At 44.8% G+C, this 57,671-nt stretch carries 47 protein-coding genes; 20 read left to right on the top strand and 27 right to left on the bottom strand.

The annotated features are described in order from the left end of the window. Positions 1-1,064, top strand: a 1,064-nt coding sequence (locus tag HN980_00425; GenBank protein MBT6927952.1) for a hypothetical protein, incomplete at its 5' end; no start/stop codon positions are given. Here the strand turns inward: HN980_00425 and HN980_00430 are convergent. Beyond that, the gene (locus HN980_00430) at positions 1,041-1,529 is read right to left on the bottom strand and encodes a DTW domain-containing protein (protein ID MBT6927953.1); all 489 of its coding nucleotides are present in this window, start codon (positions 1,527-1,529) and stop codon (positions 1,041-1,043) included. The two genes, HN980_00425 and HN980_00430, sit on opposite strands and share 24 nt — an antisense overlap. Before the next feature lie 79 nt (positions 1,530-1,608). Here HN980_00430 and HN980_00435 point away from each other — a divergent pair, with 79 nt between their 5' ends. Further along, positions 1,609-2,646: a thioredoxin family protein gene (locus tag HN980_00435; GenBank protein ID MBT6927954.1), complete on the top strand. Its 1,038-nt coding sequence runs from the start codon at positions 1,609-1,611 to the stop codon at positions 2,644-2,646. Between the two features lie 238 nt (positions 2,647-2,884). Here the strand turns inward: HN980_00435 and rnpA are convergent, their stop codons facing one another. Together rnpA and rpmH are read right to left on the bottom strand one after the other, a co-directional pair. Further along, positions 2,885-3,232: a ribonuclease P protein component gene (rnpA, locus tag HN980_00440; GenBank protein MBT6927955.1), complete on the bottom strand. Its 348-nt coding sequence runs from the start codon at positions 3,230-3,232 to the stop codon at positions 2,885-2,887. Between the two features lie 14 nt (positions 3,233-3,246). Continuing rightward, positions 3,247-3,381 (bottom strand): 50S ribosomal protein L34, encoded by a 135-nt coding sequence (gene rpmH, locus HN980_00445; protein ID MBT6927956.1) that lies wholly within the window; start codon positions 3,379-3,381, stop codon positions 3,247-3,249. Between the two features lie 178 nt (positions 3,382-3,559). On the opposite strand from rpmH, the gene rpmJ reads away from it, so the two are divergent. From rpmJ to mnmA, 5 genes are all read left to right on the top strand, one after another. Beyond that, entirely contained in the window at positions 3,560-3,724 is a 165-nt protein-coding gene (gene rpmJ / locus HN980_00450; GenBank protein ID MBT6927957.1) for a 50S ribosomal protein L36, read from the top strand. A 17-nt stretch (positions 3,725-3,741) separates the two neighbouring features. Further along, positions 3,742-4,047, top strand: a complete 306-nt coding sequence (gene rpsN, locus HN980_00455; GenBank protein ID MBT6927958.1) for a 30S ribosomal protein S14 — start codon at positions 3,742-3,744, stop codon at positions 4,045-4,047. Positions 4,048-4,161: 114 nt separating this feature from the next. Beyond that, entirely contained in the window at positions 4,162-4,452 is a 291-nt protein-coding gene (locus HN980_00460) for a hypothetical protein (GenBank protein MBT6927959.1), read from the top strand. A gap of 58 nt (positions 4,453-4,510) precedes the next feature. Continuing rightward, the gene (locus tag HN980_00465) at positions 4,511-5,095 is read left to right on the top strand and encodes a thymidine kinase (protein ID MBT6927960.1); all 585 of its coding nucleotides are present in this window, start codon (positions 4,511-4,513) and stop codon (positions 5,093-5,095) included. A gap of 333 nt (positions 5,096-5,428) precedes the next feature. Continuing rightward, positions 5,429-6,505: a tRNA 2-thiouridine(34) synthase MnmA gene (gene mnmA, locus HN980_00470; GenBank protein MBT6927961.1), complete on the top strand. Its 1,077-nt coding sequence runs from the start codon at positions 5,429-5,431 to the stop codon at positions 6,503-6,505. A 113-nt stretch (positions 6,506-6,618) separates the two neighbouring features. On the opposite strand, the gene lpdA is transcribed toward mnmA, so the two are convergent. The 3 genes from lpdA to HN980_00485 are packed head-to-tail and all read right to left on the bottom strand — an operon-like array spanning position 6,619 to position 12,166. Beyond that, entirely contained in the window at positions 6,619-8,010 is a 1,392-nt protein-coding gene (lpdA, locus tag HN980_00475; protein ID MBT6927962.1) for a dihydrolipoyl dehydrogenase, read from the bottom strand. Positions 8,011-8,029: 19 nt separating this feature from the next. Further along, positions 8,030-9,262 carry a 2-oxoglutarate dehydrogenase complex dihydrolipoyllysine-residue succinyltransferase gene (odhB, locus tag HN980_00480; protein MBT6927963.1) on the bottom strand — a complete coding sequence of 411 codons (1,233 nt, stop codon included), beginning with the start codon at positions 9,260-9,262 and terminating at the stop codon, positions 8,030-8,032. A gap of 21 nt (positions 9,263-9,283) precedes the next feature. After that, positions 9,284-12,166, bottom strand: coding sequence for a 2-oxoglutarate dehydrogenase E1 component (locus HN980_00485; protein MBT6927964.1), 2,883 nt, complete (start codon positions 12,164-12,166; stop codon positions 9,284-9,286). Between the two features lie 184 nt (positions 12,167-12,350). Between HN980_00485 and HN980_00490 the strand changes: the two genes are divergently transcribed. Beyond that, positions 12,351-12,803 carry a hypothetical protein gene (locus tag HN980_00490; GenBank protein MBT6927965.1) on the top strand — a complete coding sequence of 151 codons (453 nt, stop codon included), beginning with the start codon at positions 12,351-12,353 and terminating at the stop codon, positions 12,801-12,803. Positions 12,804-12,839: 36 nt separating this feature from the next. On the opposite strand, the gene HN980_00495 is transcribed toward HN980_00490, so the two are convergent. Together HN980_00495 and HN980_00500 are read right to left on the bottom strand one after the other, a co-directional pair. Beyond that, positions 12,840-14,120 (bottom strand): hypothetical protein, encoded by a 1,281-nt coding sequence (locus HN980_00495; protein ID MBT6927966.1) that lies wholly within the window; start codon positions 14,118-14,120, stop codon positions 12,840-12,842. Positions 14,121-14,460: 340 nt separating this feature from the next. Beyond that, positions 14,461-15,423 carry a hypothetical protein gene (locus HN980_00500; protein MBT6927967.1) on the bottom strand — a complete coding sequence of 321 codons (963 nt, stop codon included), beginning with the start codon at positions 15,421-15,423 and terminating at the stop codon, positions 14,461-14,463. Between the two features lie 159 nt (positions 15,424-15,582). Here HN980_00500 and HN980_00505 point away from each other — a divergent pair, with 159 nt between their 5' ends. From HN980_00505 to HN980_00515, 3 genes are all read left to right on the top strand, one after another. Then, positions 15,583-17,532 carry an SUMF1/EgtB/PvdO family nonheme iron enzyme gene (locus tag HN980_00505; GenBank protein ID MBT6927968.1) on the top strand — a complete coding sequence of 650 codons (1,950 nt, stop codon included), beginning with the start codon at positions 15,583-15,585 and terminating at the stop codon, positions 17,530-17,532. Between the two features lie 259 nt (positions 17,533-17,791). Next, positions 17,792-18,463 (top strand): 7-cyano-7-deazaguanine synthase QueC, encoded by a 672-nt coding sequence (queC, locus tag HN980_00510; GenBank protein ID MBT6927969.1) that lies wholly within the window; start codon positions 17,792-17,794, stop codon positions 18,461-18,463. After that, positions 18,450-18,839 carry a peptide chain release factor-like protein gene (locus tag HN980_00515; protein ID MBT6927970.1) on the top strand — a complete coding sequence of 130 codons (390 nt, stop codon included), beginning with the start codon at positions 18,450-18,452 and terminating at the stop codon, positions 18,837-18,839. The genes queC and HN980_00515 overlap by 14 nt, the downstream gene beginning before the upstream one ends. Positions 18,840-18,862: 23 nt before the next feature. Here HN980_00515 and HN980_00520 read toward each other — a convergent pair whose 3' ends face one another. From HN980_00520 to hflX, 6 genes are all read right to left on the bottom strand, one after another. Then, positions 18,863-19,513, bottom strand: coding sequence for a hypothetical protein (locus HN980_00520; protein MBT6927971.1), 651 nt, complete (start codon positions 19,511-19,513; stop codon positions 18,863-18,865). Between the two features lie 266 nt (positions 19,514-19,779). Then, positions 19,780-20,490 (bottom strand): DNA polymerase III subunit epsilon, encoded by a 711-nt coding sequence (locus HN980_00525; protein MBT6927972.1) that lies wholly within the window; start codon positions 20,488-20,490, stop codon positions 19,780-19,782. 106 nt (positions 20,491-20,596) lie between these two features. Beyond that, positions 20,597-21,601: a hypothetical protein gene (locus tag HN980_00530; GenBank protein ID MBT6927973.1), complete on the bottom strand. Its 1,005-nt coding sequence runs from the start codon at positions 21,599-21,601 to the stop codon at positions 20,597-20,599. Between the two features lie 120 nt (positions 21,602-21,721). Continuing rightward, a complete protein-coding gene (locus HN980_00535; protein ID MBT6927974.1) occupies positions 21,722-22,198 on the bottom strand; it encodes a hypothetical protein in 477 nt (158 codons plus the stop codon). Then, on the bottom strand, positions 22,195-22,362 hold the full coding sequence (locus HN980_00540; GenBank protein ID MBT6927975.1) for a hypothetical protein: 168 nt from the start codon (positions 22,360-22,362) through the stop codon (positions 22,195-22,197). Before HN980_00540 ends, HN980_00535 begins: the two co-directional genes overlap by 4 nt. A 92-nt stretch (positions 22,363-22,454) precedes the next feature. Then, complete coding sequence (hflX, locus tag HN980_00545; protein ID MBT6927976.1) at positions 22,455-23,726, bottom strand: GTPase HflX; 1,272 nt, start codon at positions 23,724-23,726, stop codon at positions 22,455-22,457. A 157-nt stretch (positions 23,727-23,883) separates the two neighbouring features. On the opposite strand from hflX, the gene mtaB reads away from it, so the two are divergent. Continuing rightward, positions 23,884-25,110 (top strand): tRNA (N(6)-L-threonylcarbamoyladenosine(37)-C(2))-methylthiotransferase MtaB, encoded by a 1,227-nt coding sequence (mtaB, locus tag HN980_00550; GenBank protein ID MBT6927977.1) that lies wholly within the window; start codon positions 23,884-23,886, stop codon positions 25,108-25,110. Continuing rightward, positions 25,107-26,147 (top strand): hypothetical protein, encoded by a 1,041-nt coding sequence (locus HN980_00555; GenBank protein MBT6927978.1) that lies wholly within the window; start codon positions 25,107-25,109, stop codon positions 26,145-26,147. Before mtaB ends, HN980_00555 begins: the two co-directional genes overlap by 4 nt. Here HN980_00555 and HN980_00560 read toward each other — a convergent pair. The 3 genes from HN980_00560 to HN980_00570 form a co-directional block, all read right to left on the bottom strand. Next, positions 26,097-26,336, bottom strand: coding sequence for a hypothetical protein (locus tag HN980_00560; GenBank protein MBT6927979.1), 240 nt, complete (start codon positions 26,334-26,336; stop codon positions 26,097-26,099). The genes HN980_00555 and HN980_00560 overlap by 51 nt on opposite strands. Further along, positions 26,333-26,737 carry a hypothetical protein gene (locus HN980_00565; GenBank protein MBT6927980.1) on the bottom strand — a complete coding sequence of 135 codons (405 nt, stop codon included), beginning with the start codon at positions 26,735-26,737 and terminating at the stop codon, positions 26,333-26,335. Before HN980_00565 ends, HN980_00560 begins: the two co-directional genes overlap by 4 nt. Before the next feature lie 73 nt (positions 26,738-26,810). After that, complete coding sequence (locus tag HN980_00570; protein ID MBT6927981.1) at positions 26,811-27,779, bottom strand: hypothetical protein; 969 nt, start codon at positions 27,777-27,779, stop codon at positions 26,811-26,813. Positions 27,780-28,244: 465 nt separating this feature from the next. Here HN980_00570 and ligA point away from each other — a divergent pair, with 465 nt between their 5' ends. From ligA to HN980_00585, 3 genes are all read left to right on the top strand, one after another. Beyond that, complete coding sequence (ligA, locus tag HN980_00575; protein ID MBT6927982.1) at positions 28,245-30,236, top strand: NAD-dependent DNA ligase LigA; 1,992 nt, start codon at positions 28,245-28,247, stop codon at positions 30,234-30,236. A 14-nt stretch (positions 30,237-30,250) separates the two neighbouring features. Then, positions 30,251-32,491 carry a hypothetical protein gene (locus HN980_00580; protein MBT6927983.1) on the top strand — a complete coding sequence of 747 codons (2,241 nt, stop codon included), beginning with the start codon at positions 30,251-30,253 and terminating at the stop codon, positions 32,489-32,491. A gap of 221 nt (positions 32,492-32,712) precedes the next feature. Next, positions 32,713-34,089 (top strand): hypothetical protein, encoded by a 1,377-nt coding sequence (locus HN980_00585; GenBank protein ID MBT6927984.1) that lies wholly within the window; start codon positions 32,713-32,715, stop codon positions 34,087-34,089. A 364-nt stretch (positions 34,090-34,453) separates the two neighbouring features. Here the strand turns inward: HN980_00585 and HN980_00590 are convergent, their stop codons facing one another. The 6 genes from HN980_00590 to HN980_00615 all read right to left on the bottom strand — a co-directional run bounded on the left by HN980_00590 (position 34,454) and on the right by HN980_00615 (position 40,339). Next, positions 34,454-35,095 (bottom strand): radical SAM protein, encoded by a 642-nt coding sequence (locus HN980_00590; protein ID MBT6927985.1) that lies wholly within the window; start codon positions 35,093-35,095, stop codon positions 34,454-34,456. 275 nt (positions 35,096-35,370) lie between these two features. After that, positions 35,371-35,877: a hypothetical protein gene (locus HN980_00595; protein ID MBT6927986.1), complete on the bottom strand. Its 507-nt coding sequence runs from the start codon at positions 35,875-35,877 to the stop codon at positions 35,371-35,373. Between the two features lie 193 nt (positions 35,878-36,070). Beyond that, positions 36,071-36,634: a dCTP deaminase gene (locus HN980_00600; GenBank protein ID MBT6927987.1), complete on the bottom strand. Its 564-nt coding sequence runs from the start codon at positions 36,632-36,634 to the stop codon at positions 36,071-36,073. A gap of 2 nt (positions 36,635-36,636) precedes the next feature. Continuing rightward, entirely contained in the window at positions 36,637-37,269 is a 633-nt protein-coding gene (locus tag HN980_00605; GenBank protein MBT6927988.1) for an anaerobic ribonucleoside-triphosphate reductase activating protein, read from the bottom strand. 10 nt (positions 37,270-37,279) lie between these two features. Continuing rightward, positions 37,280-39,439, bottom strand: coding sequence for a ribonucleoside triphosphate reductase (locus HN980_00610; GenBank protein MBT6927989.1), 2,160 nt, complete (start codon positions 39,437-39,439; stop codon positions 37,280-37,282). Positions 39,440-39,472: 33 nt separating this feature from the next. Beyond that, positions 39,473-40,339: a hypothetical protein gene (locus HN980_00615; GenBank protein MBT6927990.1), complete on the bottom strand. Its 867-nt coding sequence runs from the start codon at positions 40,337-40,339 to the stop codon at positions 39,473-39,475. A gap of 617 nt (positions 40,340-40,956) precedes the next feature. On the opposite strand from HN980_00615, the gene HN980_00620 reads away from it, so the two are divergent. The 4 genes from HN980_00620 to HN980_00635 all read left to right on the top strand — a co-directional run bounded on the left by HN980_00620 (position 40,957) and on the right by HN980_00635 (position 54,396). Next, entirely contained in the window at positions 40,957-47,235 is a 6,279-nt protein-coding gene (locus HN980_00620) for a hypothetical protein (GenBank protein ID MBT6927991.1), read from the top strand. Positions 47,236-47,357: 122 nt separating this feature from the next. Then, positions 47,358-52,811, top strand: a complete 5,454-nt coding sequence (locus HN980_00625; GenBank protein MBT6927992.1) for a hypothetical protein — start codon at positions 47,358-47,360, stop codon at positions 52,809-52,811. A gap of 171 nt (positions 52,812-52,982) precedes the next feature. Beyond that, positions 52,983-53,396, top strand: a complete 414-nt coding sequence (locus tag HN980_00630) for a hypothetical protein (GenBank protein MBT6927993.1) — start codon at positions 52,983-52,985, stop codon at positions 53,394-53,396. 163 nt (positions 53,397-53,559) lie between these two features. After that, positions 53,560-54,396, top strand: a complete 837-nt coding sequence (locus HN980_00635) for a hypothetical protein (protein MBT6927994.1) — start codon at positions 53,560-53,562, stop codon at positions 54,394-54,396. 55 nt (positions 54,397-54,451) lie between these two features. Here HN980_00635 and HN980_00640 read toward each other — a convergent pair whose 3' ends face one another. From HN980_00640 to HN980_00655, 4 genes are all read right to left on the bottom strand, one after another. Continuing rightward, entirely contained in the window at positions 54,452-55,141 is a 690-nt protein-coding gene (locus HN980_00640) for an amino acid ABC transporter ATP-binding protein (GenBank protein MBT6927995.1), read from the bottom strand. Positions 55,142-55,605: 464 nt separating this feature from the next. Beyond that, entirely contained in the window at positions 55,606-56,268 is a 663-nt protein-coding gene (locus HN980_00645) for an amino acid ABC transporter permease (GenBank protein MBT6927996.1), read from the bottom strand. Next, positions 56,265-57,014: an amino acid ABC transporter substrate-binding protein gene (locus HN980_00650; GenBank protein MBT6927997.1), complete on the bottom strand. Its 750-nt coding sequence runs from the start codon at positions 57,012-57,014 to the stop codon at positions 56,265-56,267. The genes HN980_00645 and HN980_00650 overlap by 4 nt, the downstream gene beginning before the upstream one ends. After that, positions 57,011-57,472, bottom strand: a complete 462-nt coding sequence (locus HN980_00655; GenBank protein ID MBT6927998.1) for a hypothetical protein — start codon at positions 57,470-57,472, stop codon at positions 57,011-57,013. Before HN980_00655 ends, HN980_00650 begins: the two co-directional genes overlap by 4 nt. Positions 57,473-57,671: the final 199 nt, after the last annotated feature.

Genomic DNA, 57,671 nt, shown 5'->3' on the forward strand with positions numbered 1-57,671 from the left:
TAGCAGCACAGAATGGTCATTTAGAAGTTGTGGAAGCGTTAATTGGCAAGGATGCCAAGGTTGATGAGCCTGATAAAGACGGCGTCACCCCTCTTTGGGTAGCAGCACAGAATGGTCATTTAGAAGTTGTGGAAGCGTTAATTGGCAAGGATGCCAAGGTTGATGAGCCTGATAAAGACGGCTTCACCCCTCTTTGGATAGCAGCACAGAATGGTCATTTAGAAGTTGTGGAAGCGTTAATTGGCAAGGATGCCAAGGTTGATGAGCCTGATAAAGACGGCGTCACCCCTCTTTGGGTAGCAGCACAGAATGGTTATTTAGAAGTTGTGGAAGCGTTAATTGGCAAGGATGCCAAGGTTGATGAGCCTGATAAAGACGGCTTCACCCCTCTTTTTGTAGCAGCCCAGAATGGTCGCGCAGAAGTTGTGAAAGCGTTAATTGCCAAGGGTGCCAAGGTTGACAAGCCCAACAACAGCGGTCGCACCCCTCTTTGGATAGCAGCAGAGGATGGTCGTGTAGAAGTTGTGGAAGCCTTGGTCGGAGGGGGAGCTTCGCCCGACAGGTGCAGTAGACGCGATGACAATCCTTTTTTGTTGGCGGTAAACAACGGTTCTGAGAAGATTATGGAAATTTTAGCGAATGCTTTAATCACAAAAAAAGGGTCGATTGACAAGCCTGATAAATACGGCCAGACTTTTCTTGGGCTAGCGGCTCGTGCTGGCCATAAAGGTGCTGTAGAATCTTTAATCGACAAGGGCGCATCAGTTGACAAGCGTGATCACAAAGGTCGCACCCCTCTTTGGGTAGCAGCAGAGAATGGTCATGAAGGTGTTGTAAAATATTTAATCGAAAAGGGCGCATCAGTTGACAAGCGTGATCACAAAGGTCGCACGCCCCTTATGTTAGCGGTTCGTCAAGGTCATAAGGGTGTTGTGGAAAAGTTGATAAGGAATGGTGCTGATGTTGGAAAAAGATCTTTCTTGGGCACTACACCGCTAAAAATTGCTTTAAAGAGTGGCTATACAGAAATCGCCGACCTCTTACGCGAGGCCGGAGCCCAGTAATAAAGCAGCATTCTTTTTCAAAAAAGCCTTTTTCCAATGGTAGTTGTCCAATATTCCCGTGGTGTCGCGTCCTAGGATGCTATATGCGACGTATAGCGCTTCTACTGAGGCGAGGCCTGCTTCGGGGTCGGGGCATTCCGTCTGGCATCGCGGGTATGCCGTGGTGTAGCCTTCGGGAAGGCGGCGCCGTGGGATATCGCGAAATTCTGTGGTGTTCTCTACCATTTTCTGTGCATAGCGCCATGTGCCGTCGATGAGGACGACGCCTTTGTCACCATCTTTTTCAGAGAGCTCTTCGCCGTCAAGAGACAGAAGTACGTATTTATTGAAGTCGATATCGCCGAAGTCGGGAATGGGATACCTGAAGAAAAGCATGTCATCACGCTCCTCGAGGCCTCGAAGAGAGCATTTTTTTAGGTTTTCCTTGCGATGACGAAGGATAATGGTTGGCGGAAAAGATGGTATCATATACAAAAGATTTGATGGTAATATAACGTATTATACCTCATCGAAGAGTTTTGTTACAAACTATAGGAGAGTCGCAATGAAGAAGATTATAACTATGATGTCAGCGGTGTTATGCCTTATAGCATATGGCGCCTATGCTGAAGATGGGAAAATAGCATGGATTGCCGACTATGACGAAGCTCTCGACATAGCACGTAACGACGATAAGCCTCTCTTTATCTTCTTCAACGGCGCCGACTGGAGCGAGTGGTGCGAGAAGCTCGAAGAAGAAGTCTTTAAAACCACGGAATTTGTCGAAGACACTAGCGACGCCTTCATCTTCGCTAAGATAGACTTCCCCAAAGATAAAAGCATCGCCCGCGAAGACCTTGCTAATAACAAAGCTGTAAGGGAAAAATTCAACGTCTCATCATTCCCTACCGTCGTCGTCGTCGATAGCGAAGAACGTAAAGTCGTTGTCATGGGATACCGCCCCGGTGGCGGCAAGGAATATGCTGATGCTCTATTAAGAAACTGGGAAGAATACTCTACGCTGGCCAATGCCGTCAAAGATATGAAAAACACCCGACTAACGACGAAGCAACTAGAAGACCTTTTCAAAGAAGCTAAAGCTTTCGGCGCCGAAGAATATGCCGATATGTTCATCGCCGAAGGCATAAGACGTATCGACAACGCTTTCTTCTTGCTAGAGAAATACCGTAGCAACGTACAGAATGGCAATATCGACGATATCGATGTAAGAGCATTACGGAATATCCTCGCCGAAGACAACCCCAACAACGAAAACAACGTACAATATAACCTCGCCGTAATAGACTTCCAGGCGCGCATTGCCGGCGCCACAGCAGGGGATATCGATAAAGCACTAAAACCATTGATAACATACCTCGATACCTTCGGCGCAGAAGATCGAGAGACAGCATGGCGCGTGACAATGACGATAGCACAGGTCTTCCACGACAATAATATGATAGAACAAGCTCTGAAATATGCACAGACATGCTACGAAACAGCACCCGAAGATATGAAAGACCGTATCGCCGAAGCGATAGATTTCATGGAAAAAAGCTCACCAAACACCAAAATCAAAGAACTTACACTGCTTGAGCAGTGAGTTCGGAGTTCGGAGTAGGATTTTTCTACCACGGAGCCACGGAGGACACAGAGAAAAAGAACTGGCTGGGGGATTCCCCCAGGCCCCCATTTCTGAACGGTTGAATGGCGATCTTTTTAAAATTTTCGGGGTTCTAGGGGTGACACCCCTAGCTAGTGCTGTTCTTCACTTTTTTTTAAACTTTTGTTCTCCGTGTCCTCCGTGGCTCCGTGGTAAAAAATCGGAGTTTGGAGCTTTTTTACTGATCAGTGATTATTGACTTCAGATCACTGGCGATGTCGGAGGCTGAGGCATTGTGAGCTTTGGAGCGTGGGCGGACATTGACGACGAGGCCTTTGGGAAGCTCGTGCTGCATAAGACGGAACGCCTCACGGACAAGACGTTTGAGCCTGTTGCGTTGATGGGCTTTGCCATAGCGGCGGGAGACGGTAAGCCCAAGGCGTGGTAGTGAAGAAGAGCTCTCGTCGATATAGACGTCAGCGATACAATATACGCCGACGCGCCTGTCACCCTTGCGTGATATCATACGATATTCTCCGCGAGACACTACACGTAACAGACGAGAGAAAAAGAACCTTAAACTCATGATTGCGGCCTAGGTTAGGCGCTTAATGTCTTGCGGCCTTCTCTGCGACGGCTGTTGATAATCTTTCTGCCGCTGGCGGTTTTCATGCGTGCACGGAAGCCGTGTTTTGCTTTGCGACGAAGGTTGCTTGGTTGATATGTTCGTTTCATTGTGGTATTCCTTTAAAATGATATATATAAAAACAATACGAAACTATAACCGATATCATGAATATTTCTCAAGAAAATAAAATATCTTCTCTCTACAGAGAAAAACGTTGAAAATAAATTGCTCTACATGTTATCACTATACATTAACTTTTTACATTTCTGAGGACGGAAAAGAACAATGAAAGTACGAGCATCAGTAAAAGCCGACCCATCTAAAGGGGATAAGGTTGTACGGCGCAAAGGCCGTGTATATATCATCAACAAAAAAGACCCACGTCGCAAGCAGCGACAAAAGGGTCCTGCACGAGTAACGCGAGTAACGCGACCAACGCGAGCAAATTAAGGGAAAATAAAGACACTATGGCTAAGAAATCTTCGATAGCAAAACAAAAAAGACGTGAGCGCCTTGTGCAGCTCAAATGGGAGAAGCGACAGGGGCTTAAAGCTCTTATCAAAAATCTAGATACCACTCCTGAAGAACGCTATGATGCGCAGGTGACTCTTAATAAGATGTCGCCTAATGGATCGACAGTTCGCCTACGCAACCGCTGCCAGATGACTGGACGCGCCCGCGGTAACCTCAACAAGTTCAAGATCTCGCGAATATGTTTCCGCGAACTTGCTTCACGAGGGATGATACCAGGAGTGCAGAAGGCAAGCTGGTAACCACAACGAAATACTTCTTTATAGAAGGCGCCAAGACAGCAGAATTCCACCTGTTTGTCTTGGCTTTTTTTTACATATGATTTATAAAAGATCGAAAAGCTCGAGGAAATGATTATGGATGCTCTTGGAGAAGTGGGATATATTGAAGAGCTTGCGTCACGTAATGCAGCAGCAATAGAAGCAGACGCTCAAGAACTTCAGGTTGTTGAAAAACCTGATCCCGCTGTTCCTGCTTTTGTTCCAGATGTTCCTGAAACAGATAGATCGATTCAAAAGACTGTATTAAGAATATTTGAAAGATACATAAGAAGACCATTGGTATCTTGTTTGGGATCGTTAAGGCAACGTGGCGTAAGAAAACATGCTACTCAAGAACTTCAGGTTGTTGAAAAAGGACTGAAATAGACTAGACTTTGAGAAAAGCGACTATTAAGAGAATAACAAACTACAAGGAGATATTACGATGTCGAAATTATTTTTCCGCCACGGCGCCATGGGTAGCAGCAAGACCGCTAACGCTCTGATGGTACAATACAACTACAGTGAGAAGGGACAGAATGCTGTGCTGTTCAAGCCCGCCACAGACACACGCGATGGTGTCGCTGCCGTGAAGTCGCGGATGGGACTCGAAGCCAATGCTTTCGTAATACAAAACAACGATAATGTAAAAGATATGATATCCTCCATGCTCAAAGAAGGTGAAACAATAGACTGTATCATCGTCGATGAGTCGCAGTTCCTCACCGCCGACCATATCCTACAGCTTAGCGAGGTCGTCGATGATATCGATATCCCCGTGATATGTTACGGACTCAGGACAGACTTCATGGGAAACCTCTTCGAAGGCAGCAAAAAGCTTATGGAGTTTGCTAACGTCATCGAAGAAGTCAAGACGATATGCTGGTGTGGCAGTAAAGCTATAATGAATGCACGAGTCGTCGATGGCAACGTAGTAAAACACGGAGAACAGATACAGATTGGTGGTAACGAATCGTATGTAAGCCTATGCCGCAAACACTGGAAGTCAGGAAAGCTAGGCGAGCATTGAGATGCGGCTACGCCGAATAGTTCGGATTTCGGAATAGGATTTTTGCCACAGAGGACACAGAGGGATCACAGAGGATACACAGAGAAGGCGGCGGAAGGGCTAGGGGTTTCACCCCTAGAACCCCGAGGATTTTAAAAAGTTCACCGTTTACCGTTCAAAAACGGGGGTCTGGGGGAGGTTCCCCCAGCCATATTCTTTTTTTCTCTGTGAGGCCTCTGTGGTTCCTCTGTGTCCTCTGTGGCAAAATTGGGGTTTTAGCTTCGGAATTCTGTTCCGAACTCATTGAGCATTGAGCGCTCTCTGTGGTAAAAAAAACAATGGTGAGTAATACCTGTGGATAAAAAAAAGAAAAAAACAGTAGTAGTTGGGATGTCGGGGGGAGTCGACTCCTCGGTGGCGGCGCTTATCCTCAAAGAGCAAGGATATAACGTCATCGGCATGTTTATGAAAAACTGGGACGATACCGCCGACGAAGAATGTCCCGCCGCTGAAGACCACGACGATGTCGTAGCAATATGCGAGCAGATAGATATACCTTTCTATACCGTAAACTTCACGAAAGAATATTGGGATAACGTCTTCGAATCGTTCCTAGAAGACTGTAAGAAGGGGATAACACCAAACCCCGATGTCCTATGCAACAGAGAGATAAAATTTAAGGTCTTCCTAGAAAAAGCAATGGAACTCGGCGCCGATTACCTCGCTACAGGACACTACTGCCGTAACATCATCGTCGATGGCAAAAATATGCTCGCCAGAGGTGTCGATAACAACAAAGACCAAAGCTATTTCCTATACACAATAAAAAGCGCGATATTAGAAAAGGTGCTGTTCCCCATAGGAGAGCTAAAAAAAGATGAAGTGCGACGTATCGCCGAAAAACATGACCTGGCGACAGCAAAAAAGAAAGATAGCATGGGGATATGCTTCATAGGGAAACGCAACTTCAAAGAATTCGTAGGGAAATATCTAGGATTCTCGAAAGGGGAATTCCAAAAACTCGACGGCACAATCGTAGGAAATCACGACGGTATAGCATATTACACAATAGGACAACGTAAAGGCCTCGGCATCGGTGGACCAGGAGAACCTTGGTTCGTAGTAGAAAAAGATCCAGAGAAGAATGTCGTATACGTCGAACAAGGAGAAGATCACCCTGCATTATATAGCAGCAAACTTACTGCTAAAGAAATATCGTGGGTAGGGGATAAACCAAAAACTATTCCATATAAATGCACCGCTAAAATCCGATACCGACAAGCCGATGCACCATGCACCATCACAATATTATCAGACCATGAGGTAGAGGTGGAATTCGACGCCACACAAAAAGCCGTAACGCCAGGACAGTCAGTCGTTTTCTACGACGGCGAGCTTTGCCTCGGCGGAGCGGTAATCATTGGACATTGAACAGTTATCATTGATCATTGATAAGTGAGTTTGAAAAAATGTTCAATGTTCAATGTTCAATGTTCAATGTTCAATGCTCATTGTTCAATGATATGTAATGCAGCTGTGCTGCATTACATATGAATCGCTTTCTCATGGGCGGCTAAGGCTGCCTCTTTTATTGCTTCTGACAGCGTGGGGTGTCCGTGAACGGCGTCGCCGATGTCTTTTATTGTCGCCTTACGTTTTATTGCCATGATGCCTTCGCCGATGAGTTCTGAGGCATGGGGCCCGAAGATATGCATCCCTATAAGCCTGTCGGAGTTCTTTTCTCCAATGACTTTCACTATGCCTTCAGTTTCTCCTGAGCATCGCGCTCTGGCATTGGCCTTGAAGGGGAACGTCCCTATTGTTATTTCTAGCCCTGCTTTTATTGCCTCTTCTTCGTTGAGGCCTATGCTAGCGACTTCGGGGGTAGTATATATTATGTTGGGGATGGCTAGGTAGTTGACGGAGGCTTTTCCTCCAGCGATTATCTCGGCAGTAGCAACACCTTCTTCCGAAGCTTTATGGGCGAGCATAGGACCTTCGATGACATCGCCGATGGCGTAGATATTACTCGTTGACGTCCTGAAGTTCTCATCTACGGTAAGGAATCCTCGATCGGTAGGCTGTATACCGATATTTTCGAGCCCGAGGTTTTTGGTGTTGGGAGTTCTTCCAACAGCGACGATGACGACGTCGCCAGAAAGGAGAGTGCTTTGTTTGTCTTTAGTCGTTATTAGCGAGACGTGCCCTTCGCCGACCTTTCCTCTGGTGACTTCTGTCGCCATAGAAAAAGAGATGCCTTGCTGTACAAGAGACTGTTGTAGCATCTTTGCGATGGCGGAGTCGCATCCAGACCCTATAGTGTCGAGGACTTCAACGACGGTGACTTCACTGCCAAGCCTGTTGTATATCGATGCCATCTCAAGGCCTACGGCGCCGGCACCGACGATGATAAGACTTTTAGGTATCTCTTGAAGGCTCAAAGCTTCAGTAGAAGATATGACGTATTTACCGTCGAAAGGAAGGAATGGAAGCTCTGCAGGTTCAGAACCCGTAGCGACGATGATGTTGTCGATATCAATCTGCTGGTCGCTGTCGGCGATCTTTATTGCGAATTGCGACGCTATATAACCTTTACCCGTTATCACGTCGACATTGTGACGCTTAAGAATTCCGGCAACGCCTTCAGTAAGACCAGCAACGACCTTGTCTTTGTGTGACATCATAGTTTTTAGATTGGCAGTGAGACCCGAAGCTTCGATACCCATAGCCTTGCCATCGCGGGAAATTTTGTCGTAATATCCAGTACTGCTTAATAACGTCTTCGTAGGGATACACCCTACGTTGAGGCATGTGCCTCCAAGGGTTTCACGTTGTTCGATACAGACAGTGCTGAGGCCTAGCCGTGCACAGCGTATAGCAGCAACATATCCTCCAGGGCCTCCGCCGATTACAGCGACATCGTAGTTACTTTTCATGACACATGGTCTCCTAATGTTATAGTTCTAAAGCTAAAGATGCAGGGTTTTCAAGGATCTCCTTGATGTGCGTCAAAAATGTTACGGCCTCTTTACCGTCGACGATACGATGGTCGTAGGTGAGGGCAAGGTACATCATATCCCTGGCGACGATGGCACCGTCGATGACGACAGGGCGCTTCTGTATAGTATGCATCCCCAATATAGCACACTGTGGAGGATTGAGGATAGGCGTCGACATCAGAGACCCATAGACACCACCATTGGTGATGGTGAAACCTCCACCCTGAAGGTCTGAAACGTCGATGGCGCCATTCTCGGACTTGACGGCATAGTCGATGATGCCGTTCTCGATGTCGGCGAACGACATATCATCGCAGTTGCGTAAAACAGGGACAAAGAGCCCGCGACTAGTTCCTATTGCGATGCCAATGTCGTAGTATTCTCTCGTTACTATGTCTTCACCGTCGATATAAGAGTTTATCATAGGAAACGTTTCTAGCGCCGAGACAGCAGCCCTTACGAAGAAAGACATAAACCCTAGCTTCGTGCCATGCTTAGCTTTGAAGGCCTCCTGGAAGGCGCTTCTAAGCGTCATGATCTGTGTCATATCGACTTCGTTGAACGTCGTAAGCATAGCAGCCTCGTGCTGCGCCTCGACAAGACGCGAAGCGATGACACGGCGTATCTTCGACATCTTCTCCCGCGATTCTTTGCGTTCCCCAGCGTTGCGCTTTACGGCCTTCCTAGGAGCAGGAGGCACCATATTTTTCTGTGGGGCTTCGGCAGCCTTAGGCTCTTCTTGTTTTTTTTGCTCTTCAGACTCCTGCGCAACAGGCTTCTGCTCTTCTTCGTCGTTGGGAGATAGAAGATCGTCGAGGAACCTGCCTTTGTCGATACGAGAACCTTGCTGTTTTGTGTCTTCTAAGGTTTTGTTTTCTTCTTCTGATGGTTTTTCTACCATTATAACCTCTTGTTTTTGTTGTGTATCGTTAACTATGGCGGGAGCTTCGGCGTGGGCGCTATCGACATGACCGATGACCTGTCCTATTGTGACGGTGTCGTCGACGTTGACACTAAGGGATAGCTTTCCAGCATGGGGAGCATATAGAACCTGGTTGACCTTGTCGGTCTCGAATTCTAAAATCTCTTCATCCTCTGCGACGAAAGCTCCAGACTCTTTTAAGATGGTGCTCACCGTAGCTTCTGTGATGGATTCTCCCATATGCGGGACTTTTATTTCGGACTTCATAATTTCGTTGTTCCTTAGTTTTTATCCTCGTACGTTGTGGCTTCGGGATACGGTGATTATCTCTTCATCAATATCGCCGAATATAGCACGCATAATTTCTGCACCCTGTTTTTTGTGGAGGGCATAAGACCCCGCCGCTGGCGAAGCGCTGCGCTCCCTGCCGACATACGACAGCGTAGTGCCTTCGGGGATGATATCATTGAGCTGTGGACGCATGAAGTCCCACGCACCCATGTTGCTAGGCTCGTCCTGGACCCACAAGATTTTTTTGCATCCACCATAGGCGCCTATTGCAGACTTGATCTTATCGATATTAAGAGGGTACAGCTGCTCAAGGCGTAATATCGCCGTGGTTTTGTTGTTGAAATTCTTACGCTCGGCGATGAGGTCGTAGTATATCCTGCCACTGCATAGTATCACCTTAGAAGCATTGCTAGGAGGCTCGGGGTCAGGAAGGACCTCTTCGAAAGTTCCTGTCGCTAGGTCGTCGAGGCTGCTAACACATCCGGGATATCTAAGAAGACCTTTCGGAGTGAAGACAATAAGAGGTTTCTTGATGGTTCGCAGCGCTTGTCGGCGTAGGAGATGGAATAGCTGCGCTGGAGTCGTAGGGTTTGTGACCTGGATGTTTAGGTCGCCGGAAAGCTGAAGGAAACGCTCTATCCTCGCAGAAGAATGCTCAGGACCCTGACCCTCATAGCCGTGAGGAAGGAACATCACAAGGTTGGAGCGTACGCCCCACTTCTGCTCGCTAGTAGCGATAAACTGGTCGATGACTATCTGTGCGCCGTTGCTGAAATCTCCGAACTGTGCCTCCCAGATGACTAAAGCATCGAGATTCGCAGCACTATACCCATATTCGAAGCCAAGGACGCCGAACTCCGAAAGGGGAGAATTGAATACTTCAAAAACGCCCTGTCCCTTCCTAAGATGCCTTAAAGGGAAGTATCGTAGGTTTTTTACTTGGTCGGTCCATGAAGAATGCCTGTGGCTGAAAGTTCCGCGTCGTGAGTCCTGACCAGAAAGCCTAATGTGGTGCCCTTCATTGAGGAGCGACGCCATAGCAAGATGCTCGCCCATTCCCCAGTCGATGCTCTTGACGTCGGAGCCTTCTTGGACCATCTCAAGCCTGGAAGTAATGAGATTTATAAGCTTCTTGTGGATCGTCAAACCTTCAGGGACGGTACAAAAAGCTTTGGCGAGGGTGACGATGGTTTTGCCGTCGACACCAGTCTTCGCAGGCTCAAAGAGCCTTCTCTCAGTGTCGAGGAGCTCTTCGCGGCTGGGCGGCTTCCACGACGGCGTAGCGCTGCCCTCGCTTTCGAGGAACGAAGCCTTGCTGCCTTTAAGAGACTTTTGTAACGATTCTTTGAACTCTTTCTCGAGACGCTCTGCCATATATTTCTCTATGACGCCAGTAGCGATAAGCTCATCACGATATAATTCGCGGATAGGCTTTTTCTTCTTGATAAGCTGATATTCTATTGGCTGAGTAAAGGACGGCTCGTCGCCCTCATTGTGACCCCACTTGCGATAACAGTGCATGTTGATGACAACGTCGCAATGGAAATGCTGTCTAAACTCCACGGCGAGCATCGTAGCAAAGACACACTCTTCAGGATGCTCGGCGTTGACATGGAAGACCGGAGCGCCGAAGGTATGCGCTATATCAGAAGAAAAACGCGTAGAACGTCCATTCTTCGGCAACGTTGTAAACCCTATGTTGTTGTCGATGATGACATGTATGGTGCCACCAGTGCTATAACCTAAAAGGTTGCACATCTGCATCGTCTCATAAACGACGCCCTGCCCAGCAAATGAGGCGTCACCATGGATGAGGATAGGGACTATACGAGAACGCTCAATGTCGGCGTCACGTTGCTGATGAGAACGTACATACCCCTGGACGACAGGGTCTACAGATTCGAGATGGCTGGAGTTGTCAACAAGACGTATACGGGCTTTGTTGCCGCCGGAAGTGGTAACGTCGGAGAAGAAACCTTTATGATATTTGACGTCGCCGCTTCCCTGGAAAAACTCTGGGACATAACTTTCCTCGAACTGTGAAAATAAGTCGGCATGCGATTTTTGAAGGACGTTGGCGAGGACGTTTAGCCTGCCACGATGCGCCATCCCTATGATGAATGTCTCCATCCCCAGCGACGTGCCGGATTCTAATATAGCAACTAACAAAGGAATAAGAGTCTCACCACCCTCGATGGAAAACCTTTTCTGGCCGACATATTTCGTATGAAGGAACGTCTCAAAAAGCTCGGATTTGTTGAGATGGTGGAGGATTAGCTGCTTGTCTTCGATAGTAAGCTGCGGCTTCGAACGTATTGGCTCGAGATGCTGCTGGATCCATTGCTCTACATCAGGATTGTTGAAGCCCATATACTCGACACCGATATTAGAACAATATGTGTCTTTCAAAGCAGCGATAATGTCGCTAAGAGGAGCATTGGCGACGTCGAGGATGCCACACGTAGGGAATGTCTCACCAAGGTCTTCGTCGACAAAACCTAGAGCGCTAAGCTGTAGCTGGGGAGCATCGTCGATGGTGACAGGCTCGGCGGCGACAGGATTGACATCGGCAAGAAGATACCCATATGAACGATATGCGTCGATGAGGCCCTTAACACGCAGACCCTTGATGGTATCACCGTCTTCGGCAGAGACAGGCCCAGCGGCGGCAACAGGGACAGCAGCGCTTTTAACGGGCGAGGCGTCATGATTAGAAGAAAAAGCATGACGACGAGGAGGAACAGAATTCTTGTCCATGTTAGAAAAAAAATGCCGCCACGACACAGGAACATCACTAGGACTCTTCTGATATTCGACATACAGCTGCTCGAAAAGCTCGATGTTGGCAGTGTCGATGTTTTGTGGTGTGCCTTCGCTCATAATACCCCTAAAATTTCAACCTTTTGCTATATATAATGTATTATACATATTATATGTACCTTGAGGAAGAAATATTTTAAAAGATTTTTTTCTTAGATAAGATATAAAAAGATTCACAAAAAATGCAGATTGTGGTAAACGGGTTCTCAGCAAAAAATAAGATAAGGTTAGCAAAGGAATAAATATGGGATTACGAAGCGATAGACTTAAAAAGCTCGAGGCAGAACTCGAAGACCTAGAAAATTGGATGAAACTGGGGCTCGTCCCCAAAGGCGACATAGAAAAACATAAGGAAGAGATCAAGGCAATAAAAGCTAGGGTCAAAGATGAAAAAATACGCCTTAAATCCCTTAAAGATACCGATGACGATGAAGAGCATGTCGCACCAAGGCGTAATGTCCAGAGGTCGTCTTTTGCCGAAACGGCACCCATGAACGATATGCACGTCGGAAACGGCAACAGCAATAACAACCACGATGAATCTTCTTCGGATATCGAAGACGAAGCATTCGAAACGCCGGCAAACGACAAAGACAAGGATGATGACGACGACGATAGCGATGCCTTCAGCGATAGAGGACGCTTCCGCCGTGGATGGACTCGTGATATCTTAGACCCCGACTCCAATGAATGGTGAGAATCACAGGTTGTCAACTTACAGGGGTGTAGATCCTCACTCACTGTCACTGTCACTACCACTGTAATAAGATGCTTCAGGAGAAGGATCTCTAGTAGTAGGCGTTGTGGATATTGGATGAGACACGCTGCCCGATGCTTGAGACACGTCGTGAATAGTAGGTTGATACGTTGCTTCTGTATTAATATGATTAATAATTTCATCGAGCTTTCCATAGATAATATTCATTTGTCTATGAAAGTTCGTTGTAAGCTTTCCCGATTCTTCTTGGGCTTCCTTAAGATCTTTTCGTAGAGTAGAAAGCTCTTCGGAAAGACCAGCAGAAGCTAAACATTCAATACCGCTAGTCTTTTCAGAAATACTTTCTTCAAGCGACCGTGTTTTTTCGGCGAGGCTTTTTTCAAGACCATTTATTTTTCCAGAGAGACCTTCAAATTGACGAAGAGCGCCTTGTAAAGATTTGATTTCCGCAGAGATTCCTGAAAACTTTGTAGTATCTGTTCCTTTGTAATCGACTAAGTCTTTTTTGTGGCTAGCGAGCGCTGTTTGAAGCTGCAGAAGGTCTTTTACTGCAGAGCCCAGAGCTGCTTTATGTTCGCCTGTAAGTCTTTCAATTTTATCATCAAGAGTTTTTTGTTGCGCGCCTAAATCGCCGATATCCTTCGCTTTTTCGGATAGCCCAGCATCGATACTTTTCCTTAGACCTTCTAATCCTTCACTAAGCTTTTTGTCGTCATCGGAAGATTTACTTTCCAAGGCTTTTAAGCGCGCCTCAAGCGGCGCAAGTCTTTGGCGTATAGCTTCGAGATCAGAATTGCTGCTGTGGTCATCGGGAGTTTCTGGTAGTTCAGCGATGCTAGCGCGTAGCGAAGCGATCTCAGCACTTAAATCTTCATGGCCGTGCTCAGGGATCTCTACTGTATCTGATGCCGCAGGTTTTTCAGCAACGGACTCTTCGGGCTTATTTTCTACTTTCTCTGGCGAAAAAAAACTAGGATATATAAAACCAACAATAGAGCCGAACAACGTCCCTACAGCAGCTTCCACAGCATAGATGACATGACTTTTGGCGTCTTCATAAGAGCGACGCTCGGAATTGGCCCTGATATTGCAAAAGGCTACAGCAGAGAATGTGATAACAGCAGCAACAGTATGATATGCCATGTCTATGGCAGAGAAAATAGACTGCGCGAGAAGAGCGACAACACTCGATGCACCTTTAGAAAGGACAGTTCCTTCGCCGTGTAAATCAGAAATCCAATTTGCAGAGGTCCTGCTTAACGCAAAATCAGTAGATAATAAGTTGACGCTCGCCATAACAAAGCCCTCGAAAATAATTGCATAACTGATGTTAAGCGCTAATCTTGCTTTAGTGGTGTAGCGAAAGGGTCAAGATGTAAGTGCTTCCGACGAGCCAAGCTCTGAAGAGCTGGGCGAGAAGGAATACGCAACAGATTGCTCCTTGTAGCACGCCAATAAAGTGAGAGAAGCTCATAACGTCAGTGTATAATCAACTCCTAACGTTTTATCAAGGATATCATTTTTAACGCAAGAAAACTTTTTATAAAAAGAACCTCAGAAACACCCTAGAAACATATAATAAAAATTTTAAAACCTCGAGCACAACGCTTTCGGGAAGTTCTCTGAAAACAGATAATTATCTAAGTATCAAGCCACCCAAATAAGCTATAGTAAGAGCAAGCGAGGGCATTGCTGCCGCTGCTGTCGTATTAATAGAGCGCCGTAGAGATGACATTGCAACAGTCGCGTCTTCCGAATTTTTAAGAAGTAATTTCATGAGCTCTTCTAAACATTTTTTAATATCGACGATGCTAGTTTTAATAGCGACATGACGCTCTTCAACGCTAGCGCTCAGAGCTTTTTTGGAGAGGGCTATAGCAATGGATTCTTCTAGTGTACTTAATGCTTCAAGCGTGGCTTTAGTCTCAACATCGGCGCTGTCGGCCTTCTGTTCAAGAAGACCATATAGTGGCTTAAGCGCTTCATCGATAGCAGCTTTTATACCAGCATTTTTTAGAGATTCAACATCTTTCTTCAGCGACGCGATCTCTTTCGCCGTTTTTTCAGCGGTGAGTCTTGCTTTCAGCGCCGGGAACTCGGCGCGAGCTTTTTTTATGAGACAGTAGTGTAGGCATGCTCTCTGTATCTTAGTGGTGGCTGCTTCTTTTTTTTGTTCAGCTGCTTCAGCACGACGCGACACAGCGTCGGGGTCCATGATATCGTAGGGCATTTCTTTGGTATTTATGTGCTTGGCGGCGATGTCCGGCCTGAAGAGGCCTACGAGCGACCCGCAAGGTATCGCTATGGCGAGAGTTTTGGCGTGTCTAAGGTGTCTCCCGGCAATCTCGGCAGAAAACCGCTCGCCGTTGATATTTTTTACTATCAGGACCTTCTCGGCGAGAAGTACGGCACCGACGCCGCCGGCAGCGAGAAGATGACATACAGTGTCGATGGCAGCAAATATAGAATATGTCACTGCTGCTACGGCTCTTGTGGCGAAATGTTTTTGTAGAGACGAAGAGCTTTCATTCCAGTCGTGGATTTTCATGGAAATTGTGTTGCTTAGTGACGCGTCATGTGATATCGCTTGTATTTTCATAATTACCTCGCCTTGTAAACTATTAATTTAAAAAGATTAGTGTAGCAGATATATGTATTTTTTGTAAGAAAAAAGGACGACGATAACTTTATCCTTCACTTTTGATAGCGAAATACGATATATATATTCTCTAACATTTACCCTCGGGAGACCAAAACGATGAAAAAACGTATCATTGGCGATTACAACATAATCAAACAGATAGGACAGGGGGCTCTAGGGACGGTATGCCTTGCAGAACACCGCTTTATGAAGAAACAGTATGCGCTTAAAGTTCTACCAGAAGAACTCGCCGCCGATAGAGCCTTTATAAAACGTTTTGAGAAAGAAATAAAAACACTCTCGACACTAGACCATCCTCATATCGTAAAAGTCCATAATGTATCATCAGCGAAAGGGACATACTTCCTTGTCACCGACTGTGTCGTCGATGATATGGGCGAGACGACAAACCTCGCACAGTATATCACCACACACGAAGGGCCTATAGCAGAAGATGAGCTCGTCAGGATGCTTAAACAGGTCGTCGGTGCTCTCGATCATATACACACAAGGACGCAAGGCGAAGGCGCTATGGCACACCGCGGACTTAAGCTTAACAACGTCCTTGTTGGCAAAGGAAAGAAGGGCGTCGATCTTTTCCTCTCAGACTGCGGACTTTCTAACGTAATAGGTTCCGGTGCTGTACTATCTAGAGCATATAAAGCCCTTGGCGATACCCTCGACGTCACCGTTGTAGAGACGACGAAAGGCGGCGAAGAAAAATACCCATCGAAACCATCAGACCCAGAAAATGTACAACGCCTAAATAACTCCTTCCTGCAACACCTTGCATTCCTCGCACCAGAACAAAGAAATACGAACGGTGCCGTCGCAGCTGTCAGCTCCGATATCTATGCCTTCGGCGTCATGACATACTACCTGATAACAGGGGAATACCCAGAAGGTATCTTCGACATGCCTTCAGCGCTACGCCCAGAATACCGACTTCCATGGGATGACTTTATAAAAGCATGCATGCAAAAAGATCCCGCTAGGCGTCCTACGTCACTGCTAGGGGCTTTCGACGACCTCCTAAACCAAAGACATAACAATGAAGATGGTTTCGTGACATATACCATGAAGAAACCACAGCCCAAGACAACAGAGAAAATAGAAGAAAAAGAACTCGTTGCCGTTGGCGCAATAAAAGCTCCAGCAAAGCAAGAGAAAAATAAAGCCTCGGAGCCTAAAGCCCTCCTCGCCGAGATGTCGGATTTAAAACCAGCGATAAAAGAAAAAGCCCTAGAAACACCAACATACGAAGAAGATCCAGCAGCAACGATTCGTGTAGACCGTAGCGTTACACACTACGAGCCCGAGCCAGTGAAACATATCGATATAGAACCTATCATGACTGATATGGTGGTGATAAAAGGTGGGAAATTCTTCCGCGGAAGTAACGACGGAAATAGAGACGAGATGCCACGACACGAAGTGAATATCGAAAGCATAGCAGTAGACATCCACCCCGTAACAAACGAACAATTTATCCGCTTCCTGGAAGCTATGGGAGGGGAGAAAGACGTTAATAACAACGACACCATACAACTCCGCGAGTCTAGGATAAATCGTCGCGCAGGAAGCCTCTCAATAGAATCAGGATACGGAAAACACCCAGCAGCAGGAGTTACATGGTACGGCGCCGTGGCATACGCAAAATGGGTGGGAAAACGACTTCCAACAGAAGCAGAATGGGAAATAGCAGCACGCGGAAGTAACGAAAATAGCCCGTTCCCAGTAGAAGGCGATATGGAGAAAACAAAAGCTAACTACTTCAGCTCCGATACCATAGCAGTGAAAAGCTATGCGCCAAGCAATAACGGACTATACGATATCGTCGGAAATGTATACGAATGGTGCCAAGATTGGTACGGATATAACTACTACGAAGCTTCGGAACAAGAACCTAATGATCCTCAAGGTCCTATACAAGGCGTATACCGCGTACTTCGTGGGGGTTGCTGGAAAAGTCTTAAAGAAGACCTTAGATGCTCACACAGACATCGCAATAACCCTGGAGCAGCAAACAGCACCTGCGGGTTCCGATGCGTTTCTAATGTAGAGTAGATTAGCGTATAGGAAAAAGCAGGATTTTTACCACAGAGCCACGGAGAACACAGAGAGAAAAAAGAATATGGCTGGGGGATTTTCCCCCAGACCCCCGTTTTTGAACGGTAAACTGTTAATGGTGAATTGCAAACTTTTTAAAATCCTCGGGGTCCTAGGGGTGAAACCCCTAGCCCGCCCACCTTCCTCTCTGTGTTCTCTGTGGTAAAAATTTCTATTACGAACGCCTAAAAAGATAGGGGATAAACTAGTTTAAAAAATGAAAACGATGCAAAAAAAAGCCATAGTAGTACACTCTGGAGGCATGGACTCAACAATATGCCTGGCTCTCGCCATGAAAAAATACCACAACGACGATATCCTAAGCGTAACATTTTCATACGGACAACGACACTCCACAGAAATCGATGCCGCAAAAAAGATATGTGAAGACTGGAATATCGATAACAAAATAATACCTCTAGACTTCCTCGCAACGCTGACAGACAACGCGCTGATCGGCAACGACACAGAAATACAGCACCCCAAAGAAACCGCTCCCAACACCCTCGTAGTAGGGCGTAACGGCCTGATGGCACGCCTTTCAGCAATACATGTCAACAGCCTCGGCGGCAACACAATATTTATGGGAGTCGTCTTTCCAGACAACTCGGGATACCGCGACTGCTCACGAGAATATATGGACCTCATGGAGCAGATCCTCCGCATAGATCTTGATGACAATACCTTCACAATACAGACGCCACTAGTCACTATGACGAAAAAAGAGACAATAGCACTTGCCAACGATCTCAACATCTTGGAATACATCGTTGAAAATACAATAACATGCTACGAAGGCATAAAACACCCAGGTTGCCAAAAATGCCCAGCATGCATACTCCGCAATAACGGTCTCGCTGATTTTATTGATTCCGATGAAAATCAATGAGAAATTCGACATCTCTGCCACGAAGGTAGAGGCCCTCATGATAAAAATCAAAGAACTTGGGATATGCCTCGACGACATCGACGAAAGCTTCTCTCGCGGCAGTGGTAAGGGCGGGCAAAAGATAAACAAGACTTCTAGTAGCGTACATCTCCATCATATCCCTACAGGCCTAAACGTCACGTGTCAGCGTGAGCGGCAACGTAACAAAAATAGATTTATAGCATTAAGAGCCCTCGTAGAGAAGATAGATGAACATCTCCATCCAGGAACTACAGAAAAATCCGCTGCCCTAGCGAAAATACGTAAACAAAAAAGCCGCCGCCGACGTAAAAGCGACAAGAAACACAACGTTTCAGAGCAAAACAAAACCCTCTGACGAATACGCCAGAGGGCTTTTATTTACGCTTGAACTTCAAGCGGTTGAAGCTTAGGAGGGCTCTCGATAAGCTCTTGTAGAAATCGTTTTCTACACGTATATTCAATTCTGCTTATATACTGTTGTGTCACTTCTGAAATATCTAAAAGGTTTCTATCTCTATTAGAGGCTTCAAGAGGAATGAAACTCCAATAATGAGAGGCCTTTTTATTGAGCCCTTTTGATTCATAGTACTCAGCAAGGGGCTTGCATGCTTCTGAGTCGCCTTGGCTTACTATAGCATCGAGAAGCTTGATGCCAAGACCTATTGTAGCATCATCTTTGCTATTGAGACATTCGTGGCCTTTAGATGAAAGGGCCTTGAGTTGTTCCATAGCTTTGTTAGAGACTTTCACGGCGATAATGGTTAAAGGTATCTTCGTAGCAATGAAACCCACAACGATAGCACTGAAAGAAATGGAAGTAATAGTTCCAAAGATAACACCAGCGGCTAACCCAAGAGAAATAGTACGAATAAGATCACCTACAAACGCGATGGTCTTCGCAGTCGTTTTATTCTTATTGAAAATGGCAATAGATTCGCCGATGGTTTTTCCGTTGCCGAGAGAAACAGAAAGATCTTCAACTGAAAATGGCGATCTTGAAATTATTGGTTGTATTTCCGTAGTCATCATGCTTCATGGTAAAATATTAAATTACTATCATCAGACATTATGGGATATAAAGCAATGATAATAAATATTTTATGCATATTTCAGCGGTGGCGCTATAGCGCCTACGCTGAGATGACTACGACAAAGCACTCCAAAGCGTTTTTGCGCAGCAAAAAAAGCGCTTTGGAGTGCTTTGTCGTTGCGCATCCGATGTCATTACATGGGGAGTCCAGAGGAGAACCTCTCCTCTGGCGGGAGGGGTGTGGGGAGGGCAGCGTCCCTCCCCACTAGACGAGGGTTTTTTCGGGGAGGAGCTTACGTTTTTCTAGGGATGTGCGCAGGTCGCGGTTGTTATCTTTGTCGAGGGATCCCGAGTTTAGGAGCCATTGTATATAGTCATTGGGGAGTTCTTCTAGGCGTCGTCCTTTGTGTTTCCCGAAGGGCATGGTGTTTATTTCTTGTGGCTTTTTCATGAGGATATGCGCCTCTTGTGGTGTGAGGCCTGGCGTCATGGCACAGAAGACTTCGTATAGCACGACTACATCATCGAGGGCCCTGTGGGCGTTGTTGGCTTCTATTTCGTATATCTCACGGAGATACTGCAGGGAATGCTTCGGAAGGTCAGGACGGTACCTTCTTGCCCATTTAAGGGTATCGAGGTATTCCCAGGTTGTTGGGAGGATGACGTCGTGTTTCTCGCATTCGTGTCTCAAAAAGTGGACGTCGAAGCCGTCGTTGTTGTGGGCGATAAGGATGGCGTCGTCGCCGCAGAAGAGAAGGAATCGTTCCCAGACTTGTGCGAAGCCTTGTGCTTCGGACACCATTTCATCGGTAATGCCGTGTATCGCAGTAGCGCTTTCGGGGATATGACATCCAGGGTTTATAAGCTCGGAAAAGCCAACGTTGCTGTCGGGGTCGTAGCCGGCAAGCTCTATGATGCTGTCCTTGCCGAAAGTTACTCCTGTTGTTTCTGTGTCGTAGAAAATAGCTTTGTTCATCACTTTAATCCTTTATTCTATACAAAAAATAAGTATATCAAGGAGTAAGATTAAAAAGAAAGGGGCGTGATGGCGCTACGCGCGCCCCTGTCTTCCGTCTTCGCATCTATCCTAGTGGCGGTGCTGTTGGACCTTCTTGTACGAGTAGATCATCATCATCAGGAGGAGCGATTGCTTCTTCTTCTGCTACAGGTTGTACTAAACGAATTTTAGGCTCTACTGTAGTTTGATGTCCTAATATTGCAGGACTAGCAGCATCTCTTTTAACGGAAAAAAACGGCTGCTGATGCCCTTCCTGGTCAATTGATCGTTTTTCTTTAGCTATGTCAGCATTGCCAGCTTTGTTGATGTTGTCAATACCAACCCCTTTCAAGAATATCGCTGTGGCAAGGCCTCCAAGAACAAAAGCCCCTCCAGCGATCATAGCGCCATTAGATGCTATAACAGCACCTACAATAGCAAACACAGCCCCTGCGGCAATGGCCACCTTCGATGTTAATGCTATCTTACGATAAAGTAATGATCTTTTATTAACACCTTTCCATAGAGATACAATTTTATTGATATGTTTGAAGTGAGGGTTTTGTTCGCCACATTCATCGCTTTTTATTCTTTCAAGCACTCTGCCTGCATTTTTAATTGTCTCGGAATCTTCTCGTAATGCAAGGAGTTTAGTTAAGTCGTTTCCGATAAATTTCATGGCAATAAATAAAACTACTGAGCCAGCGCTACCAGCAGCGGCGCGTTTAGCTTTACTGGGTTTATCACCCTCTTGAGAGTCAGTGTCACTGTCAGGAGCTGGAGTTGCTCTTCGTACACCTCTTGATGAACCTCCAATAGCAACTGTAGTTCTTTTGTAGCTGAAGTTTGTACCTGCAGAAGGCCTTGGGCTGCAACGGCCTGAACCGTAAGGTCCTGCACGGGATACTTGAGGACCGTCCGTAGTCGGTAACGGTTTAGAACAAGACTTTTCCAAGACAGATTGAAAAAGATCATTAAAAATCGAGTCTTCATACAATGAAGGTGCCGGACAGAAAACACCCGTACGTGGTTGAGTAGAATAAAAAGAACAAAGCTCACTAGGAACATTTAAAGGATCAAAACTAGACATTATAATTACCTCTTTGGTTAAGTTAAATTAATTACCACTATTATAACAAAGTCTCTAATTAATATCAAGATATTTATATTAGTTTATACAAAAACTTCATTACGGCTTTAAAAGTGGCCTTTACGACGTAGACTGCTTTTCTTGTACTTTTGCTTTAGCGAGCACTTCGTCGTAGGTGGTAGCACCGAGAGCTAGTGGCTCTATAGCTGGGAGAAATTCATTACACACGCGTTCTAGGGTTTTAAGGTAGTTATAAAAGAGCATTTCGTCGAGTTTTTTGTGCGTCGTAGGGATTACATTGCGGTAGAAAACGAGGTGTGTTGTCTCGTCCATCCCAAATCCTGGCATATCGATTTCTTTGTTGATATAGTGAAGTAGACGTCCTACGCTTCCGAAGAGTTTTTCTTGTACTTCATAGGGCATAAAAGCGATAAGTTGTACGAGTTTTCCGTCGTTGAGGGTCCTTAAAAACACTGCGATGTCGCGTTTCTCGACGGTTATGATGAAGTATATCTGCCCTGTTTCTTCCTGAACCTGGGCATTATACCCGTCTTTTTTGAGGACGGCGAGGATTTCAGGTATCGTAGCGTTTATCATATTGCTATGCCGGGGATGGCATTATTTGCTGAAGTGTCACTGATGATGTTCGGGTTATTGGTCGTTGGCATCGTCGTCATATCGTCTTCGGTAGGCATGACATACAAATTACAAGAGCTTAGCAGTACGGCACACACAAAAAAACAGCATATCGTCTTAATCATAGCATAATACCTTAATGTTTTACGGTTTTAGAGATTCAATTATATGCTTTTTCTCACTATCCCGCAAGAAAATTCCTACTCCGAACTCCGAACTATTTAACAATATACTTTGAGATCTTCCCTGCGAGGTTTGTGGGGATATCAGCTTGTATAACGACGTCATTTTCGTCGTATTCTTGCGACAGTATTTTTCCTCCGCTGATGATCTCGGTGACGACATGATAATCGCTTTGTGGGATACGCACGTTGACGATTTTCCTTCGCGATCGGAGCTCTTGTGATATTGCTTCCATGAGGTCGTCGAAACCTTCGTGTTTCAGCGCGGAGACCACCACGGTGTTTTTGTACCGCAGACGCATATAGTTAGCTCTTTCGTTGTCGTGGCACAGGTCGATTTTGTTGAGGACGGTTATCATAGGCTTCTCGTCGGCGCCGAGTTCTTTAAGGACGGCGCGAGTTGCCACGATATGTTCGTCGGCAAGGTGGTCACTGACATCTACGAGGTTTATTAGTACATCGGCGTCGGTGGCTTCCTCTAGGGTGCTTCTGAATGCTTCGACGAGGGTGTGTGGCAGTTTCCTGATAAACCCTACGGTGTCGATGAGAAGGATGTCTTGATGGTTCGGTAGCGTATAGCGTCGTGTTGTGGTGTCTAAGGTGGCGAAAAGCTTGTCTTCGACGAAGACGTCAGCATCGGTGAGGGCATTGAGTAGCGTAGACTTTCCGGCGTTGGTATATCCTATTATGGCGAAAGTCGGTATCTCGGAGCGTTCGCGCGAAACATGTTGCGTCTCACGGTGCTGCCGCACCTCTTTAAGGTCATTTTTTAGCTTGCTGATCTTTTTCTTAAGAAGGCTTCTGTCGATCTCAATCTGCTTCTCGCCGTCGCCTTTAAGGAAAAGTCCACCGCCACGCTGACGATCGAGGTGCTCCCATAGGTTCTTAAGGCGCGGATACTGATAACGTGTCTTTGCAAGCTCTATCTGCAGCTGCGCCTCTTTAGTGTGGGCGCGTTTGGCGAAAACTTCGAGGATAAGCTCCGTCCTGTCGATGACAGGGCAGCCGAACTTCTCTTCGAGGTTGCGTTGCTGGCCAGGAAGGACTTCGTCGTCGAGGATGATAAGGTCGGCTTCGAGATCATGGGCGCTGGCGACAAGCTCTTCGACCTTGCCTTTGGTGATATACGTCGAAGAATCATACTTGCGAAGATAACAATGGCTCTTATCGACAACACCGACACCAAGCGTGTCAGCAAGAAGCTCAAGCTCGTCGAGATGATCGCCACAAACATTCTTCTCCGAAGACTTCATATATATTCCTATCAAAAACGCGCGCTGTGCTGGAGCACTTTCGTCGGCAAACATAGCACGACGCTCTTCGGGATTCTGTTCTATCTTCATACTATAAGGCTCCTCTCTTTTTCATAACACGTTATAGCATCTATAACCCATAATTGCTACATAATTTCGTTGTTATTTACGATGCTATAAGTTATACTTTTTCTTTGGTGTAGGAGAAAAAATGAGATATAAGACTTTCAAGATCACAGCATTGGGGTGCAGGGCTAACCAGTACGAAGCGCAGGCAATGGCCGACCAGCTTCGGGCTCTCGGCTGCCGTGAAGCTGCTGATAGCGAGGTTGCCGATGTTTGTATTGTCAACAGCTGTACCGTCACTGACTCTGCTGACAAGAAAAGCAGGTATCTTATCAGGAGGTTTGCTAAAGAAAATCCCGGCGCTACTATCGTCGTCACCGGATGCATGGCAGAACGTATTCCTGACCTCGCCGAAAAGGTCCCTGAAGTCGACCACGTCGTCGGCAACAAAGACAAAGAACACCTTATCTCTATACTGTTCCCCGAGCTTGAAAAGCTTCCGGAGTTTACCATAAAGTCCTTCGAAGGACACACCAGAGCCTTTGTTAAAATACAAGATGGATGCAACTCCTTCTGCACATACTGCATAATACCATACGTCCGTGGAAGGTCGCGGTCGCGGAAGGTCGAAGATATCGTAAAAGAGGTCCAGAGGCTTGTCGACAGCGGATACAAAGAGGTCGTCCTTACAGGGATAAATATTGGCGACTATGAAGATGGCACAAAGACGCTGGCGGACCTCATACGCGCAATCGATGGTGTCGATGGACTTGAAAGGCTACGGCTTTCGTCAATAGACCCCAACGACTTCGACGATGACCTTTACGATGCTCTTATGACGAGCAGAACGACATGCCCTTCGTTGCACCTTGTCCTACAGTCGGGATCGAACGCTGTCCTTAAGAAGATGAATAGGAAGTATAGTCGCCACGACTATTATGATGTCGTCGAAAGGTTCCGCAATGGCAATGCTGACTTTACCTTCACCACCGACATCATCGTAGGGTTTCCCGGAGAGACGGAGAAGGATTTTCAAGATACCATTGACGTCGTACAAGAAGTAGGTTTCGTCCACGCCCATATCTTTCCATACAGCGACAGACCCGGAACGATAGCCTCGAAATACGAAGAAAAAATCTCCGCAGCAACGATAAAAGAGCGTAAAGAGACACTTTCTCGTGTTGCTAACAACACAGCATATGATATACGAGAGAGGTATATAGGAAAAACAATGCAGGTCTTGATAGAAAACGGCTCTAAAGGACATACCGAAAATTTCTTGCCGGCTATAGTCAATGAAGGCAAAGCAAATACAATGGTAAAGGTTCTACTTGTAGAAAATACCCAAGAAGCGTTAATAGGAAAAATATGAAGATAAAAATAGCAACAAAACTTCGACCTTTTACACATACAACAGGTATGCCAATGATGCTGCCAGGATCGACGATTGCCGTCACGGCTTTTCCCACGAGCCTTGAATTTCGCGACCTTACCTCCGCCACAGAAAATATTATCAGACTACGCGGAACTGAGGGAGGCGTCGACGATTTTATGGTCGTCGAAGACCTTGAAAAGGGACGCGTTACAGTTTCCGGAAAGTCTAATAAGGGTGTTTTTCGTTATTCTATTGTTTTTGTTGACGAAGCAATTAGCATTGTCGTTGAAAAAGGAGATATTAAATTTTCCGACCTTCCAAAGGGTTTCGTTATAAAAGATTCTGTTCCAAAGATGCAAATTCCTATCGAGCGTCTATCTTTAGGATGCCATAAGAAGCAAGACTGGGATTTGGTTACTCGACGTCTACAGCTCGACGAAATTTTGCCGCACCTTCTACGCCTTGGCAGTATGATGCATTCTACTGACGAAGATATCCATGACGGCACCTTTTCTCTTCTTGATGAGTGCTCATCTGCTATACTGTCTCGTGACAAGGAAGCCATTTCTCCTGCATTGCAAAACCTTATAAAAGGCGCCTTCTATGGTATAATGGTGCCACGTGTTTCTGACGGACACCAAGGTCTTATTTCCGAAGGCACTCTTCCTTCTGAGAGCTGCGCTCCACAGCTTCTTTTACGTACATCCGATATCATACACTCGCTTTTCATCCATCAAGAAGGCACGACGATATCACTTCTTCCGATGTTGCCAATAGAACTTCATTGTGGTAGATTCGTTGATGTTTCTTGTGGTGATATTGGAACAATATCATTTGAATGGACGAAGAAGCTCCTTCGCCGTGCAATCTTCCGTAGCACATACGATGGACCCGTGACTTTTAACTTCCAAAACGCCCTTAAAACTTTCCGTCTCAGAACGAGTGCTAAAGGGCGCGGCACAACGGTTTCTTGTGGCGACAATTTAGATATTAAAGCTGGCATTGCGTACTATCTTGATAACTTCTGTAAGTGATAAAGTTAGAGCGCCTTTGTTTTTTTCTAAATAAGCTGTAATGTTTTCAAATAGTTTTTTGTTCCTACGAAGGAAGTTGTCAATATCGGTAATAATAATTTCTTGCTCTGCTATAAGAGTTAGTCCTGCAGCCATCTCTTCACGTGTTTTTTTGCTTTCAGTTCTATATATGTAGAGAGCGGCGATCATTTCAGAACTCCATTTAACAGTATCCCTGGTATTCTTTTTTTTATAGTAGTTTCACTACTAGAGAAAGGCACTCTTACGGCATCCTGTACACGACAATCTGTATCATCCGCGAGTGGTAGCACATGAATTACTGGTATTGGAGCATATATTGGAGACGCGTCGTCTTCATCTGTCCTTCTTCTTTTGGAAAGATGTTCGCAATTTCCACCTGAAAATTGTATTGCGAGTGTTTGTAATTGATGTGGTTGGTCAGGCTGGGCAGTAAATACATTTTCTTCCTCGAACTTTGGAGCAGGAATGGGGTCAGGTGAAGAAAAGCGGTCTGTATTTATAACGGAATTAGGGCCCTTTATAGAAGGGCCCTTTATAGAATAAGATTGTGAAAATTCTGGTAGTGTCATATGTTATGTCCTTTTTAAAAAGTTTTTTGTTGAACCTGAACGACTGTTTATGGGGCTAGCCAGGTTTAAATGATTATAACGGGAATATATTTGGATGCCGCAGTCTTTGTCCTTTTAGCATTCTTTCTTTTATATTAGCAACGCTGGTGGGATTAGTCATTTGATTAAAGAAACCTTTAGCCATCATGTCGATTTGATAAGCTATTATATCACTCAGAGAAGTATCATGTGGTGGTTGCTTAAATAATATGTATCTTTGAAGGCCTTCTTTAGTTGTAAATCTTGTACTATCTAAGAAACGAGCTTTTTGACAGACCTCTTCTTCGGTATAAAGTCTTTTTGCCTCTTCCTTAATAGATCTTTGTTTAGATTTTCTTTCCTTGGCTATTTGAGGGACTAAATTGCGGGGGTATCCGATAGTTTCTTTTGCGCTGTATTTTTTATGGGTCGTTATTTGTCCTGCCAATGCCATCACGAGAAAACTGTCTAGGTAGCTTTTTGATAGACGAGCGTAGATTTTTTTCTCCATTTCTGTTGATTCTATTATCTCATAACTCCTTCCTTTGCCGGCAGCTTTTTTTTTGGTTGAAGGGGCTCTTCGTACCACATCCGCACGGAACTGTACTCGAGATGTTTTTGAAATAATTCTTTTATTGGTTTGTGTAGTAAGCGTAACTTCAACAACTGCACGTATTGAAAGTTTTTGGAGCACTTCAGGAGAGACAGGGCGCGATGACGCGGGAGAAGAGACTGGTGAAAAAAACTCCTTATTGCCTCCGAGTTTCGGTAGCGCACCCATTAAATTGTGAGCAGATATAGGTTTTGGAGCTATAAACAGCGAAGCAGTAGGTATAGAATTAACAGGAATAAATGAAGTTCTAAAATTTAAAGCAGCTATTTCCCTGACTAGTTTTCTATCTATAGCAAGTATTGCTTTTTCTTGTTTTGCCGTTTCTAGAGCATAGTGCCGTTCATGGTCAATCATAAGAAAGCTACCGCATGCAGTTGAAGGTTTTAATCCTGATGTTAGTGATGATGACATATCGTTCCTTTTTATTTTATCTGTTAAGGCTTAAGATGTTAGCATTTTCTTGGATTTGTGTCAAGGAGGTTGTATTGAAATTTGAGTTATCGAAAGTTCTTATCTCATTATTTTCATTTGGTTTTTAACTGATGTTACTCGCTAATCTTGTTTTAGTGGCGTAGCGAAAGGAATACGCAGCAGATCGCCCTTGCAGCACGCCAATAAAATGAGAGCGGCGCGTAAGGTCAGTTTTAAATGAAAATATCGGAGAATACAAAAGCGTAGTAGATCAATTTTGTAAAAATTGATATACTACGCTTTTGTATTCCATACCTCAGGTTTCTAAAGGAACAGGTTCCTTTGTCGGGAGGTTTTAAATAGCGGATAGGGATAGCGTTTAGCGGATAGATAGAAATATTCTAACTTTTCCTACTATACGCTATGCGCTATAACTATGCGCTAATAAAAGGGCTAGGCTGAAAGATGACAACGAAAGAAGATTATGAGCAGTTGTGTGACGAGGTTTGGAAGCATAATAAATGTTATTATGTCGACCATGCTCCTAGGATATCGGACTACGAGTATGATCTGCTGTTGAAGCGTGTCGAGGCTTTGGAAGCCGAGCATCCTGAGTGGGTGTCTGTGGCATCGCCGTCGCAGCGTGTCGGCGAGGCGCTTACTGATGGCTTCAAGAGCGTGAAGCATACATCTCCGATGCTTTCTTTGGGCAACACGTATTCTAAGGAAGAGCTAGGCGATTTCATCGCGAGGGTTCACAAGCTCCTTGAGAAGGACGACGTACTTTTCTCTGCAGAGCTTAAGATGGATGGTCTTTCAGTGTCTGTGCGTTATGAGAAAGGCGTCTTGGTGCGTGGCGCCACGAGGGGTAATGGCTACGAAGGCGATGACATTACTGCCAATGTCAAGACGATACACTCTTTGCCGCTGAAGCTCGTCGGTGATGATGTTCCCGATGTCGTAGAAGTCCGTGGCGAGGTGTATATGCCACACGAGGTTTTTGCTACTCTCAACGAAGAACGCGAAGCTTCTGGTGAGCAGCTTTGGGCAAACCCTCGTAATGCCGCCGCTGGGTCTTTGAAACTTCTGGATCCTAAAGAGGTTATTAAGCGACGCCTCGCTGTCGTTATGTATGCAGTTGTTGAAGAGTCATCAGGAAAGGTTACTACGCAGAGAGACGCACACCAGTTCTTGAAAAAGCATGGGCTTCCTGTCCTTGAAGTAGAGGCTGCTTGTAGAAGTATCGAGGATATATGGGCTTTCGTTGGTCGTGTTGAGTCGTTACGCCCTGAGCTTCCTTATGACATCGATGGTGTTGTCATCAAAGTCGATGATTTCAAAGACCATAAACGCCTAGGCGCCACAGGAAAGACGCCACGGTGGGCGGTGTCGTATAAGTTCGCTCCTGAGCAGGCGACGACGAAGATACATGCTATAACAGTGCAGGTTGGAAGAACGGGGACATTGACACCCGTCGCAGAGCTAGAGCCTGTCTTCCTCGCCGGCAGCACGATAGCACGGGCGACGCTGCACAACGAAGAAGAGGTGAAGCGCAAAGACATTAGGGTCGGCGATACCGTTGTCATCGAAAAAGGCGGCGACGTCATCCCCAAAGTAGTCGGTGTTGTCACTGAAAAAAGACCTTCGGAAACAATTCCATGGGCGATGCCTGAGCAGTGCCCATGCTGCAACAGCGGTGTTGTAAGGCGCCAAGGCGAGGTCGCCGTCAGGTGTTCTAATGTTTTGTGTCCAGAGCGTCAGCGGCGGTGTATAACGTATTTCGTCAGCAAAGGCGGAATGGACATCGACACCCTTGGCGAGAAGGTCGTCGAGCAGCTTATCGATAAAGGCCTCATTGTCAAAGTTTCCGACATCTACACCCTCACTGAAGAGCAGCTATTACAGCTCGAAGGCTTCAAAGAAAAAGCCGTGAAGAACCTCCTCGAAAGCATAGAGGCATCGAAAGATGTTCCTTTCTGGCATTTCATCATGGCATTAGGGATACCATACGTCGGTGCTGGCACAGCAGAGCTTCTTGCCAAGAAAGCCGGGACGATACAGAAGCTTATGGGCATGAAAAAAGAAGAACTCCTTGATGTCGGAGGTATCGGCGACAAGGTCGCCACTGCCGTGGTGACATATCTTAATGATGAAGGCTCTAAAGCAGAGATCGAAGAACTCCTTGCCAATGGTGTGCTTCCGCAGAAGGTCGAAGAAAATCTCTTTGCCGACCATCCTTTCACAGGGAAGACCTTCGTGATAACGGGCACCTTGGACAAATATACCCGCGATGAGGTAAAAACGATAATAAAAGAACGTGGTGGCAAGGTAACGGGATCGGTAAGTAAAAATACCGACTATGTTGTCGTCGGAGAATCGCCGGGGTCTAAGGCCGATAAAGCCAATAAACTTGGTGTCGATGTCCTCGATGAAGAAGCCTTTGAGAAAATGATATAAAAAAGGATTTCTTTATGGTAGAAAAAAGTGGATCGGTATCGCCGGGCGATGTCCATATTGATGTTGGTCAAGGCATCATTCAGGATGAAGTTGGTGTTATAAAGCTCAAAGGCGGTGTAGAGCTTAATGTCGGTTTTTTGAAAAACAAAGAGGCTGTCGACAGCCAGCATACCAAAGAAACGTGGCCTGTCGTCGCCAAAGGCATAATAAAGATGCTTAATCGGCGAGGTATCATCGACGGCGAAGGCAATTTCATCGGCGAAGAGGCGAGTATAACACGGAAAGATATAAAACATACCGTCAAAGAAGGCCATACAGTTACCTTTAAACACGGTAAAGCAGGAAAAATTGTTAGGCTAAGAAATAAAATCGTTAAAAATTCGTTGGCGGCGAATTCGAAGACGAAAGCAGCGTATAGAAAGTTTTTAAGGCTGTATAGCGACCTTGTCCCTGCTTCGATGTCTTCACACCGCTATACCGACAAAACTTCTGTCGCCAATGTCATTACCTTTGTTAGAGATCAGATATCTTCCCGCTTTGATCGCATACGTGGTCTAACGGACGGAACGAAAGCTATAGAAGGAAAAGAGATACCATCAAAGGGCGCTGGGATATTAGAGCTTAAAGAAGAAGAGTCTTTTGTCTCTGGTGTCAAAGATACGATGATTCAAGAGATGACAAAAAAGCTTGGAAAAGTGAAGAACGAATTGATGCAGGGAATCTCCGGACGTCTTGCCTCGGGGTATCCTCTGAGCATAGCAAAGAAGAGGTCAAAACAAAGAGATGTCACGGGGGAAAGGTATGACATAGGTAAAGATCTTTCCGAGAAGAAAAGGACTTTTGCCGTTAAACACGGGGAAACAACATTCAGGTATAAAGCATGGGGGTTCAGCGCTGGCACTACAGGTAAACGTATCCTTAAACCAGATATAACGACAGGGACGAGTCATCGCCTCGAAGGAGGACTTAAAGCCGACGACCTTAAAAACTTCTATATAGCGTCGTCGTCGTCGTCGGAGGGCAGTCCCGACATCATAGCGCGCCACGGTGTCATAGAAAACGAACAACAGTATATGGAGTATGTTCATCATATGACTAAGCTTGTCAAGATGGCAAGGCAGAAAAGTCCTGAAAAACCGGTTAGGATAATAAACCGTTCGTTATTGACAGACCTTCATGGCACACCGTTCAAGAAAGCTGGCGACAGCGATATGCTGAAAAAACAGGCTGGCTTGTTGAAAGATCAAAGCTACAGGGTTATTGCCTCGCTCAAAGACGTAGAGCTTGTCCATATAAACATCGCGACGAATACGATGTCGAGGATTCCAATCGTCAGCGAGATATCAGAGCGACGCTCTATGACAGCAAGCCGTAGAGGGTGGCTACAGCTTACGAAGTTTGTCCTGGAGGATGTGCTTAAGGCATTTCCTTCGTTAGAAGAACCGGACGAAAAAAGCACGCTAGGAGAATATGCAGTTATTCTTGATGAGCTGTCAGGCAAACTACAGGATGGTGAAGTCAAGGCTTCTGTCGATATTTTACGAGAGCTTCTTAAATATCAATTTTTGGATGTCGACCGTAGGAAATACAAAGAAGCATGCGACAAAAATTCTGATCTTCATGATTTGTGGGCGACAAAAGCCAAGAATACGGCGATAAGATCTCGCAAAGAGCTAAGCCGTAACGGCGAACATCTTATGCTGTCGATGCTACTAAAAAATCTCGGATGTGTAGAGACAATAAACTGTAAAAGTGGATGCGACAGAACCTCTATCGTCCATATGATGTCAACGGCACTATCACAGATGCTGCAAGAAGCAAAAGACGATTCCGAAAAGTGCGAAGCCATCACAAAGATGGCGTGTAACTTCGACAAGCTGACGGTAGAATTAGACAAACATATCGCCACTGCCGAAGAGTGGAAAGCTTACGTCGAAAGCCTTACGGAAGCTACCGATCATAAATCAGAGCAGCTTTTGCTTGCCGCCGAGCTAAGAAATGTCATCGCTAAGCATTCTGAGGCGGCGCAGCTCGTAGCATTCTTCAGCACGGGGCGTCGAGGATTAAAATATGGCGGTGTGCATGTTCAGAAGGGCTTTGGCAAAATAAAAACAAACCCTCACGTTGCGAAGATGTTTCCTCCATATATTACCCTTGCCGATGGTAATACTCTTAAAATCAAAGACGGCCACGATAAATTCACAGAAGAAGGAAGCCGCTGGATACAAGACTCCTCACAACAACGAGGAGGATAAGACAGTTATCAGTGACCAGTTATCAGTTATCAGTTCACAGCTCAAAAACGTGGTCTGGGGGAGAACCCCCAGCCAGTCCTTTTTCTCTGTGTTCTCCGTGGCTCCGTGGTAGAAATTCCTATTCCGAACTCATTGAGCATTGATCATTGAGCTCCGAGCTTTTTATCATTGAAATTTAAACGGTGTCGCTACACTATAGAGACAAAGAAACTGGTGGCTTTATGGCATTGTTCAGCAAGATAAAAAAAGGTATAGGGAAACTCACCACTGTCGATGGTGGTGGTGACACCCACGAAGGCGAGAAAGGCTTTTTTATGTTCCCAACCGAAGGCTTCACCACCGACGACAAAGAGCATAGTAGCTCAGAAGAAGCCTCCGATGAAGAAAATCCATATTATACCGACGGCTTCGAAGACATATATTCCATAGAAAATGTCGACACCTCAAAAATAAGACGACTTGGTGCCCCTGAAGACGAAGAAGAACAGCAAGAAGAACTTATTCCACAACATCTTCTCGTCGAAGAAGAAGCCGAAGAAGATGAGATCTTTACTATAGAAGACAACGAAGAACAACCCATCGTCGAGACTCTACAACAAAGCGATATCCCACAACAAGATGAGCCTGTCGATATCCTTGACGATGTCGATGTCGATGCCGATGAAGAAGACAACAAAGAGCCAAGCTTCAGCATCGTCAATGACGCCACTTTCGACGCCTTATGCCTATACGAGCCTATAAATGTCTTGAAGCTTTCACAGCAGGCTGAACAGGGGTTCCTCGACAATGGTAAAAAGACGATACAAGACCTAGTAGCTTTTCTCGATGCCGGCAACTCTTTCATAAAAGGTATGGGACAAGGGCATATCGACGAGATGAAAGAAAAGCTACAAAAACACCTCGGCGGACAGAAACTCTACAATGTCGATACCTTCGACGCAGAAAGTTTCGTTCACGGCCTCGTCGGTGATCTCGACAGTATAAAGGTGTCTTGTTTCCTCGAAACTCTCGACGTCGCATGCCTGTGGAAGCTTTCTCGTGAAGAAGACGCCTCGCTGCGCCACCTCAATGATATACAGAAAAATGAATACGTCGGCGATGTCATCATAGCAATATGCTCCGAAGAGAAGAAACGCTTCGTAATAAACATCTGGAAAAACCTCGTAGCCGCCTTTATAACGCCGTGGATGTATACGCGCCAAGGCCTTGCTACAGTGGAAGAGCTCCATGAGCGCCTAGCACGCAAAAGTGTACAGCCTTCACATATGGCAGGATATATCGACTTCTTCGAAGAGACATATTTTAAAAACAAAGACCTCTTCGTAGAAAGCGGATGCCGCGCCGTCGACAGGGGAGTTTATGCCACCGACGAAACAACAGCACAACGATATACCTCGATAGTTACACGAGCGCATACATATTTCTATAAACGTGGCATGCAATACCTTTTCTATGACTTCATCGCCCTTCTTTCACGGGAATTCGCCCGCGAATGGGCTGGTTACCCAGAAGGCTTCATAGAAAAAATATTGAAAATATCACCACGCTTCCGCGTACGCAAAGGCGCCGATGGCGCCCTCGTCATCAAACAGACGTAATAAAATATCTCCTTGCATTTTAAGACTAAGGAGTTTATGCTTAACGGCAAAAACAAACTAAGGAGATAGTATTATGAGTTCGCCATCACAAGTAAGTGGTTCATCTGATATTGGCCAATATTATTCTAGTCCATACTGCGCACAGCCCCTTCCAGATTCACAAGATTCTATTAGTGCTCCCGCCCCTTTATCTCAACCACCGTACAAACCTTCACCTCAAGGACAACGTAGAATAGAAGGATTGCGAACAATTAAAGAAGGGCAATCTTTTCTTTCTCAAAGTCCTGACGACGGAGCAATAGCGACGCAAGGAGAGCCTGATCCTCGCTCTACACAGAGTCAATGCGCACAGTGGCAAGGATAATCACACACCACGCTTAGCTTCAGGCCAGATGTATTTGTGGAGCTGTAAATTGATGCGCGCAGGGATTTTGTCGGTAAGCATCCACGACACCAAGCCTTTGGTGTCGACATTCCCATGGACAGGAGCGAAAAGAACAGCACCAACTTTGTCATATAGATCATGCTTCCGACATACCTCATAAGCATAATCGTAATCTTCCCTACTAGCAATAACGAACTTCACTTCAGCACTGCCCTTGAGAAGCCCCATATTCTCCCAGCACATCTTTTCAGACATCCCACTTCCAGGACACTTAACATCCATAATAATAGTAACGCGCTCGTCGACATCGGAAATATTATGAGCACCGCTAGTTTCTAAAGAAACGACTTTGTTGGCATCACACAACCGCGACATAAGAGGATATACCTCTTTTTGCAACAGAGGCTCACCACCAGTGATACACACATGAGAAAAGCCATACCCCATAATATCGTCGTATACCTTATCGAGAGATATCTCTTCTCCCTTGCCGAAGGCATACTCCGTGTCGCACCACACACAGCGCAAGTCACAGCCCGAAAGCCTGACAAATACCGTAGGAATCCCAGCGAAAGTTGATTCGCCCTGTACGCTTACAAAAAGTTCAGTAATGTTTAACATGTTGTTGTCAAAGGCGTTGCATTAAAAACAGCAGTGTAGCATCTTTTCTGTCATATGTCAATATGTAGCGTATAGTGGATAGTGATAGCGTTTAGCAGATAGATTTTCATCGAGAGAGAGCATGATATTCTCCTAAAAAGGGGGTAAAAAAACACCAAAAAACCATTAAACCAGGTAAAAAGCGGTCCTTTTACCCCCTTTATAGCTTGCAAAAACTTATTTTTTAAGAAGAATTTCGTATGGTTCATTCTCCGAACTCCGAACTGATAAACTGGTCACTGGTCACTGGTCACTGATCCCTTGGGAAGCTCGCCGAGACGTTGCAGTCCCGCTGGCGATTCTCCAACGATTATCTTCGTGCCAGCAACGTCAATGATATATACCGAAAGCTTAGGAGCTATGGCCCTGCGCTCTAAGACCCTGATGTTGCTGCTGTTATCCATCATAGAAGTCCGATTTTTTATCACCTTCTTAAAAACAAAGGCGAAACCAAGAAGAGCGGCGACGAGGATTCCCAGAGCACCAAGCATCTTGATGAACTCTTTAGTGAAATTGTACTCGCCAGCGTCAGCCCAAGATGGCGTCGTTGAAAAGTCGTCGGCAAGAAGGGGATCTTCAACCATCTCAATATTATCAGACGCTGTGGGAGGGGAGGCTTGCAAAATGTTGTTAAAAGGCATAAAAAAAGCCGCTATAACGAAAGCATACGCTATCGTGCGGAGAATATACTGTGGCGGTGCTTTCAAGAACGAGGGTGTAGTTGGAACAAAACAACTAATCATAGATATACCATACCTTATTATTATTTTAAAACTTTTTCTTACATTTTTTTCACTTTTCAGTTTACCATTCACAGTTTACAGTCAACCATTCAAATATCCTCGGGGTTCTAGGGGTGAAATCCCTAGCCCGCCCTAAGTCCTCTCTGTGTTCTCCGTGCCTCCGTGGTAGAAAAATCCTACTCTGAACTCCGAACTATTTCGGAAGCGTTATCCCTGTCTGGTTCTGGTATTTACCGCCTCTATCGGAGTATGATGTTGTACATTCCATATCGCTTTCGAAGAAGAGCACTTGTGCTAGCCCTTCTCCGGCATATACTTTTGCTGGCAGTGGCGTTGTATTTGATATTTCCAGGACGACGTGTCCTTCCCATTCAGGTTCGAAGGGAGTAACGTTTACTATTATCCCACACCGTGCGTATGTTGATTTCCCTAGGCATATTGTCATGACATTACGTGGTATCTTGAACTTCTCGACGCTGACGGCTAGCGCGAAGCTATTTGGTGGCACGATACAGATGTCGTCTTCTATGGTTACAAGCCCTTGAGTGTCGAAGTTCTTGGGGTCGATGACGGAGCCGTAGACGTTGGTGAAGATGCTGAATTTGTTAGAGACTCTTAGGTCATAGCCGAACGAAGACACTCCGTATGATATGACGTTGTTGCCATCGACGTTTTTGACGAGTTTCTCTTCGAAGGGTTCTATCATCCCTTGTTCTTTTGCCATCTTTATTATCCAGTTGTCAGGACGTATACTCATAATTAAACTCCTATCGGCTCGTTTTGTGTCGTTCGTAATTCTGGGTTTAGCGCGTTTGTAGGGTCGAAATCCTGAAGCTTATAGGTAGAGCCTTCAGGGACGAGTTTTTGTATCGCGGCGACGTCTTCGTCAGAAAGCAGCGCAGGCACTACCGTCGTTCTGAATTCGTGGTCGATGCCGCTCTTGCCGATGATTTCGATGCTTCTTGCGATAGCATCGATATCGACATCGACGCCGGCGAGGGCATTATATTTCTCTAGCGGAGCTTTTATGTCCATGGCGATATAGTCAAGAAGACCTTCGGATAGCAGCTTCTCAATGACATCTGGTCTTGTACCGTTGGTGTCGAGCTTTACTTTCAATCCAATAGACTTGATATCGAAAATAAACATCGTCAAATCTTCATGAATCGTGGGCTCGCCGCCAGTGATGACTACGCCATCGAGGTGCTGGCGACGCTTCCACAGACGGTATAGAACCTCTTTAGTGTCGAAGGCTTCTTCACCGTCATATGGAAGAAGGGCACCATTGTGGCAGAAGGGACAGCGAAAGCTGCAGCCTTGGGTGAATACTATCGCTGCGATGCTTCCGGGGAAGTCACTTAGTGTTAAAGGTTGGTATCCTCCTATTCTCATCTTCGTTGCCTCACTTTGTTATATCGAAAGTTTTTCGTAGGGCGAATTCTGTTTTTTTGCCTTTGTTCCACTGTTTTACCGGGCGAAGGTATCCTACTATACGGGAATACACCTCTGTGTCTTCGCTACACTTCGGACATGTCGGCTGTTTTCCTAGAATGTATCCGTGCGAAGGGCATACCGAGAACGTCGGCGAGATTGTGAAGTATGGCATCTTATAGGTGTGGCATACCTTCTTAACAAAAGCTTTGACGGCCTGCGGATCGGCAACAGCTTCGCCGAGGAAGATGTGCTGTACCGTGCCACCGGTGTATTTCGTCTGTAGCTCGTTCTGCATATCCAATACCTGGAAGATGTCGTCTGAGAAATTTATCGGCAGCTGCGAAGAGTTTGTGTAGAAAGGATCGGCGTCTTTGTTTATGACATCGTCATTATTGGCACAGACAATATCGGAGAAGTTGTCTTTGTCGATCTTAGAAAGACGGTATGATGTCCCTTCGGCAGGGGTGGCTTCGAGGTTGTAGATGTTGCCGGTTTCTTCTTGGAAGGTGGCAAGCATGTCGCGCATATGGTCCAAGACCCGACATGCGAAAGCGTTGCCTTCTTCGGTGGCGATAGTGGTGTCGTGGAGGTTTATACACGCCTCGTTCATCCCTATGATGCCGATGGTGGCAAAGTGGTTGTACCAATAACTTCCAAAACGTTCTTTTATCATGCGTAGGTAGAACTTCGAATATGGATATAGGTTTTTCTCGGTAAACTGTTCTACGATCTTACGCTTCGTCTCAAGGCTTGTCTTGGCGATACGCATAAGATGGTCGAGATTGGTGAAAAACTCCTTTTCGTCGAGGGCTTTGTATCCCAGCTGCGGAAGGTTTATCGTAACAACGCCGATAGAGCCCGTCAAAGGGTTTGCGCCGAAGAGGCCGCCGCCACGCTTCTCAAGGTCGCGGAGGTCGAGACGTAGCCTGCAGCACATCGACCGTGCATCGTCGGGGGACATGTCGGCATTGACGAAGTTTGCGAAATAGGGGATGCCATACTTCGCAGCGACTTCCCAAAGTTTGTCCATGTTCTTCATCTCCCAGTCGAAATCTTTGGTGATGTTATAAGTGGGGATCGGGAAGCTAAAGACACGACCGCGAGCGTCGCCTTCGGCCATTATCTCAAGAAACGCTCTGTTGAACATATCCATCTCTTCCTGGAAGTCGCGGTATTTCTCTTTCTTGATCTCACCGCCGATGACGACGTTCTCATTGGCGAGAACACCTGAAGGCTGTAGGTCGAGGGTGACGTTGGTGAAAGGCGTCTGGAAGCCTACACGCGTAGGGACGTTCATATTGAAGATAAATTCCTGCATCGCCTGCCGAACTTCTTCGTAGGAGAGTTTGTCATAGCGGATAAACGGCGCAAGGAAGGTATCGAAACTCGAGAACGCCTCGGCGCCGGCAGCCTCGCCCTGAAGGGTGTAGAAGAAATTCACCACCTGACCCAAAGCGGCACGGAAATGCTTGGGTGGCTTGCTCTGCGACTTACCAAAAGCGCCGGTGAAACCAGAACGTATAAGGTCTTGAAGATCCCAACCTACACAATAAGGGGCGATGAGACTGAGATCGTGGATGTGTATCGCCGCAGACATATGCGCTTCGCGGATCTCTGGAGTGTATACCTTGTTGAGCCAATATACCTTGCTGAGCTCGCCAGCAGCATAGTTGTTTAAACCCTGAAGGGAATAGTCCATGTTGCTGTTCTCGTTGACCTGCCAGTCGAGACGTTTTAAATAGTTGTCAAGAAGATCGACGTCGGCCTTCTTTACCATCTCCCTGATGCGAGCATGCTGGTCGCGGTATAAGATATACGACTTCGCCGTAAGCTTGAAAGATGAAGCAAGAAGGACGTCTTCGACGATGTCCTGGGTGTCCTCGACGGAAGGTACAGCGTCATGGATCATCATCTGCATCATGCTAAGGATACGCAGCGTCAAGGTCTTGGCAACATCGTCGCCAAACTCTCCAGTAGACTTCCCGGAATTGATAAGCGCCGCAGTTATCTTCTTGGCGTCGAAGGCAACACAGCGGCCGTCACGCTTTCGTATCGTAGTAAATACTGGGGAACCATTGTCTTCTGTTGTTGCTTTGTTGTCTTGTTTTTTAGTAATAGTTGTTGGCATGTGTTTTTTGTTTTCCTTTCGTGGTTAAAATATTTATTGATCGCTGTCTTCCGAAGAATCATCTTCGTTGTCTTCAGGAGAAAGACCTTTGAAAAATCCGCCGAAGGTCTCAAGGACATCTTCGAGCTTCTTGCCTTCGCCTTTTAATATATCTTTTGCTGCCTCGAGGCTTTCCTTAAGGTCTATTGGCTCGCCATCGTCTCTGTCGAGAATTATCGTGTCAAGAAGCTTAGTCGGAAGATTTATCATGTCTTCCAACGACTTCTTAAGGTCGGGGTTTGTTAGGAGACTACGCATCATAGCATCTAATATTACCTTCATAAGGACATGCGGTGAGAAAGACCCTTCTTCGCCGATGTCGTACAGCTCGATCTTCGGTATCGTAGTATGTATCTTGCCGAGAAGAGGGTTTATGACGTCGACGGTGATGTTCTCAAGAAGAAGGCGCTTGATGATAACATTCCTTTCACCAGAAGGCGTTGCTGATTCTTCGGTGTCGGAAGATTCTTCGCCGGAAGGAGATAGGTTTTCGATGATGATGGTCCAGTTGGATTTACCTCCACCAAAACGATATTGCTCGACAGCAACAGATATGTCTTTGATGACGATCTCTTCGATCTCGTGCGGTGACGTCATGATACGCAACGGGTTGTACTTCACCATAAAAGAATCGGTGGAAAACGCCGTCGGAAGAGTAGAACCTCGTGGGTTACCAATAAAAAACTTTTCGATGGTAATACCACGAAAACCTACGTCGATAGTGTCGATGGTGACAGGGACGTCAGCAGCAGTAGAAAGATACGACGATAGAAGGTCGGCGCGCTGCGTCCAAGAATAATATGCCCCGACGATGGCGATGACGACAACGAGAAAAAATAAACGCTTTATTGTCTTAAACATAACAGGTTACACCTACATAAGAAAGGGCTTTAACAAAGAGGTTTTGTTTTTACGTAATGTTCTCTTGTACATCATTGACATGTGAAGTAGCAAGGAAAATCTTCTCAATATTGGACACGATATCCGTAAATATATGGCGCTCATGTAGTACAAAAAATCAAAAAAAAAGATATACAAAATTCTGGGAACTTTGTAGCCTAAAAAATATTTTATTCACTGATGTTACACGCTAATCTTGCTTTAGTGGTGTAGCGAAAGGGACAAGATTCAAGTACTTCCGACGAACCAAGCTCTGAAGAGCTAGGTGAGGAGGAATGCGCAGTAGATTGTTCCTTGCAGCACGCCAATAAAGTTAAAGTTGCGCGTAAGGTCAGTGATACAACAAAAGTTTTATAAAACCTAAAACCTTAGGAAAAATAATTATGAGCTCATCAAGTGTATTATCAAGTCAAACATCAACACCAATAGGAGCACCACTAAGACTCATGCCAGCATATCAACAGGATGGGAGTCACAGATATTATCAGAATGGGAGTCAAAGTCCCGTGGATGACGCTCCAGATCGAAGATCATTTACTCCATCTGAAAAAGATAGAATTGATATTGTAAGCAGGTCTATGAGTTTTGTTCACGGATTGAGCGATGAAGACGCGCGTATTGTTACTAAGGTTAAAGAAGCATTGAGTACAAAGGGAAATATTAGTCATAATCCTTCTATTTCAACATTGAAGGAGATTTACAGTAAGAAAGAAGGAGATGAAGCATTAACTAAAAGATATGATAGAATATGGAAAGAGATATTCGTAAACAGAGAAGAATTTGGCGTCGTAGCTAAAAACCGCTTGATCAGAATTTTTCGAAAAAAAGAGTCTCTTGACTTGCAAGGAAGCCCCATGGAAGGAGGGCGTGCACGAGATGTAAAAATACCAGAGATAGAAGGTGTGGAGGGGCTAGGGGATTCAGAAATCATAGGAGCCTTTGTCGATGGTTTTAACGCTTCAGAAAGTAGTAAAGGAAAGCGCAAGCAATATATCAATCGTGCTTATAGAGTCATTGCAGACATAGTAGAAACGACGTATTACTATAAAGAAGACACCGGGAAAATGTTTTTTGACACACGTACCGTGGCATTAGCACGCGATGAGCTTCTTACGATGTTTGATTGTCAAAATTTGAATGTCAAAGAAAGAGCCATTCGAAATATTATACTGCTTAATGAGCTTATGGTTGTTCCAGAAAGCGAATTAGAGAAAAAGACAGACAGTGGTTTAGAAGTGATGGTAGAAGAACTTTTCAAAAGAAGTAAGGGCTTGTATGAAAATGTTGAGATAAAAAGAAAGACGGAAGTCGGTAAGGACACAATACTTAGAATTACTTCGCCACGTCTTGCATGGCCTCTCGTTAGAGCCTTGACAACGACGATAAAGACACAGGTGTTACTTGAAAAGGCAGGAAATAGGTTTCGTATTGAAGAAGGCGTTCGGCAGGAAAGGATTAAGGTTTTAGATAGAATCCTCGAGAGCAATAAAGTGATTAAACATGAAGAAATAACGGAAGATGGAGAAGTAAAATTTTGGGCAGAATTTGGTAAAGAACTTCTCGAATTAATGGGGCCGAAAGTGTCTGGAAAAGAAAGATTAAAAGATCTTGCTGTGGAAGCTGTTAAAGATGGTGTTGAGGTGGCGTCTTCGGTGGCAAGTGCAGCAGGAAACGTCGCTGCTCACGATCCTCTGGCGGTGGCAGAAGATGCTTTCAAAGTCGTTCAAACGGTAGGAAAGGCTGCCCTCAAGACCGCAGGGGCAGTAAAAGAGCATTCAGATAAAACAAAAGAATGGGCAAATAATCTTATTAAACTTGAAAAGGTGTGCTTCGAATCTCTTAATAATAGTGAGGAGTTTCGCCTCAGCGCTGTAAAACTCGTGCAGCAATATATGCACGGCGAAGAAACTAACACAAGCCTTTCGTATGGCGTTTTGACGATATTGGAGCGCGTAGTCTTAGACTCTACGGACGATAACATAAGGGAAGAGGCCATGAAGCTTATCTTCCAATATAGCAATATTGGCGGCGATGAAATCAGAATCCGCGTAGTGATTGCTGCACTAACCATCTTATTCAACGTCAAAGATAAGCCTGATGATGGTGGTTCCAGTGATAGAATACGGAACACAGCATATGCTATCGTGTGTTATTGTCAGCATAGCGAAGACTTTCCTGACCAGGCCAAAGAAAGGATAAGGTCGGCGCTTGATACAGAAAATTTCGTTGATAGTGTTAAAGCAAAAGTCGTTGCTAGTGTTAAAGCAAGAATTCGTTCTGCGATGAGAGAAGCACTATGTATGAACGTCATACGTTTCGTTATGCGATGGGTCGCCGATATAAAAAGCGAAGGGGAATATGGAGGGTCCTCGTTGGCGACATTACTATCATATTCGCGAAAAACTGTTGTTGTGCCGCCATTGCTCGCATGGCTCAAAGAACTTTTCCCTAAACATTATAGAAAACCCGATGTTTATGGAAACACACCATATCACGTTGTCGCTATGCAAGACAATCCTAAGATGATACGATGTATCGCCGAGGAACTCAAAGCGATCAACATCAACCAAAAAGATTATGCCCAAGGTAAAGACAAGGGCTACGCAGCACTTCATTATGCCGTAGAAAAAGGGTTCTATAAAACGGTAGAAGAGCTCATCAATATAGGAGAAACAATAAACCCGAAGATAAAGATTGATATTTGCGATAAAGAAGGTAATACACCTTTCCATATAGCAGTAAGAGAGGCAATAAAAACAGACAAACTTCTTGCTAAAGCAAGTGATGAAGAAAGAGGCGCCAAAGAAAAAACCGCGACAGCAGAACAAGAACTTAAAACCTTGTTGGCAACGAGAAAAAATAAAAGCGATAATATAGAAGGAATAAGTAAAAAAAGAGAGAAAATCGAAGAGTTAAGGGAGGAAGAAGAGAAAAAAGAGGATAGGGTCAAAGAGCTGAAAGAAAAGCAGGCGCAACACAAGAAAATTGAAGCATTACTAGTTCAAAAATGTCCTAAGAGCATCAATTGTATTAATAAAGCGGGTGATACGGCACTTAATATAGCAATACGTGAAGACGCTGCTGAAAAAGCACTAGAAATTAAGGCGTTAGGTGGTGAGGTCGCTGAAAAAGAACGATCTAAAACAAGCGCTATAAGCGTGGCGGCACGATGTGATTCGACTAAGACATTAGTAGCACTTATATCGAAAAAACTTGAAGGCGTGAAAGGAGATGGTAGAGGCGCAGTATTATCAAAATTTGAAGCTATTGATATTGTCGAAGTATTCAATAGGGCAATACGCGCCGAAGAAACTGTTGATGATGCACTAATAATTTTTCATCTGAACAATACGAAGAAATGTAACCCTTATAAAATATCCTTTCGATATAGCCAATGTTATACAAGCAGTGATTTTTTCTCCGACTTCGTTGGTAGTAGAAAAGCGAAAGATCCTTCACTTGAAAAATATCAGACTGTAGCAGATGCGATTACAACTGAAAGTCAGGGCAAAAAAGCAGATTCGTATTTGGAGATAGCTATAACTCTGAAACAGGCATATTCGACAAAGGTAGAAAATATAGATGTTCTTAAAAGCTTTGTTGGAAGAGAGGGTTGGGAGCGGCCTAATAAATATGATGTTGGGCCGTTACACATGGCTGTTTTAGGTAAAAAACATGTAGGAATAGAACTGCTCGCAAAAAAATATTCTGGAAAAGAAAGTATTAGTATAGATGCTAAAACCAAGAAGGGTTTTACGGCACTTCACCTTGCGGCATTGCTCCATGACAAGCAAGCGATTAAAATTCTTCTTGATGAAGGAGCCGACCCTAATGTCAAAAATGAATATGGTGATACACCTTTCCAGATGATTTTTGGTGTAGAGGAACAAACAACAGATTATCTTCAGATAATGGTACATGAAACTTTTCCTTTTGTTTTACCAAAGCCGGAAGAACACTTTAAAGATTTTGCTGGAGTAGCAAAGTTGTTTATAGACAAAGATGCCAATGTAGGCCTTAAAAAAGGTTACGATCACAACCTTCTTCATCGTGTTGCTTTGAGTGGGTCGAAGAAAATGGTAGAATTTGTATGTGAACGATACAAGAACAAGGATAAGGATCTTTTCTGGGATAAAAATCATAAAGGAAGAATACCAATAGAAGAAGCGCTAGAAGCTAAGAAAAATAAAATCGTTGAAAAACTCATTAGGACAAAAGCTCATGATGGTTTGCGATTCGAAGATGCTGAAGATGCTCTTGATGCTTTTTTTATTGTTGAGGCTCTTGAGGCTCTTGAGGCTCTTAAGGCAGGAAGTGCCGAGGCCGTCGAAAGGCTCATCAAGAAGATATTTAATAGTGATTCACAAACCAAAGAGGTTCTTGAGGCTCTTAAGGCTCTTAAGGCAGGAAATGCCGAGCTTGTTAAAAAACTCATCGAGACGAAAGCTCATGATGGTTTAAAGACGATATTTCATGATGATGATACACGACTAGAAGAGGCTCTTGAGGCTTTTGGCACAGGAAACGCCGAGGCCGTCAAAAAGCTCATCAAGACGAAAGCTCATGATCGTTTTAAACTCGAAGATGCTCTTAAGTTTCTTGAGACAGGAAATGCTGATGTCGTTGAAAAACTCATCAAAACGATATTTAATAGTGATTCACGACTAGAAGATGCTCTTGAGGCTTTTAATATAGGAAATGCCGAGACCCTCGAAAGTCTTGTCAGAGTGAAATTTTATGATGATCTTAAGGCAACATTTCATGGTGATCCACGACTAGAAGAGGCTCTTGAGTCTTTTAAGGCGGGAAATGCTGAGACCCTCGAAAGTCTTGTTAGGGCGAAATTTCATGATGATCTACGAAATTTTGCCAAGGCACTCCAAAAAAAGACAAGGATGAGCCTGGGGAATATCCTTGCGCGCGCAAACTTGACAGACCTGTTTAGAGAATATTATGAAGCCTATAGTTCTATGGTGTTTGATAAAGAAGATACACCACTAGGCCTTACGCCATTGCACGTCGCTGCTCGTGAAGGCAATACAGAGATCATTGAATTTTATAAAGGTAATAAATTGTCTCTCAATCATACCGATAAATATGGCAACACCGCATGTATACAAGCAGTCCTTGCTGGTAACATCGATTTCCTCGAAAAACTCATCGAGGCAGGTGCTGATATTAATATAACGAATAAAGATGGACGTTCCGCGTTACATATCGCTGCCGCCAAAGGCTCGACGAAAGCGATCGAACATCTTGTCGGCAAACGCTCTGGCGAAGAACTCTATAAAGTAGTACGGAAAAAGGACGTCTATGGCAATACTGCTCTGCAAATGGCGTCCACATACGGTAAGGTTGAAAGCGCAAAAGTACTTCTCGAGAAAGACCCAGAGCTATTTTTCATCCACAATGATGAGCGACGATATCCTATCCACACAGCAAGTGTCCAAGGGCATGAAAAACTATTTGAACATTTTGTGAGTGATGACCTTATTAGTCTTTTGCAGAAAGTAAGAGAAGGCATTGAACTCTCCTCTATCATAGATTACAAAGATGTTGAAGGAAATACTCCATTTTTGCTTGCTGCACTAAAAGGAAGCCCTCCAATCGTTAAATTGTGTAAAGAGAGTGATGCTAGTATCATTGTTACCGATAACAAAAATGAAAACGCCGCCCACAAAGCCCTATATTATCGACATCGTGATGTCGTAAAATATCTTGCAAAAATAGCTGCGGAATCCATTTTAGGGGGAGTGAACTGTCTTTTCGGTGCTCTCGATGATGATGGAGAGCCTCCCGTTCACGAGCTAGCAAAGATGGGTGACAGCGATGAAGCGGTGAAAATTTTCCGTATTCTTATAGATCTCGGCGTCGATCCATGGGTTGAAGATAGGCAAGGTCGTACCCTTCTTGATAAAATGTGTGTCTATGGATGCTCCAAAGAACTGTGGAAGTCGATGATAGCTACGAAAGGCTGGTGGTGGATAAAAAGCCACGGACATCGAATTATAAAACTTAGCGCAAAGCGCGATAGCAAAAAAGAGACATGTCTTCATATTGCTGCAGCTAGTGGACAGTTTGATATTGTGAAATTTTTCATCAAAGACCCCGAAACTGAGTCGTCGCAATCACAAGTGTCACGTAACGTCAATGCGTTCTTCGACAGGTTTAGAGTCCTTTGGCTTGGGGGTATCCTTGCGGTAAAGAACAAGGATGGAATGACGCCGTTGCACTGCGCTGTAAAGAAGAGAGAGTATGTTATAGCAGAATATATGATAGAACAAAGAAAGTATCTCATCAAGCAGTGTGACGATAAAAAACGTAATATTGTCCATATGATTCTCGATAAAGAAAGTCTCGATGAGAAAGACCTCAAGTTTTTGGCGAAAGTCCTGAAAAAAGATCCTAGTATGCTAGAAGACACGGACGAAGACGGAAGAACACCATTATACGCTCTTGCTGATAATCTCCGTGACATCAGAGCCATTAAGATTGTACTACTAAATGTTCCAGGAGATTCTAGGGAAGAACAGGAGAAGGTCGTTGGTAAAAAGGCCGACGATAAAAGGTCGGCGAAGAGTATTGGTAAAACTAAAGAAGACGCGTTCCATAAGTGGATTGTTAAGTCTCCTGAGCTTCTTAAGGAAGGACGCGAAGGAGCTGGCCTTACAGAGGACCGGCTCAAAGACATACTAAGAATAGATGCTGAAGACGAGGTAGCTACCGATGATAGCAGCTCCCCACCAAGCTCTTCTGCAAGTAGTGCTTCAGACTTGACACCTCGAGTCTTTGCAGAACCAGAAGATCCCAAAGCTGAGGCAGGTCCTGAAATAGTTTGCTCTGAGCCTGAGCCCTAGCCAGATTACGCCGTGCCCGAGCCTGAGCTTATAAAAGTATAGCGTAGGCGTAGTTTTTTCTAGGAAAAATTAAGAGCGATGCGTTACTTTTCTTCCCATATACTTATATGAGGAGATGCTCTATGACTGCGGTAGGCTATAGGGAACGACCATTTGCAGAACATCAGGACCAGACCGCACAAGCCGCCGCCGCAGCGCGAGCAGCAGCAGATGCAGCAAGAGCTTCTTTTCCGGGAGGAAGCGCCACGCTGGAACAATTTCAAACTCCGTCGTCACAAAGCCAGCCATTGCCGCTACCTCGAGGGGTATTAGCGGAAAGATTGATATCAAGGATTTTACCAAGCGGCCCTGATGCCGATATCGACGTGATATCAGCCACCGGCACTCTACAATTGTATGACACCGAGGCTTTTTCTGAGCCTATTCCTGGAAGCACTAATCCTTCAGAATGTAGTGAGAGTTCCGTGACCTCCGCCAGAGCCTCTCGACAAACCGAGCCCGTTACTGGAAGCACGAAGTCTCCAGAATGTTTAGCGGGCCTTGAAGAAGCCGAAAGCCTTAGAAGCCGAGTATTTAGAGGAATAGGCAATAAAGAAGCAGGCGAATGGCACGTTGTCTTGATGAAATGCGAAATCTCTAAAACACGGAATGATATTTTTGAACTTTATAAAAGAACAAAATATTGGGATGTAAAAGAACGCTGTCTGCAAATTCTTATCGAAATAGTAAAGAGCGACCCACTAGAAGATCGTACACTAGATGGTATGGGCGCTTTCATGAAAAAGATCTATTCTCAGATTGAAAAAAACAAAAGCTCTTTTGAAGAGCTTGTGATATCAGCAGAATACTGCCTTCTTATACAGCTTTTTGCGAATGTCGTTTTTACCGTCGTACAGGGAGCTGCTCTTAAAAGGTTAGAAAGAATCCCCAAGCAAGAGGAGGAAGAAGATAAGGATTCTGTTGTGTTGGCAGCAGAGAACATTGCTTATATGAAAAAAAGCAAAAATGTTGAGATAAGGTACTGGGCATTATATGTTGAAGAGGCAGCGAAGTGTTTTAGCGATATGACTTCTTCAAAAGCCGACAAAGCTTTGAAGAGAGGACGGGGGATTATACAAGCCGGGGTGATAACGGCGCGTATAGCTACGAAGATATCTGGGGCTGTGGTGTCAGCAGCAGGAGGAATTGTTGGGGGCGCCGCCGCCGCCGTTGCTGGTAGCGCTAAAGATTTCGTCGCTTTATATGAAGAATTGAAGAAACTGGCAAAACACATCCCAAGAATATCAAACTGGCTTGAAAAACTTCTTATCGTAGATAGAATGGCACGGCTGACATTAGACGATACCGAACCTGATCGTTTCCGTGATCTCGTCGTCATGATACAGCAGTATAAACATGAAAAGCACGAGGAAGAGTTTTTTCATGGCATTGTTGTTATCCTCGAAAACACCGCTATTCATGCTTGTAATCAAGAGGTTCGCGAGAGTGCGATGAAGCTGCTCATTCAATACCGTCGTCATGCGAAACCAAGTATACAACAACAAGTTGTTAGTGCTTTTTCTCGGATGGCACAAGAAAAAGGAGAGACAGGAACTACAGCGATTATTGTTTTGAAATATCTCGAGGCAGTAGGCGATATCGGTCAGGATTCACTTTCATCTTCTTACGAAGATAGCGCTATAGAAAGTATTGACTCAGTAAAAGAAGGGGCGTATTACGATAATGTCATAACGTTTCTGGAACATACGCTTCTCGAAATAAAAGACGCAGAAGAATATGGAGGGTATTCTCGGGGCGCAACATACGCTTTCTCCCGAGAATATAGTAAAATAGAAGCACTTATGAAGTGCGCAGCAGCATTCTTTCCCAAGGCTTTTAACCCCGATGTATATGGCAACACTATCTTCCATATAGCTGTTAAGAGGCGTGATAAAGACGCCATAAAGATAGTAGCACAGTGTGCTCCCGACGTTATTGATATCAACGCAAAAGACTATGACGATGAATATACCGCCCTACACTATGCCGTCCTCAGCAAAGATGTCGAGCTTGTACGTACTCTAATCGCAGAAGGAAAGAAAAAACACCCTCCAATAGATCTTAATGTTAAAGATGTCCGTGGTAATACGCCACTACATCTCGCTGTGAATGGCGATGACTTCAAAATGACAGAGCTTCTTATTGCCCACGGCGTCGAACTAAACATCGCCAACAAGGAAAAAGAGAATCCGCTAAATATAGCCATACGTAAAAAACATGCAGAAATAGCACATCTTTTGCAGACAGATTGTGACAAAATAAAGCGTGCTTTGAAAGCAGCCGGTCTTAGTGAAGAAAAAAAAGCCGCCTTGAGAAAAAAAATTAAAATGACAGAAAGCTGGGCGTTGGCAACAGGAGGCGGTTGGCATCATGCTATCGTTTATGAGGCGAATTTTAATAGGTCGGTGTTTAGCGTGGCAGCACAATATATAGAGCTTGGTGAAGTGCAAAAGCTTATGGGCGCCACTAGAGAACAAGGGTCTGAGAGGTTTACCGATGAGGAGGTTAAGGCGAGGGAAGGGAAAGCTGTCGACCACCGCTGTGATAAATACGTCATGGCGGCATTGCAAAGATTGTTCTCCAAAGCGGAGTTTGAAAGGATACCAAAGAGAGCCAAGACCCTACAGGCCGTAAGTGATAGGATAGGCGTTCCTGAAGAGGTAAAACTTACAATGCTTGATTGCATTGACGTTGTCGAGATCCTGCAAAATCGCTTAAATATACCAGGCTTGAGTGCGCATATATATGCTCTTATAATGCATCATACAGGAGTCGAAGAAGCCGGTGGTCTACAAAAGCTTTTTGGCAATACCGAGCTTATGATGAAAGTTTCGAGCACTGTGGGTTTAAGAGAACACCTCAAGATTCATGGAGCTGTCGATATCAATGCAAAAAATGATTTTGGTATGACTTCTCTCCATTATGCCGTCCTTGGAGGGTATGTAGAGAGTGTAAGTATTTTGCTCGAAAATGGTGCAAACATCGATGCGCAGAATATCGAAGGATATACCCCGCTACACCTCGCGGCGATAATACGCAACCCAGCTATTATTAAACTGCTTGTCGAAAAAGGTGCCGATGTTAGCGCCAAGAGTATATATAAAGACCTGCCTATCATGCTCTTTAGCAGCCCGACAACCAACAGGACTAAGTGCTTGCCGTTTATAACGCTACACCATCAGCAGCTTAAAGGAGAGGCCCCATTTTATACTATAGCGCCTTGTAGTGACGAGGATTCTAAAACCGCGGCTTTGTTGATACCATCGGCAGGGGAGCGTGAGCTAGAAGATATGGTTGATGTCGAAAAAAATACCGTGTTACACCACGCTGTGGCATGTGGCGATATAAAAACCGTAAAAAGCCTGCTTAAACAACATCCTGGTCTTTTCTGGTGTAAAAATAAGAGGGGAGAGATTCCTCTTGATGTTGCAGTAGCACAAAAAAAGACCTATCTTGTCGGAGCTGTTATAATGGCACAAGCGGGCAAAAACCTTCTGGGCTTCTCTAGCAAATATGATAGGCGCACTGGAAGAAATCCAACCTTTGCGAATCTCCTAGCCTCTCTCGATATGGTTGAGCCTTTTAGAATGCTTCACCAAAGCAATCCTTCAATAATACTTTATAAAGATAGATCTCCACGAAAGTTTTCACCACTACATGTAGCGGCGCGCGAAGGAAGCAGACGTATTGTTTCGTATTATATTAATAAGAACTTAGACACTACAACGTGCGACAGCCATGGCAATACACCACTTATACACGCAGTATTACGGAAAAAATTTAATGTTTTTAATGATCTTGTTAAAGCCGATAGAGCACGAAGATTAAGAAAAGACGATGATTGCAGTTCGGTATCGACACAGACGGCGTGGACGGATGAGAGAACGAGCCTCGACACCGAAACGAAAGAACAACTTAAAGACGCACCTCTTCATGAGATACCAAATAAAGATAGACGTACCGCTATGCATATCGCTGCAACGAAAGGCCTTGATAAATTCGTCGACGTACTTATCAAAGACGGCGCAGACCTCACACGTGAAGATAGCTATGGCGATACCCCTCTTCATCTTGCAGTGCGATATGGGCACCTATCTACTGCTGTAAAACTCGCAACAGCAGAGCCCAGAGCCATCTTCATTCCTAATCAAGAAAGAGATCTTATCCATACAGCGGCGATGTTTGGACACGATGAGATTTTCGCTTTTCTCCTAGGGGAATCAGTCATTGTTGAGTGCAAAAAGTACGATATAACCACTATCATCAACAGTGTAGAGGATTTTAAAGGTAAAAAAATCGTTAATATCAATGCTCGTGATAGCTTTAGAAGGACGCCACTTATGCTAGCAGCACAAGAAGGGAAGCTCAATATCGTGGAGACATGTAAAAAGTATGGTGCAAAGATAGATGCTTTCGACGACTCCGGAGAAAATGCTCTCCACAAGGCCGTATTTAATAGACATCTTAAAATTGTCATTGCGTTACTTGAGATGGCTAAGGAAGTGGTATATACTACGAGAAAAAGGCTTATACGAAAACCTGATGCTGATGGAGAAGGAGTGCTTTTCGAGGCGGCAAAGCTCTGGTCTCATGATCTCGACGAAGATAAAGAAAAAGAACTTGAAGATATATGTGATCTTATTCTCGAACATGGAGTATCACGTGGAGAATCACGTGGCGCACCTTTATATGACACAGACGACAGTGACGAAAAAACATTTCTTCACCTTTTGGCACACTATGGTCTCAGCGACCTAATTGAACATATATTAGATAAAAATCTGATGCTTAGAGCGAGATTTCGCGCTGGGGGACAGTCGAAAAAAATTGTAGATATAAAAAAAAGGACGCTACTTCATAGCGCCGCCGAAGGAGGCGACTATAAAACTGTTGAGCTTTTATGTGAAAGAGGCTTTAGGGCAGACGTTGAAGACATACATGGAATAACGCCGCTGATGCTTGCCGTCCGCAAAAAAAAATATGATATAGCGCGGCTGTTACGGGAACATAAAGCACGATTGAAACGTAAAGACGCTGAAGGAGAGACCGTCTTGCATGAAATTCTTAGAAGGAAGGCGCTTGATGATGAAGACCGACGGTATGCCTTGGAACTTATACATTCGAAACCCAAAATTCTCATAATGGCAGATAAGGCAAACCTCTGTGCCCTCCACGTCTTGGCAGAAAATAGCTGCGATCCGATAATGCTTGAAATCTGTCTACGACATATTCCGAATAGATTTTTAGGAGGAAGAAAATCTCATGTGCGACGAAGAGATGATGGGGAGAAAGGAAGTCTTTCAAGAATGATAAAAAAACGTTCACGACGAAGAGATCATGAAGCTGAAGAGTCAAGCAAAAGCGCGATGGAAATAGCCGGGGACCGCACTGATTTTCCTGCAGCACAGCTTTTCGAGTGTAGAATAGGGAGAAGTAGAAATAAAGACTTGGGAGTAGACATAGGAGGCCCTATAAAAACAATCGAAGATTATCGTAGGCTTGCTGCTGCAGCTCCTTTTTTTCACGGCGCCTCTTAAAACGACGCTTTTTAAATTGGGGTCAGACGTGAATTTTGTGAACCTAAAATCAGGATAGCGTTTGTGCAAAATGGTCAAGCTAGAGCATTGAGCATTTCTATTGGGTAATAAAAAAGCCTATGCAGGTATAATGGCAACAAATTTTGGAATAATAACAAAGTGAGGAATAACATGAGCGCAATGCAACAATATCGTATAAACACCACGCCCTTTTCTGTCGAATATTCTACTAATGACGATGGTACTGTGTCCTGTAGTCTTTTATATCAGAAGACTTTCAAGAGTAAACGCCCACGACTTGATCCTCCTGAGAAGCCAACTTACATTCCAAGTGCAACATATGATGTTTCTATAGAGGTTTTTGAGGCCATCGAAAGAGTTTCAGGAACTTCTGCTCTTTACCCTTCAGAGCGCTTTAAACAGTGTGATCATGATATAAGAATTATAATTTTCGAGACTATTCATAAAGTGGATGAAAAAGTAGAAGACGTTGAAAAACGAATAACGGAAGTCCTTACAAAATGTTTAGAAGGTGCAATAGGACAATACGACTCTCCTCACCCGCACCTTTTAATTAGCGTATAGGTTTTTATCTCCGAACTCCGAACCCCGAACCCCGAACTCTGAACTATGCGGCAAAGCCGCATTTCAATGATTCTAGTATATTCCTTGTACTTTAAACCTTAAGGAGTTACAATCTAAAGTCAAAAGTCGCAATCATTGACTTAACATACAAAAGGACAAAAAAATGAAAGTAACAGGTACAGTAAGAGACTCTTCTCGACAAGGAACCTTCCCCGAAACAAGGGAGATTTCCGCTTCTGAACGTCAACAATATAGAGACTCAGTGGTAGTGCTGAATAGAAAGATTATGTCAGCAGAATACATACAAGAAATTATAAGAGAAAAAGGACTGTTTTGTGGATCAAAACAAAAGCCATCTAGACTCTCTAGTTTATTTTTGACAAGGAAACGTTATCGCTCCTTTAAAAAACAAGTAAGGTTACAGTATTTATCCCAAGAGATAGAAGCGCCAGGAGTGCTAGGGGTTTATACCGTCCCTGATTTTGTAGATGTTGCCAATAAAATATTATCAAAACAACCTGATTATTATATACCAAGCACTTTTGATCTATTAATGTCCAAGATTTTAAGTGTTAGTATGGCTCTTGATTTAGATAGTCTTTCCGGGATTGAAGAAGACTTTGCAGATGTAGCGATAAAGCTGGCAAAGCATGGGCAAGCACGCACCGCAGCTGGTAATTTATCTATGTTTTATGCGCTTATTGACATGTCTGTAGCAAAAAAGAGTTCTGGGAGTTTTCGATTTTCATTTGATGATAGAAACCGGGCGGCCCGAGCTGCGATTTCTTTGGTTGATTCGAAGTTATCATATCCAGAAGGTGATAGGCTCTTTGTTATTCTTTTTGGTACGGTAAAAAAGATAGCAGATGAAGACTCTTTTGATGATGAAACGCGTAGATTGGCACGTGAAAAACTGGACGACAAAGAACTATGGAAAAAATGCGAAGAAGATTATCTCAAGTTTTTGCTCGATCTGCGCAGTGTGGAGCTCTCTGTGTAACTCCGTGATTCCTCCGCGCCCTCTGTGGTAAAATCCTGGATCGGCGTCCCTCCAATCAGTGGCTTACGAAAGCTTGAATTTGCGGTGCTGAAGCTATCTCTTGCGACAGCGCAGATTCTACGATCTTGCCGTCTTCCATAAGGTGTACTGTACAGTGAAGTTTTTCGACGAGGGCGGTGTCGTGCGAGGCGACGACAACGATATATCCTTCGGCGGCGAGCTCTTCGATGGTGGTGGCGATGGTGGCGGTAAGCGAGGGGTCTAGCGCTGATGTCGGTTCGTCCATACATATCACCCGAGGTTTCAGAGCTACAGCACGTGCTATGGCAAGGCGCTGCTTCTGTCCGCCGGAAAGCTGAGAGGGGATGCACGATGCTTTGTCGGCAAGGCCGTATTTCTCCAGAAGAGCATGGGCGATGGTGTCGGCATCATTCTTGGGGGTATGTAGTACCTTCTCAAGGGCGAGGGTTATATTCCTTAGCGCCGAAAGGTGGTCGAAGAGATGAAACTGCTGGAAGACCATTCCCACAGTATGGTCGTGGAAGGTGTCGACAGCCACGCCGTCGAGCGTTATAACGCCTGCGTCGACGCTCTCTAGGTTGCAGAGAACCCTAAGAAGTGTAGATTTCCCTGTCCCTGACCCTCCCATCATAAGAGCTATATCGCCTGGAGCGACGGACATGGTGATGTCATCGAGGACGACCTTCTTACCATATGCTTTAGAAACACCTTTAATTTGTAGCATTGATCTTTACCTTCTTTCAATTATTAAACTGACCTTACGCACTACCGATTTTTTCACCACAGAGTTTCCCATGGAGTCCTGCCGCCCCTGCAATAAAAAGTAACAAGCCCCAATTTTTTCACCACAGAGCCACAGAGTACACAGAGAGCGCCCACCGCGTAGAGCGCGCGCAGCGGACGCACAGCTGTCGCCATTGTCATTGATTGTACTTCCTTTCTTTGTTTTTCCTATAGCAAACGTAAAGATACAATCTTACTTTTACGACAACGGCGAGAGGGGGCACTGCCGTGTCCGGGTTTATTCAATGTTCAATGTTCAATTATCATTGTTCAATGAAAAAAGGGGGTCTGGGGGAATCCCCCAGCCATGTTTTTTCCTCTCTGTGTTCTCTGTGGCTCTGTGGTGAAAAATCCTATTCCTAGTCCGAAGTCCAAACTTTTTAGGGAGCTTTACCTTTGTAAGTTCTATAATTTATTGCTAACCTTTAACTTATTCTCAATAGTGAAAACCGCTACCGATAATATCGACGTCACAGCAAGATATAACAACGCCACGGCGAGCAATATGCTAAAAGCGTCGTACGTCTGGCTTCGTAATACCGACCCCTGCTTCGTAAGCTCCATAACGCCTACAATAGACGCCAAGCTAGAATCCTTGACAAGGGTGCTGAATTCATTGCCCAACGCCGGCAAAACAACACGTATCGCCTGAGGGATGACGATATACCTCAACGACTGCATCTTGCTGAAGCCTAGAGTATAGGCAGTTTCTTTTTGCCCTGGAGGCACAGAGCCAATTCCAGAACGTATTATCTGGCTGACATACGCGCTGCTGTTGAGCCCTATGGCAAGGACAGCAGACCATAAAGGAGAGATGTCGAGGCCGAACTGTGGCAGCACATAGAAGATAAAGACTATCTGTACAAGCATCGGCGTTCCGCGGATTATAGTGACATATGTCCCTACAAGAAAACCTACGAAACCATTACCCTCAGACTGAAGGACTCCCAAGGCCATTCCCAAAATCATCCCAAGAATACACGAGAACGTCGCTATCACTAACGATAACATAAGACCTTCTAAAAGATTCGGCAACGAAGAATATATCAGAGGAAAGTCAATCATCATAAGCTCCACTTTTCCTTTAACTTGTCAATAGTACCGTCAGTCTCCATGTCATATAAAACACTGTTGATGTCATGAAGAAGATACGAGCTCTTCTTCGAAACAACAAGAGCATAGTCGTCGCCAGGAGCGTTGAAAGATGACATAGTAAAACCACTATTACTATCGTGACTGAAAAACGCCGAAGCCGTACTCTGTGCCGTAAAAAAAACATCAGCACGTCCACTCTTCAACGCCATAAAAGCATCGGCAGGGGACGGAAGCCTCATAAGAGGGAAATCGACAGTTTTCGAAAGATATAAGTCGGCAGTATAGCCCTCGTTGACGACGACAGTAAGACCCTCAAGATCGTCAAGAGACGATATAACATCATCGCCATCAGCAATAATAACAACAAGGTCGTCACCAGAAAGATACGGTTCTGTGAATAACACCTTCTTCGCCCTCTCAGCAGTATACGTTATTCCCGCAGCAATAACGTCAACTTTGCCAACAGCACCAGCAGGGATAAGAGCGTCGAAAGGCATGTCCTTTATCAGCATCGCCCTGCCTAAACGACGACATACCTCGGAAATAATGTCGATGTCAAAACCAACAATCTCACCATCATCGATATAAGAAAATGGCCTGTACTCAGCATTGGTGCCGATAATAAGAGTTTCTTCGTCAACAGCAGGAGGTCCTGCAAAAAATATCGCCGAAATACTAACAAAAAATAATACTATAATACCTAAAATACCCGTCTTCATAACATGTCCTTAAAATACAACGTTTTACATATCTTGCGGTAGGTGGAAGCAATGTCGCCAACAGAAGAAGGCACAACAAAAATCGTGTTCTCTCCAGAAATATTCCCCAAAATACTAAGCTCATTATGAGCATCTAAAAAATCACCAACAAAATCAGCAAGACCACATAACGTCTTCACTACTATCATGCTTTCATTATGGGTGATGTCCGTAATAGCAAGCCTCAATATCTTCTTCGAAACATCCTCGCCAGGAACCTCATAAACCAACTTGCCGTTAATAACACCCTTGACAACACCACAATGTGCCAAATCACGCGATACCACAGCCTGCGTTGTGGAAATGCCATGCCGCTCCTTCAATAACGAAACTAAAACACGCTGGTTCTCGACAGAACACGACTCTATAACATCAAGAATCGCTGCACGACGCTTCTCTGCCTTCCTCCGTGTTCCCATACCTTCCTCATTTTGTATATTTATTCATAATAAATGGCATAATAATCCAAAAGCTTAATTTAGCGCAAGGAAAAATAGATATTTTTTTCGTCATCGTTCTTGCTATTCTCATCGCCGTTGCTATATAAAGATAAATTAGAACCGATGTTACGCGCTAATCTTGCTTTAGTGGTGTAGCGAAAGGAGCAAGATGCAAGTA

It is taken from the genome of Waddliaceae bacterium, from assembly GCA_018694295.1.
Lineage (GTDB): Bacteria > Chlamydiota > Chlamydiia > Chlamydiales > JABHNK01 > JABHNK01.

Coding starts and splice junctions, on each gene's coding strand:
- HN980_00435 (MBT6927954.1), top strand. CDS start 1,609: ATGAAGAAGATTATAACTATGATGTCAGCGGTGTTATGCCTTATAGCA.
- rnpA (MBT6927955.1), bottom strand. CDS start 3,232: ATGAGTTTAAGGTTCTTTTTCTCTCGTCTGTTACGTGTAGTGTCTCGC.
- rpmH (MBT6927956.1), bottom strand. CDS start 3,381: ATGAAACGAACATATCAACCAAGCAACCTTCGTCGCAAAGCAAAACAC.
- rpmJ (MBT6927957.1), top strand. CDS start 3,560: ATGAAAGTACGAGCATCAGTAAAAGCCGACCCATCTAAAGGGGATAAG.
- rpsN (MBT6927958.1), top strand. CDS start 3,742: ATGGCTAAGAAATCTTCGATAGCAAAACAAAAAAGACGTGAGCGCCTT.
- HN980_00460 (MBT6927959.1), top strand. CDS start 4,162: ATGGATGCTCTTGGAGAAGTGGGATATATTGAAGAGCTTGCGTCACGT.
- HN980_00465 (MBT6927960.1), top strand. CDS start 4,511: ATGTCGAAATTATTTTTCCGCCACGGCGCCATGGGTAGCAGCAAGACC.
- lpdA (MBT6927962.1), bottom strand. CDS start 8,010: ATGAAAAGTAACTACGATGTCGCTGTAATCGGCGGAGGCCCTGGAGGA.
- odhB (MBT6927963.1), bottom strand. CDS start 9,262: ATGAAGTCCGAAATAAAAGTCCCGCATATGGGAGAATCCATCACAGAA.
- HN980_00485 (MBT6927964.1), bottom strand. CDS start 12,166: ATGAGCGAAGGCACACCACAAAACATCGACACTGCCAACATCGAGCTT.
- HN980_00490 (MBT6927965.1), top strand. CDS start 12,351: ATGGGATTACGAAGCGATAGACTTAAAAAGCTCGAGGCAGAACTCGAA.
- HN980_00495 (MBT6927966.1), bottom strand. CDS start 14,120: ATGGCGAGCGTCAACTTATTATCTACTGATTTTGCGTTAAGCAGGACC.
- HN980_00500 (MBT6927967.1), bottom strand. CDS start 15,423: ATGAAAATACAAGCGATATCACATGACGCGTCACTAAGCAACACAATT.
- HN980_00505 (MBT6927968.1), top strand. CDS start 15,583: ATGAAAAAACGTATCATTGGCGATTACAACATAATCAAACAGATAGGA.
- queC (MBT6927969.1), top strand. CDS start 17,792: ATGAAAACGATGCAAAAAAAAGCCATAGTAGTACACTCTGGAGGCATG.
- HN980_00515 (MBT6927970.1), top strand. CDS start 18,450: ATGAAAATCAATGAGAAATTCGACATCTCTGCCACGAAGGTAGAGGCC.
- HN980_00520 (MBT6927971.1), bottom strand. CDS start 19,513: ATGATGACTACGGAAATACAACCAATAATTTCAAGATCGCCATTTTCA.
- HN980_00525 (MBT6927972.1), bottom strand. CDS start 20,490: ATGAACAAAGCTATTTTCTACGACACAGAAACAACAGGAGTAACTTTC.
- HN980_00530 (MBT6927973.1), bottom strand. CDS start 21,601: ATGTCTAGTTTTGATCCTTTAAATGTTCCTAGTGAGCTTTGTTCTTTT.
- HN980_00535 (MBT6927974.1), bottom strand. CDS start 22,198: ATGATAAACGCTACGATACCTGAAATCCTCGCCGTCCTCAAAAAAGAC.
- HN980_00540 (MBT6927975.1), bottom strand. CDS start 22,362: ATGATTAAGACGATATGCTGTTTTTTTGTGTGTGCCGTACTGCTAAGC.
- hflX (MBT6927976.1), bottom strand. CDS start 23,726: ATGTTTGCCGACGAAAGTGCTCCAGCACAGCGCGCGTTTTTGATAGGA.
- mtaB (MBT6927977.1), top strand. CDS start 23,884: ATGAGATATAAGACTTTCAAGATCACAGCATTGGGGTGCAGGGCTAAC.
- HN980_00555 (MBT6927978.1), top strand. CDS start 25,107: ATGAAGATAAAAATAGCAACAAAACTTCGACCTTTTACACATACAACA.
- HN980_00560 (MBT6927979.1), bottom strand. CDS start 26,336: ATGATCGCCGCTCTCTACATATATAGAACTGAAAGCAAAAAAACACGT.
- HN980_00565 (MBT6927980.1), bottom strand. CDS start 26,737: ATGACACTACCAGAATTTTCACAATCTTATTCTATAAAGGGCCCTTCT.
- HN980_00570 (MBT6927981.1), bottom strand. CDS start 27,779: ATGTCATCATCACTAACATCAGGATTAAAACCTTCAACTGCATGCGGT.
- ligA (MBT6927982.1), top strand. CDS start 28,245: ATGACAACGAAAGAAGATTATGAGCAGTTGTGTGACGAGGTTTGGAAG.
- HN980_00580 (MBT6927983.1), top strand. CDS start 30,251: ATGGTAGAAAAAAGTGGATCGGTATCGCCGGGCGATGTCCATATTGAT.
- HN980_00585 (MBT6927984.1), top strand. CDS start 32,713: ATGGCATTGTTCAGCAAGATAAAAAAAGGTATAGGGAAACTCACCACT.
- HN980_00590 (MBT6927985.1), bottom strand. CDS start 35,095: ATGTTAAACATTACTGAACTTTTTGTAAGCGTACAGGGCGAATCAACT.
- HN980_00595 (MBT6927986.1), bottom strand. CDS start 35,877: ATGATTAGTTGTTTTGTTCCAACTACACCCTCGTTCTTGAAAGCACCG.
- HN980_00600 (MBT6927987.1), bottom strand. CDS start 36,634: ATGAGTATACGTCCTGACAACTGGATAATAAAGATGGCAAAAGAACAA.
- HN980_00605 (MBT6927988.1), bottom strand. CDS start 37,269: ATGAGAATAGGAGGATACCAACCTTTAACACTAAGTGACTTCCCCGGA.
- HN980_00610 (MBT6927989.1), bottom strand. CDS start 39,439: ATGCCAACAACTATTACTAAAAAACAAGACAACAAAGCAACAACAGAA.
- HN980_00615 (MBT6927990.1), bottom strand. CDS start 40,339: ATGTTTAAGACAATAAAGCGTTTATTTTTTCTCGTTGTCGTCATCGCC.
- HN980_00620 (MBT6927991.1), top strand. CDS start 40,957: ATGAGTTTTGTTCACGGATTGAGCGATGAAGACGCGCGTATTGTTACT.
- HN980_00625 (MBT6927992.1), top strand. CDS start 47,358: ATGACTGCGGTAGGCTATAGGGAACGACCATTTGCAGAACATCAGGAC.
- HN980_00630 (MBT6927993.1), top strand. CDS start 52,983: ATGAGCGCAATGCAACAATATCGTATAAACACCACGCCCTTTTCTGTC.
- HN980_00635 (MBT6927994.1), top strand. CDS start 53,560: ATGAAAGTAACAGGTACAGTAAGAGACTCTTCTCGACAAGGAACCTTC.
- HN980_00640 (MBT6927995.1), bottom strand. CDS start 55,141: ATGCTACAAATTAAAGGTGTTTCTAAAGCATATGGTAAGAAGGTCGTC.
- HN980_00645 (MBT6927996.1), bottom strand. CDS start 56,268: ATGATGATTGACTTTCCTCTGATATATTCTTCGTTGCCGAATCTTTTA.
- HN980_00650 (MBT6927997.1), bottom strand. CDS start 57,014: ATGAAGACGGGTATTTTAGGTATTATAGTATTATTTTTTGTTAGTATT.
- HN980_00655 (MBT6927998.1), bottom strand. CDS start 57,472: ATGGGAACACGGAGGAAGGCAGAGAAGCGTCGTGCAGCGATTCTTGAT.